The following is a 57,671-nucleotide window of genomic DNA, read 5'->3' on the forward strand; positions in this document are numbered from 1 at the left end:
CATCTATCCATACGTGCCACGCGAAACACGGTCATACGTTCCTCAATTTGTGGCCATCACTTACACCATGAATTACTTAAGTGAACACAACTTTTTAATGAACGACCAGGAGGCTTTTCCCCTAAGTGATACAGTACGCGTAAAAAAATACCTTCACTTACCAACCCTTGCCAAGCTTACAGAAACATGCATGGATGACATTATTAAACTTAATCCATCCATTCAACACAATGCATTGCCCGATTTAAACAAGTATTATACACTTCACCTACCAACGTATACGTTAGACGCATTGAACAGTAACAGACTTGCTATTTTAGATTCTGCCTCTGTTGTAGGTAAAAAAGAATTGGCACTATTGGCGCAGAATGCAGCAGGAAGTACTTACGGTAAAGATAAAATTGTGTACAAAGTAAAATCTGGTGATGTACTGGGCAGTATTGCCATGCGACATAATGTAAAAGTGACTGATCTTAAAAAATGGAATAACCTGAGTAGCAATACCATTCGTGTGGGCCAACGGCTTAATATTTGGCTAAAGCCAAGTGTTTTTACACCCGCAAACACAATTATTGCCAAAGCTCCAATCATTGTACAGTCTGTACCAGACTCCAAAACATATACTGTACAGCCTGGCGACTCGTTGTGGAGCATCTCACAAAAATTTCAAGGCCTCACAATTGAGAAAATTAAATCATTGAATAAACTCACCACCTCCAAAATTCAGCCAGGTCAAAAATTAGTCATTGGCATTTAAGTCAATTGTGTATTTTTCGCATAAAATTCCGTGACTATTTAGCAAAGCCATTATTATGATTAAAAAAACATCTATGTCTCGTTTTATAGCTATCATCATAATTGGTTTGCTTACCTACGCATGTACGAGTACACCTGAAGAAAGAGTGCAGAACCTACCTGCTTCTACTGGCAAATCAGGAGATGTACTCATTTTGATGGACTCAACGCAATGGAAAAGTGAATTAGGTGAAGCCGTTAGAAATATTTTTAGTTCAGAAGTTTCAGGCCTACCCAGAAACGAACCAGTTTTTAAGGTTATCTGGGTACATCCAAGCAGTAAAATCAAATTACTCACCCAAATAAGAAATTTAGTCTACGTTTTTGCGCTAGATCAGTCAAGTGCTGGAACAAGATCCATTACACAAAATCTCTCCGAAGAAACTATTAAGAATATTAAAGCTGACAGCAGTTTTTATTTAGTAAATAAAAAGAATGAATACTCACGCGGACAAGAAGTAATGTACTTGTTTGGCAATACTACCCAGGAGTTAATTCATCATCTTAAAAGAGATGGTGCACGTATTCAGGATTTCTTCAATAATGTTGAGAAGCAAAGAATGATGGCGAGTATTATCAAGACTTCTTCTACCAGAAATCATACAGCCCTTTTACAAAAAGAATATCAGATCAGTTTACATTTTCCTGCAGGCTTTCAACTAGTGCAAAAAGAAAAAGATTTTGTTTGGTTCCGTTCACCAGAATCTGAAATTGACAAGAATTTCTTTATTGCCCGGAAGCCTTATGAAAGTGAATACCAACTCCTTCCAGACAGTTTGTTAGACTGGAGAGAAAGCATTTGCAGAAGGTACATCTTTGAAGACCCTGACATGCCACAAAGTTTTATTACTACAGAAAGAAGTATTCCATTTAATCCGGTTAAGGCAAAGCAGGTTAATTTCAATGGTGCATTTGGCATGGAAATAAGAGGCTTGTGGCGCACGAATAACAAAAGCATGGGCGGCCCTTTTATTAGTTATTCATTTGTGAATGAAGTAGACAAACACATTTATTACCTAGAGGGTTTTGTTTACAGCCCCGGTAAACCACAACGCGAACTAATTCGCGAAATGGAAGCCATTGCTTTTACTTTTAAGACTTTCTCCAACCCTCCTACAAGTAAAAATTAACACCCGGGAACTATTTGCCTGAGCAAAACCTTTAAAGCTACAATGTTTTTACTATGAACTGGAACAAGCTTCAGGAGCCTCAACAATTACAAACTATTAAAGATGAATCTGCACAACAAACAGTACTCATCTTTAAGCACAGCACTACTTGCTCTATTAGTCGCGCTACGCTTGACAGACTAGAGCGCAATTGGAAAGAAGAGGAAATGAAAAACCTTAAACCTTATTATCTTGACCTACTTTCCTTCAGAAATATCTCAAACGAGATAGCAAATACTTTTGATGTCGAGCATGAATCACCTCAGGTTCTAGTCATTAAAAACGGAGAGGTTGTATACCATAATTCTCATTTTGGTATTGATTACAAATCGCTCTTACCTTTTGCTAAAAATTAAAGTTAATTGTTTGCTTAACTGACTCTGCCAAACTAAGTGCTACCGGACATGTAAGTGCAGCACGCCTTAATTTTTCTTTTTGCACATCTGTCGCAACAAGATTTGGATGTGTAAACGTCACCTGAATCTCAGCTATTTTTCTTGGATTCGATGCCATTATTTTAACGACATCAGCTTTTAATCCGGTCAGGTCAATCTCTTCACGCACAGCAAGCATACCCATTAATGTCATCATACAACTACTTAGTGCCGCGGAAACCATATCTGTAGGGCTAAAAGCCTCACCTTTGCCGTTATTATCAATCGGAGCATCAGTAATAATCTTTTGACCTGAGCGGGTATGGGTGGCCTCAGTACGCAAAGCCCCTTGATAAATTGTAGTTGCGGTTGTCATGAGTAAACTATCGGTTTGAAAATAACGTTTATGAGTGTAGATTTAATCATTCAAAAATACGGATGCGTTACGGAATAATCTTCTCTCTTTTGATTTTATCCTATTCGACTGTTGCTCAAACGCAGGACAGCTATGAATACCAATCAGAATTTGTCTGGGGTATTAATAAAAATACTTCGGGGGGGCTCATTGGTGGAGTGGTGTTTAAAAAAGCGCGTAAGCTGGGTAATGACCGTATTCTTGAAACATTTGGCTTAGAGCTCATGAATGTGAAACATCCACAGGAAGTGCGGGAAAATGCCACTTTCTCAGGAAATCTATTCATTTTCGGTAAGCGCAACTATTTATATGCCATCCGAACACAGTATGGAAGAGATCTAATTCTATTTAAAAAGGCACCTCAACAAGGTGTTGAAATTAAAGCGGTTTTTGCCGCAGGGCCTTCATTGGCTATTGTTGCCCCATATTATGTTGAGTTTCAGACAGAAAATCTAAACTATGCCCAGTATGCGCAATACAGCAAGTCAATTGCAGTTGATGATATTTTAGGCCCTGGTCGTCTTTTTCAAGGTATTGGTGAATCTAGCTTGGTTGTAGGTGCCAATGCAAAGGCAGCTATTAATTTCGAATTAGGTACTATTAAGGATCAAGTAACAGGATTTGAAGCAGGTTTTCTGTTAGATGTTTACAGCCGAAAAATCGAACTGATGACTGACGCCAAAAGATATGCTGCCTACCCAACACTCTTCCTAACACTCTTTTACGGAAGAAGAAGATAGTTTCATAAAATTTTTTGGTTTGTGGTTGTGACCTTTTTCTATATTTGGCATTCTATTGTCAAAACATACTAACCTATGGAAGCTAAAAAGACAGAAAAGGCCGATTTGACCAAAAAAACATGGCTTTTCTTTAACATCGGTCTTACAACGAGTTTACTCCTTGCCGTAATGGCATTTGAGTACCGTAAATACGATGATACAGGCGTAAAGGATTTAGGTCCTAGAAATTCGAATATGGAGGAAATCTTAGAAGTACCTCCTACCGATCAGCCACCACCACCACCACCGAAAATTCAGCAGCCTCAAATCATTGAAGTTCCTGATGAAGAAATTATTGAAGAAGAGATTAAGGTTGAATTTGACGTGGAAGTTACTGAGGACACCAAAGTTGAAGCCATCACTATTGCCGCTGTTGAAGAGCCTAAAGAAGAGGTAGATGAAATCTTCACGGTAGTGGAAGAAACTGCTACCCCTAAAGGTGGTATGCAGGCTTTCTATGAGTACATTGGTAAAAAACTCAAGTATCCTGCACAAGCAAGACGTATGGGTACTGAAGGAAAAGTATTCGTTCAGTTCGTTATTAACAAAGACGGAACAATTTCTGATGTAGTTGCTATAAAAGGGATTGGAGCTGGTTGTGATGAAGAAGCTGTTCGCATTATCCAATCTTCACCAGCGTGGTCGCCAGGTAAGCAGCGTGGTAAAGCAGTAAAGCAACGCATGGTACTTCCTATTACCTTCAAGTTAGGTTAAGAGATAATAATCGATATTTAAAAGCCCTGCTTTCTTAACTGAAGCAGGGCTTTTTGTTTTAGCGAGATAAAACCGCAGAGGTTCGCAAAGATGAGTGCAGCAGTAGCTCTGTGAACCTCCGCGAACTTAGTGGTTAGAAAATCAAACTTTAAATATGAAACCCAGTCCCAGACCGATTAGAATAATAAATGGTGATGGGATTTTCGTGAATGCCAGCAAACAAAAAGTACCAATAGTAAAACCAAAATTCATTGGTGTGTTATCTAATGGCTGAAAAAGTATGATGGCTGCCGAAGCCACAAGACCGGCACTGGCTGCAGTGATCCCTTCAAGCGATGCTCTAACACCTCTGTATTTTTTTAAGGCATCCCAAAAACGAATAACGAAGAAGATCAGGAATGTACCCGGTAAAAAAATGGCAATGGCACAAAGAAATCCCCCCAGTACTTCGCCAAGCAAACCATATTCACGCATGCTCAAAGCTCCAATGAACGCACTGAAACCGAAAACAGGTCCTGGTAAAGATTGCACAAAAGCATAACCCGATAGAAATTCATCTGAAGTGAGATACTTTTTAAATTCAACGAACTCTGTGTACATCATTGGAATTAAAACCTGACCTCCTCCAAAAATCAAACTACCGTTACGATAGAAGTTCTCAAACAAACGAATAGGCAATAATCCCGTAAGACGACCGATAATCGCTGCAACGATCAATACACTTGCCCATAAAATAAAGTTAGACCAATTAATCTTTACTTTATCCTTCTCGCGTTTTGGTTGATTCCTATACTTTAAAGCTGTAATACCTCCTGCCACTAAAAGTATAATCGGAAAAACGTAAGGTGTTTGAAAAAAGTAAGAGGCAATGGCAGCCCCCACCATTAAAACAGCACCTGTTTTTGAATAAACTGTTTTTAAACTGATGGTGTACGCAGCATAACTTACAAAACCAACAGCCATGGGTTGTATAAACCGGGTAAACTCTATCGACAAATTTTTCTCCTGAATGCTGGAGAGCAAAACACCCGCGGCTGTCATGATTGTAACCGAAGGCAAAATCCACACTAGCAAAGTAAGGTAAGCTAAAGTTGGCCCACCCACTCGATAACCGATAGCTGTAAGTGTTTGTGTGGATGAAGGTCCTGGTAAAATCTGGCAAAGCGAGTTAAGCTCCATCAGCTCATGGTCATCAATATATTTGCGCTTATCAACCATAATACGTTGAAAGTGGGCAAGATGAGCGTGTGGCCCTCCAAAAGTTGTAAGGGCCAACCAGAAAACATCCTTTAGAAAGATGAAGAAACGAACCCGCCTGATCACCGGTCTATTTATTATTTCTTCTTCAAACCAATTTCAGCTAAGCGCTGATCCAGAAAGGCACCGGCTGTAATGTCTTCCCACAACTTTGGATGCTGTGCATCAACACAACTTGGTAATGATGCCAGACTCATTTCACTTCTAGGGTGCATAAAGAAAGGTATTGAGTAACGAGGTTTATCCATTTGGTCACGAGGTGGGTTAACCACACGGTGTATCGTGGATTTTAACTTTTTGTTGGTCAGGCGCTCCAGCATATCACCAACGTTAACAACCAATTGTTCTGGCAATGCTGTAATAGGTATCCATTTTCCATCGTTGCGCAGTACTTGTAGACCATCAGCACTTGCTCCCATCAACAAAGTAATCAAATTTATGTCACCATGTTCTGCTGCACGCACTGCATCAGCTGGTACTTCATCAGGGTTTGGTATGGGGTAATAATGAATAGGTCTGAGAATGCTGTTGCCGTGCTTGACTTTTGAGTCAAAATAATCCTCGGGTAGATTAAGATAGAGCGCAATTGCCCGCAGCATGTAAACACCTGTTTTCTCTAATCTTTTGTATACCTCCAGTCCAATTTCTTTCAGCTCAGGTATTTCCTTTGGCCAAACATTATCCGGATATTCCTTTTTGATTGGATCATTATCCAGGACCTCCTGACCGATATGATAAAACTCCTTTAAATCACCAGTATTTCTTCCCTTTGCGTGCTCCTTACCTTTTCCAATATAGCCCCGTTGTCCTGCTAAACCTGGTATTTCATATAAGCCCTTTATCTCATCCGGTAACGCGTAGAATTTTTTTATAACCGAGTATAGCTTATCTGCTAAATCATCGTTAAGGTAATGGTTCCTGATCGCTACAAAACCTATGGTGTTGTAAGCAGCACCTAAATCAGCCACAAATTTTTTCTTTTTTTCTGCATCACCACCATAAAAATCTGCCAGGTCAAGTGAAGGTATTTGATCATATAGAATAGGCTCCATAATAGTGCGTATTTAACCCTGCAAGCTAAAAATTTTTAGCTAATTTTACTTTCACCCCCTTAATGGAGTAGTAGAGAACGAAGCTTATGAAGACGACCAGAAGGAAATTTATTGAGACAAGCGCTAAAGCAGGATTGCTTAGTGCCCTTGGAGCCCCACTTTTTTTTAGCCAAACAGCAGCGTGTGCATCCATAAAAATGGTAAACGAATCGAAGGAAAACTTTGCTTTTGCGCAGGACCCACTCCCTTACAATTTTGAGGATCTTGAACCTTATATTGACAAGCAGACCATGGAAATTCATTATACAAAACACCATGCTGCTTATGTAAAAAATGTAAATGATGCCATTGCGGCAGAGGGCATAGTGGCTGATTCAAATAATGATTTTTTCTCCAGTACTTCCCGCTATTCAACTAAAGCAAGAAACAATGGAGGCGGAGCATGGAACCACAACTTTTTTTGGAATAGCATGAATGCTGCCAATAAAGTTTCAATACCATCGGGTAAACTTACAGAAGTCCTTAATAGCAACTTTGGGTCTATTGAGAAATTTAAAGAGCAGTTTACACAGGCTGCCATGACACGCTTTGGATCGGGATGGGCATGGTTGGTCGAGCAAGATGGAAAACTCATGATCGGATCAACACCCAATCAGGATAATCCTTTAATGGATGTTAGTGAGTTTAAAGGGAGGCCACTACTGGCACTTGATGTGTGGGAGCATGCCTACTACCTAAAGTATCAAAATAAGAGGAATGAGTATGTCAGCAACTGGTGGAGTGTTGTAAACTGGAATGAGGTGACTAAAAGACTTGGTTAAATTAGGATCAGTTTTTTTTATAATTTAGTAGTATTAAAATTTAACACTATGGCAAAAGGAGAAGACAGACGTAAAGAGGACAAAAAAGAGCCTAAGAAGTCTTTAAAAGAAAAACGCGCTGAGAAAAAAGCTAAGAAGGCTAGCAAGAACTAATCTTCAGCGAATCTCAAAAGCAAAAAAGGAGTGGTCGTTGACCACTCCTTTTTTATTCATTTTATTGTCTTGAAAAGGTCTACTTGTTCAGGTTCAGTATAGCCCTTGCCGCCCCCTTTTCCTTTTTGTTTGATCTTCCCGCAAACCTTGCTTTATTCTTCTTCTTTAAAAAAGAGTCTTCAAGCTGTGCACCACTGCCAGAAACAGGAATACTAACAGCAGAGAAGTTACTGAATGTGTTGCCACTCTTCACAAAAGTTTGAGAGATATTTGTATCACTCCCTGAAATATTGGATAAAGTATAAGCCCCATTAAAAGAAATGACACTATTTGTTGTTCCTGAAAAATTTCCTATGCCATTAAGTGAAAAAGTTGCTGTAAAAGATAATGTGTTGGAGGAGCCTGAGAAATACTCATATCTTAATCCATAAGTCCCATTTGGTTCGTTTAAAGGAAGCGATACCGTTTCAGTTGGAGAATCGCCAAAGTAAGAACCATCAATTACTTCAAACTGTTCAGTATCAGGATTTAAATAAAACAAAGTTAAATCCATATCAACATCTCCTGCTGTTCCATTTCCTGCATTCCATGAGAGTATAATCTCCAAAGGAAGATCAATAATTAAATTCGAGAAATTTGAATAGTTGAAGTTATTTTTAGCAAGAGTAACATAGGTCAATTCAGAATCCTCATCAATATGATACTGAGTTAATGTTCCATTGAAAGAAATCTCATTATCATTACCGTTAATCGTACCCACCGAAGTAGATAAATTTAATGTAAAGTCCACCTCATTAGAAAGCCCCCCAAAATAATTTATAGCGATCGCATAATTTGCATTTGTATAATCACCCCTTAAAACCGTTGTTTCATTTGGCCCCGAATCTTCAGAAGAAAATACTTCTGAATATTCGCCAGACCCTGGAGAATTTTCTTTAAAAATTACAATATCTAAATCAGCAGAAAGACCATCTTGTCCTATCCATGTTAATTCAACCAACATTCCAGGATCAGAGATATTAATAGTATGGGTTACTGTAGCACCCACATTAGCACTACCACTAAAACCAGTTATCTCAATAATTATCGTCTCCTCATCAAAAAAATCATCTGGAAAAGTTTCAAACACAAGCTCTTTACCATCAGCCGAAACTGCCCATTCAAAGTCTACACCTTCGGTAGCTGTGCCCGTAAAATTAATAATTGGGGATACGCCACTCGGAATAGCAACACTCAGCGGAACTGAAACTGTACTTCCCTCAATAACTTCAGAGGAATTGGAGCTGAATCCTATCTTTGGAACCTCATCTTCACAGCTTATCAATGTGAAGGTTGCCAACATGGCAAATGCATACCCCTTAATTAACTTCATATTTAGCTTATTTAGTTATTAAAAATACTTACAAGAATTATGCCTTCAAATAAGATGCTGAAAGCAGAATGGTGCGCTTACTTAAGTAAAGGTTTTAATAACTTGTGACCTGAAAGTAGAATGATCACTTTTACACAAGTTTTAATGGTTTTGGTCCTTTAAATTAAGTGTATTCGTAAAAAGACTGTTGATTAAGGCTGAGAGTAAATAATTTAATTCTAAGTCATATTTTTGATTGTATTGCACAAAACTATTGTATGATAGCATTTCTTAAAGGTAAACTTATTCAAAAAGAGCCTTCACATGTAGTAATAGATGTAAACGGGGTAGGTTACCATGTAAATATTTCACTACAAACCTTTTCAGCAATAAAGGATCAGGAAGCAATTTCTTTGTTCACCCATTTGAGTATACGAGAAGATGCACATGTGCTGTTTGGATTTAGTACAGAAGCAGAGAAAAGACTTTTCCTTCATCTCATTTCAGTAAACGGTGTTGGACCTAGTACGGCTATTGTAATGCTCTCATTCATGGAAGTAGAAGAATTGAAAGCTGCAATTGCAAGAGAAGATATTGCTACCCTTCAACGCGTAAAAGGTATAGGTGGAAAAACAGCGCAGCGTCTTATAGTGGAGCTTAAAGACAAGCTAAAAAAAGAAGTGACAGAAGAAAGTGGATCCTCCCCTCTTGGTTTGCACAATACTATTAAACAGCAGGCGTTATCAGCCTTGGTTACCCTTGGCATACCAAGACCGGCAGCAGAGAAAAGTGTTGATGCCATCCTGAAAAAATCAGGAAATAACCTTACTTTGGAGGATTTGGTTAAACAAGCTTTGAAAAACGCCTAAACGTTTGTCGCTCAAGATTCGCACCTACTATTTTACCAGCACGGCAGCTTTGTTCCTATTGCTATGCCTAGCATTTAGCGCGCAAGCACAACGCTTTCGGCAGGATACAACCCGAACAAAAAGACAGCCGGTTTTTCGCTTTTCAGATAGGTACGGAGACCCATTTTCAACTCCTGCCAATGAATCACCTTTCTTTTTAAAAAATCCATCCCTGATGACCCTGGATGTTGAAATAGACACCGGGATGAACTACACCATTTATGAAAAGATAGGCTCATTTAACTACCGCCCACTCACTACCATGAGTTTTCAGGAGTTCAAGCGTTATCAGGATCAGCAACAGCTCAAAAACTATTGGAAATCGCAAAGCAAAGCGGCAAGCGGTGAAAGTGAAGTTGCGGGAAAGGGTTTCGTACCTAAGCTTTATGTTAGTCCTATTCTTGACAGGTTATTTGGAAGCAGTTACGTATCCTTAGTTCCAACAGGTTTTGTTGTACTCGACTTTGGTGGTGAATTCCAAAAAAACAGCAACCCTAACCTTAATATACGCCAGCAAAGAAACGGGGGCTTCATTTTTGATCAGCAAATAAACATGAATGTAACAGGTAAGGTTGGCGAAAAACTAGCCGTTACTGCAAACTTCGATAACAATAATTCATTTGATTTTCAAAACAACTTCAAAGTTGAATACACAGGCTATAAAGAGGATATTCTTAAAAAATTAGAATTAGGTAACGTAAGCCTACCATTAAATAACACCTTGATACAAGGCGCGCAAAATCTTTTTGGCATTAAAACTCAGATGCAGTTTGGTAAACTCACTGCCACTTCGGTTGCCTCCACACAAAGAGGCAAGGTTTCTTCTATCGATATTCCGGGTGGTAGCAATGGTCAAGGTCGCCCTTTTGAAATAATTGCTTCAGGTTATGATGAGAACCGCCACTTTTTTCTCGGGCATTTTTTTAGAGAAAATTACACAAGATGGTTGGCCTCTCCACCCAATGTAATCTCAGGCGTTAACATTACACGTATTGAAATTTATGTACTGAATAGAAATAACGATACGCAAACACAGCGCAATGTTATTGGCTTGACGGATTTGGGTGAAGGCCGCAGGGTATATAACAGCGCGGTAGGCGGTAGAGATGCATCATCGCCAGCAGCCAATACCGCCAATAATTTATTTAGTCAGGTGCTTGGGATCCCTTCGCGTAACTCTGATGATATCACAACCGCACTAGATGGATTATTTGAAGGTGATAACAATAATGGAAGTGATTACGAAAAAATGAATTCGGCCCGTAAACTAGCACCTACTGAATTCACTTTTCACCCACAACTTGGATATGTAACATTAACCCGCAGATTGCAAAACGATGAAGCCCTTGCTGTTGCTTATGAGTATAGCTACAATGGAATTACTTATAAAGTGGGAGAACTCTCCGAAGACTACTCTAATCTTGATGATAGCGAATCAATCTTCCTTAAATTATTAAGACCTCGGGGTGGCACCACTAGAGTTACTCCCACCTGGGATTTAATGATGCGCAACATTTATTCACTAAATGTGAATCAGCTTACCCGTGAAGGATTTGAGCTTCGGATTATCTACCGCGATGACCGAACCGGGATAGATAATCCACAATTACAAGAAGGTTCGCGCGTTCGAAACCGGCAGCTTATAGAAATTTTAGGATTAGACAGACTCAATCCTTCTAATGATCGGCAGAGAGATGGTAACTTTGACTTTGTAGAAAATTTAACTATCGTTTCCAAAGAAGGCTTAATTATATTTCCCTTCCTTGAGCCCTTCGGTCAAGGGTTACGGCAAGCTTTTGTAGGAGAAAATAATGAAGACTTTTTGATTTCAAAGTATGCCTTTGACACACTCTACAGAACTACTAAGGCGGATGCAGAATTAATAACAACCAAAAATAAATTCTTTTTAGTAGGCCGATATAATGCCGGTTCCGCACAAGACATTATGATTCCTGGTTTTGGTGTGTCGCAAGGCTCTGTAAGGGTTTACGCTGGAGGTATTCCTTTGCAGGAAGGTACAGACTACCAGGTTGATTACACTTTTGGCCGTGTAACCATTTTAAATGCTGCCATTTTAAATTCCGGTAAAAACATCAGTGTTCAATACGAACAGAACGATCCTTTCTCTTTTCAAACCAGAACACTTATAGGCACTAGGTTAGATTATCGCCTAAGTGAAGATGTAAACCTTGGCGGCACATTATTGTATTATAACGAAAGACAGCAGTTAACCCGAAATCAAATAGGCACAGAACCTGCTAGGAACTTACAATATGGTGTTGACCTGAGTGTGCGTAAAAACAGCAGGATGCTTACTAAAATCATAGACGCATTACCTATTATTCAAACAAAAGAACAGTCCTCGTTTTCATTTACTGGTGAGTTTGCGCAACTACTTCCTGGCACTTCTAACAAAACAGATGGAGAAGGTGCCAGCTATATCGATGATTTTGAAAATTCGGCAACACCTTACACCCTAATGAGCCCGCTTGGCTGGAGGCTGGCTGCTACACCGAAAAGTAATGAGTTTGAGTTTGACCCGAGTCGTGGTCAAAAAAATGATATCAGTGCTGGTTTCAAAAGAGCCAAGTTGGCCTGGTACCAGATCGACAATCAGTTTTATAGAAATGTCGGCCGCTTCAAGCCTGAGAATATCACGGACAGAGATCTGCAGAATCATTACATCCGTGCTGTAGCTCCTAATGAAATCTTTGCAGGCTTTCAGGCACAACAAGGAAACTTCTATGAACAAATTTTCGATCTGGCTTATTATCCAGAAGAACGTGGCCCTTACAACTATAATACAGATTTAACCAATGACGGTTTACTGAAAAACCCAAAGGAGAACTGGGGGGGTATTACAACGGCCTTCAGAACAGAAGTTGACTTTGACAAGGCGAATATTGAGTACATCGAACTTTGGATGTTAGACCCATTTATTAATACAGAAAATGGAAAAATTATTGATGGGAGATTGAACAAATCTAATGCAACAGGTGGTAAACTTATTTTACAACTTGGCAAGATATCGGAAGATGTGCAACGCGATGGTAAACAGGCCTTTGAACAAGGCTTGCCCAAGGAAGGAATTGAAGGAGGTGACGTAACACAAAGCCCATGGGGTTATGTTGCTTCTAAAGAATTTGTGGTGAATGCTTTTGACGATGCGCCTTCTTCGCGTGTTAATCAAGATGTAGGATGGGATGGCGCTTCAAATGCTGTTGAGCAAAGTTTTTTTAATAGCTCATTTATCAGTCAGCTACCCGCCACCTTAAATCCTGAGGTTCGTGAAGTAATTCTCCAAGATCCTTCTGCGGATGACTTCCGCTATTTTTTAGATGGTGGTTTTGATGATGTCGATGCGAAATTATTCGAGCGTTACAAAAACTTTAATGGACTTGATGGCAACTCTCCTGTTATCAGTGGGAACGATGAAGTTACACGATCAAGCACTGTGTTACCTGACAATGAAGATTTAAATGCTGATAATACGCTTAATGAAGAGGAGGAGTATTATCAGTACACCATAGATCTAAAACCCGGCCAGCTTGAAATCGGGCAGGGATATGTGGTAGATAAGATTACACGACCAGCCTCAGGCACTGGCAATAAAGATGAACTTGTTACGTGGTATTTATTCCGCATACCTATACGTCAGCCTGAAAGTAAGTTTGGTGAAATTAGCGGCTTTAAATCAATGCGATACGCTCGGCTAGTCCTTACTGATTTCGCAGAGCCTGTTGTGTTGCGCATGGCAAAGTTTCGAATGGTGGGTAGCCGCTGGAGACGTTATCAAGCATCGTTACTGGAGGGAGGGCTTGTAGAAACACCTGAACCCGCTGTTGAAGATTTTACAGTATCTACAGTAAACATTGAAGAAAACTCTGCAGGTGATGATCAAAAGTCACCTTACGTTGTACCACCGGGTGTTATTCGTGACAGAGACATTACTTCTGCCATTAACCGTCAGCTGAATGAACAATCTATACAGATGTGTATGGATGAATTAAAAGATGCTGACTCACGCGCCATTTACAAAAATGTAGAAATGGATTTCTTTAATTACGGAAGAGTTAAAATGTACATACATGCCAACAGCAATGCTGCTGATGGTGAACTGTATGCTTTCTTACGTTTAGGAAATGACCCTGATCAAAACTATTATGAAATTGCTATTCCCTTAAGAATCAGCAACCCTTTAGACAGTAGTCCGGAAGAAGTATGGCCTGAAGAAAATGAAATTGATCTTGCTCTTGACGAGCTTTACGCCTTGAAGGTAGAACGCGACAGAAATAATTTTTCGCTCTCGCAGTCGTATCCGCTAAATGGACCTAAACAAGTAGGTAAACATCTCATTCGAATTTTCGGAAGACCCGATCTGGCAGGTGTGCGTTCAATATTAATTGGTGTTCGAAATCCAATAGGCGTTGATCAACGCAGCTACCAGATTTGTTTATGGGCAAATGAATTACGTCTTACTGATTTTAACAGACAAGCAGGTTATGCTGTAAATACTGCACTAACGGCTAAGCTGGCTGACTTTGCTACGGTTAGTGGAACATTGCGGTACAACACTTTTGGCTTTGGAAGTATTAATTCAAAGATTAATGAGCGTGCTCGAGAAGAGCGCACAGCGTACGATCTTACTGCTACTGTAAATGCCGATAAATTATTACCAGGTAATCATGGTATTAAAATTCCAATGCTGGTCAGCTACCAGAATACAACTATTAAACCTCAGTTTGATCCAGCCAATCCTGATTTGAAAATTGATGCTGCACTCGCCTCTTTTGAAACAGAGAGTGAAAGAGAAGATTACTTAAACACCATTCGGGATGTGGAAGAACGAAGAGGTATAAATTTTACCAACGTTCGAAAAACAAAAGTTAGGAAAGATGCAAAAAGCCATATTTATGATATTGAAAACTTCTCCTTCAGTTATGCATACTCAGAAGCTTCCAGAAAAAGTTTTACCCTGAAAGAAAGTACACAGCGGATGTATAAAGGAAGTATTGCTTATACATTTTCTCCTAAAGCAACAGGTATTGAGCCTTTCAAGAAAACCAAAATGTTCAGCTCTCCTTACTTAAAACTGATCAAAGATTTTAATTTTAGTTTATTGCCCTCCAGCATCAATCTTCGCGCTGATCTTGATCGATCGTTTAGCAAAATTATTTATCGCAACGATGGTTTTGACTCTTCCCCTAACTTCCTGAAGTATTTTAACTTTAACAGGTCTTATAACATGCGCTGGAATTTAAGTAAAGGATTAAGTCTTGATTACACTGCACGTGCAACCGCTATTGTTGATGAATTTGATACCGATCCCCTGGGTGGATATTCAACCGTTTTAGACAGAGAGGTTACTGCTAAAGAGTATCGTGATTCTGTTGTAACAAATCTGAAAAAGCTGGGACGTATGAAAAACTTTGACCAAAGCGTCACGGTCAATTATGTATTACCCCTCGATAAACTTCCGATAACTGACTGGCTAGGGGCAGAATACCGTTACAATGTAAATTACAATTGGAGGGCGGGGTTGCTCAACCGACCAGATGAATTGGTAGGACCAAATGAACTCGATGAACCTGACAGTCTGGATTTTAAACACACTATTCAAAATAGCCGCGACCAACAGCTAACAGGTAAAATTGATTTTGTAAAACTCTATAATAAAGTAGCCTTTCTTAAAAAGTTAAATACACCACCACCGCCTAAGCCAAAAAATCCACAAGCCAAAGCCAAACCTGATCCTGCAGATACACTGCCTAAACCTCCACAATTATTAACAGGAATAGCACGTTTATTAATGTCGGTTCGTTCCATCAACGGAACCTACTCGCAAAATGAGGGCACCATACTCCCAGGCTTTGCCAACACTCCAAAATTTTTTGGGATGGATGACGTGTTCACATCTCCCGGTTGGGGCTTTGTTTTAGGTGATCAGGATCCGAATATTCGTAAAGAGGCTGGTGCAAAAGGATGGTTGACCAATGCTACCTCACTATCCTTGCCTTTTACGCAAACTAAAAATGTAAACCTCAGCGGCCGGGCAATGATAGAGCCCGCCACTGATTTTAAAATTCAACTAGACGCAAGACGAGAAAATTCAGAGACCTATACGGAAATTTATCGATACGAAGATGCATCAAACGGATACGAATCATTAAGCCCCACCCGAAGAGGTAGCTACCGTATCTCTACTGTTATGTTAAACACTTCATTCATAAAAAGTAATGGCGAAACGGAATCAGAAGTTTTTCAGCAATTCGAAGAAAACCTTATCCAGGTCAGAAATAAATTTATAGGCATTACCGGTAACGAAGGCTATGACACCACTTCACAGGATGTATTGATCCCTGCCTTTATTGGTGCCTACACAGGAAAGGACGTAAGCAAATTAGGACTATCACCTTTCCCCCAAACCCCTCTCCCTAACTGGCGTATAGATTATACAGGCCTCAGTAAGATCAAGTTCTTCAGCAATATTTTTCAATCCATTACACTGTCACATGCTTATCAGTCAACTTACGCAGTAACCGAATACATTAATTCGCAACGATACAATGAGGCTGGCTTCAATGGATTAGAAAGACCGATCAGTGATTACAATAATGGTTTCTATGGCAGCCAGTCAAATGAGCAAGGCGATTTAATACCCGTTTATGTTATATCCGGTGTAACTATGTCGGAGACATTTCAACCGCTGATTGGTATTAATATGCGTACCAAAAGTCGAGTATCTGCCCGACTGGAATATAAAACCAAACGCGATCTGGCACTCAACATTACCAACGCCCAAATTACAGAGGCTATTGCGAAAGATGTGGCCGTAGAATTAGGCTACACAAAAAACAATCTGAAGCTTCCGTTCAGGTCTCAAGGGCGCACAATTGTGCTTAAAAATGATGTTACCTTCAGAATGAACCTCACTGTTTCAGACACCCGTACGCTTCAACGCAAAATTGATGAAGAAAATTTGTTTACCAGTGGCAATGTGAATTTTCAGCTGAGGCCCAACATTAGTTACTCAGTAAATCAAAAATTGCAGATTCAAATGTATTTTGAGCGGAATATCACCGATCCAAAGGTGTCCAATAACTTCCGGAGAGCCACCTCTAAGTTCGGTACCCAGATTAGATTTAACCTGGCGCAGTAATTAATTGATATTCGGCTGCTGTCGTTCGTCTTTTGTCCTTAATTTTGGGGATCAAACTATAAAACCATGAATATTCCTGACGGACTACAGTACACTAAAGACCACGAGTGGGTTAAAATTGAAGGCAACACGGCAACAATCGGTATTACCGACTTCGCACAAAGCGAGTTAGGCGATATCGTTTATGTTGATATTAATACTGTTGGCCAGGAAATCAATCATGGCGATGTTTTCGGAACTGTTGAAGCGGTAAAAACCGTTTCTGACCTATATATGCCAATTGCCGGCAAAGTGTTGGAATTAAACTCCGTTTTAGAAGGCAATCCTGAAAAAGTAAATGAAGACCCCTATGGCGCGGGCTGGATGGTGAAAGTTGAAGTTAAAGGCTCCCCTTCCGACTTGCTTTCGGCAGCACAGTATAAGGAACTTATTGGCAAATAACGATCGTTGTTAGTTGATAGTTGTTCGGTGATGATTCACGAATAACTATCAATGAACAACTATCAACTCTATTCAGCACAAATGATCGAACTACCCGTTATCGCCCCCGAAAACCGCAGACGCAAACCCGATTGGCTTCGTGTAAAGCTGCCTGTTGGGCCTGAGTATGCCAACGTTCGCAAAATTGTTGATGGCCATAAGCTGCACACCATTTGCGAAAGCGGTAATTGCCCAAACATGGGCGAGTGCTGGGGGGCAGGTACAGCTACTTTCATGATTCTTGGTAATGTTTGTACCCGCAGTTGCACTTTTTGTGCTGTGGCTACTGGCCGCCCCACTGAATACGATACAGCAGAACCACTTCGGGTAGCTGAGGCTATCCAGTTGATGGGTGTAAAACATGCGGTAATTACTTCTGTAAATCGTGACGAATTAAAAGACCGCGGAGCCGAAGTCTGGTACCAGACTGTAGTTGAAACGAAAAGATTATCACCAGAAACTACCATTGAAACCCTGATACCCGATGTAAAGGGAAATTGGGATGCTTTATACAGAATGATAGAGGGTGGGCAGGAAGTTGTAAGTCACAACATGGAAACGGTGGAACGCATGTACCGCAGGGTTAGACCTCAGGCAAAGTACGAGAGAAGCCTTGAAGAAATTAAACGCATAAGAGAGGCAGGTAAGCGAACCAAGTCTGGTATTATGCTGGGAGTTGGCGAAACCAAAGAAGAAGTTTTTAAAGCCATAGATGATTTAGTAGCAAATGGCTTAATGATCTTAACCCTCGGTCAATACTTACAGCCCACTAAAATGCATTTGGAAGTAGCCGAATATATTCATCCTGATACTTTTGCGATGTATAAAGAAGAAGGACTGAAAAGAGGATTAAAATACGTAGAATCCGGACCCCTCGTACGTTCCTCTTACCACGCTGAAAAGCACGTACACGTGCCTTTCGATTAAGCGTGTGAATACTTAGAGAGATTACTTTTCTTATTTGTAACTTACCATCATGACACTTATTGTAATACTTTTAATATTAGCAGGCATCGCCTTATTAGTAGTTGAAGTCATTTTTATACCTGGCACAACCATTATTGGTATTATCGGGCTTATTCTAACAGTAGCAGGTGTAGGCTTCAGTTATTGGGCTTTTGGAAGCACTGTAGGTTTTTACACCCTTATTTCAACCGCAGCTTGTTTGGGTTTATTCCTTTACTTTAGTTTTAGAAGTGGTGCATGGAATAAGTTCGCTAACAACAACACCATTAGCAGTAAATTCAATGAAGGCTTTAACGAAAGTTTTTCGGTTGGCGAGGAAGGTGTTACTATCTCCGTATTACGACCAATGGGAAAGGCTGAATTTAACTCGCGCATTGTCGAAGTCAATTCTCTAGACGGCTTCATTGAAAGCGGTGCGCGCATTCGCATAAAAGAAGTTTCGCAAGCAGGCATTACTGTCGAGGCAGTTTCATAAGATTCTCTCCTGCACTCTATTACCAATAGTTGATTCAAAAATCAGATTAATAGAGTATTATTAGTCCTTACTTGATTTTGGACTTATTAGAATATAAAGAGAACTTCAAAGAATAAGTAACGCAAAAATCTTGTCAGAATATTGCTTTGCCGAAACTGGCAAGCATATGAAGCCTCATTCTTACCCACACACCTTTTTAATACACGGATTTTCAATATCCGTCCAAGAATTGCCAAATAGATCTGTTTCAGATTTGGCAAGAGGCTTATGCACACTTCCAACTAACACAACCGGTACCATCCCAAACTCCAAGCATGATAATGTAGCGAGTTTGTTCATTGATTTGTCAGGCTCGAATTCAGTTACACTTGAGACCTAATCCCGATGCGCATGACAACTATGTCGCAGGAGGCACTTTTCAAAGAGATTTTTGAAACCAATTACAAGAAGCTTTGTGCCGTGGCATACAGAGTAGTTAAAGACCAAGATGAGTCTCGTGATATTGTACAACAAGTTATGTGCGAGTTTTGGGATAACAGAAACAAGTGGAGTGGGATTCAATCTTATAGCGCATACCTCTACACTTCTGTTTATCGTTTAGCCATACACGCCAATAAAAAATTCATTACACTGAAAAGTGAAAGGCTATCATATCAGGCAGTTAATACAGGTTATTTACCGACTGATTCATTAAGTTATATAGAGTTAGAAAAACAAATTGCCAAAGTTATAAACGAGCTGCCTCCCAAGTGCAAAGAAATATTTTTACTCAGCAGAGAAGATGAACTAAGCTATAGGGAAATTGCGGCCAATTTAAATATTTCAGTTAAAACCGTAGAAGCTCAAATGGGTATTGCGCTTAAGCGTTTCCGAGCGATTTTTAATAATACTGATCAAGGCTCAATAATTTTTTTCATTTTCTTTTAAGGGTAACACCCACTTTTTACCTCTTATTACAAAAGAGCGTAAAATGGAGACACCATGGGCGTTAATAGCAAAGTACCTTACTAACGAAGTTAGCGAATCCGAAAGAGCTAAGGTAGTAATATGGTTAAATAGTGATAATGCCAATTCTATTTTGTTAGAAAGGTTAAGATCTATGTTTGAAATTAAGCACAAATCTGGTGTGACAGATTTTAGTCAGTTTCAACAAGAAGATTGGGAAAAGCTCCAACAAAAAACAATACTAGCTTATGGAAAGGAAGTAAGATGGTTGCCTGTTTGGAAAATAGCTGCGTCCATTTCTCTAATTATTGTTGCGTTTGTAAGCATCATCTATCTCAACAAACAAAAGCCATTACTTGAAATAGCCACCACAAATCACACTAAAGAAGTATGGCTACCAGATAGCAGTTATGTGTTGCTTAACAAAGACTCAAGATTAATAGTAGAAGGAACATATAATGAAGAAATGCGTAAGGTAAAGCTGATAGGCGAAGCATTTTTTAAAGTTAAGTCAAATCCAACAATTCCTTTTTTGGTAAGCAGCTTTGAGGTTAATACCACCGTATTAGGCACTCAGTTTAATGTCAAAGCCAAGGCAGACTCTCTGATTACCATAAGCGTCCTAGAAGGTAAAGTAAATGTTGCCGTTAAAAACGAGAGCCAATTGCTTACGGCTAACATGTCTACAATATACAATGGCAATTCATTGAAATTATTAGCCAATGTAGATCATAATTATTTGGCTTGGAAAACAGGAGTGGTGCGGTTCAAAAGTCAAACCTTGTTAGAGGCAGTGGAATTTCTATCAGAACACTACAGCGAGCCAATATTGCTAGAAAAAAATGTAGATCCTCAAATGTTGATAACAGTTGAGCTTAATAATTTATCAATAGATCAATCTCTCGACATCATATCTACTACCCTTGATTTGGAGTTTACCAAGGAATCTCAAGAATACATAGTAAATAAAAAAGAAGAATAAATAATCCACTAAATCCAATATAAAGGTGAGCTACTTTCAATGTTAATGCTAAACACATACTGAAATTTTAAATAATCTCTTTATGATAAAAAAAACACATTCTACAATGCCAAATAAGAAAAAAAAATTGATTTGTGTCATCAACAAAAGGTTAATATATGTATTCGTAACAAGTTTGTTTATTACTTCATGCTCGAAAGAAGATCAAGCTATTTCTCCCAGACTGAATACCTCTAATGAAAGTGTTATAAATTATTTTAAAGAAATTGCTTTAGGATTTGAATTTGGTGATGCTAGCAAAATAACTAGAAGATGGGAAGGCAATATGAAAATATTTATTGGTGGGCATCCCAAAACAGAACTTTTAACAGAAACAAATAGGATAGTAGATGAAATTAATGAATTGTCCTCAACTGAATTTAAGATTGAAATAGTGGATGATACGCTCCAGTCGAATTTTTACATCTATTTTGGTTCAGGTAGTTCTTATGCCAACATTTTTCCTTCATTATCAAGCCTTGTAATTTCCAACTTCGGCCTTTTTTATATTTTTTGGGATAATTCAAACGTGCTATTTAAAGGGTACATGTACATTGATATTAATAGAGCTACACTAATAGAACAAAAACATTTGCTTAGAGAAGAACTTACACAATCCTTAGGTTTAGCAAAGGATTCAGAATTATATCCTGAAAGTATTTTTCAAAGTTCCTTTTCAACAAAAACTACAGATTACGCACCAATTGATCGTGATTTAATTCGGCTCCTATATCATCCAAAGATGAAGGTTGGCCTAAATCAAAATGAAGTTGATAATCTATTGCGAGATATATTATTAGCTGAACAATAATGAAACACTCCAGTTGGAATTCATTCATAGAACTTATGAAAACGATAATTATTTTATTTTTATTTCTCGCCTTTAGCTTTTCTAACGCAATGGCGCAATCGAACTACCTCGATCAGACTATTCAACTAAACAAAAATGAAATCAGTTTTCAGGAACTTATTAATACTGTAGAAAACCAAACAGACCTGCGATTTTCTTTTAATCCAAATGCTTTACCCCTTAATAGTAAACTCACTTTTAAGGAAAATGAAATGAGTGTGAAGCAAGCTTTAAATGCATTTAATAAAGCATTTGGTACTAACTATCAACAAAAAGATAAAATCATTCTGCTAAAGATAGTGTCCAACAATGATAAACAAGTTTCAGTATATGGCTATATCAGAGATGCAGCGTCAGGAGAAAACCTGATTTCGGCTACACTTCTTGAAAAGGGCACCACTAAAGGCACTACCTCCAATAGCTACGGCTACTTCAGCTATGAAGTTCCAGTAGGAACGTCTTTAGTATTACTATGCTCTTACGTTGGCTATCAACCCAGTTTAATTACACTTACAGCAACTACAGATACATTACTTACCATATCATTGACTCCACAAGTAATGGATGAGGTAGTGGTAGTGGCTTCAGAATTAGAAGCTGTACAAGAAAGAGTTCAGATGAGTTCAGCTGATGTGCCTATCGAATTGATCAAGTCAATGCCAGCCTTACTTGGAGAGACTGACATACTAAAAGCATTACAACTACTTCCGGGCGTGCAATCGGGAACTGAAGGCACAAGTGGGATGTATGTGAGGGGTGGTAGCCCGGATCAAAATCTCATTTTACTAGATGGTGTTCCAGTGTATAATGCATCGCACCTATTCGGTTTCTTTTCAGTATTTAATGATGACGCTATTAATCACGTTGAATTATTAAAGGGTGGCTTTCCCGCTCGATATGGCGGCAGACTTTCTTCAGTGTTAAATATAAGCATGAAGGAGGGTCATCAGAAGGAATTTCATGGCGAAGGATCTATAGGTCTTATTTCCTCAAAATTATCCTTAGAAGGTCCATTGATGAAGGGCAAGAGCTCATACATTGTATCAGCCAGAAGAACTTACGCTGATGTTGTAGCGAGGCCTTTTGTTAATAAAAAGTCTAAAGGAGATTTCACCGGATACTATTTTTATGACTTGAACGCAAAAGTGAACTATCGCCCTTCGGATAAAGACAGAATTTATCTAAGTGCTTATACTGGAAATGATAAATATTACAACAGCAGCAGATACGACATTAAGCTTAATGATGAAGAGTATGAAAACCAATCTGATTTTGGTTTTCATTGGGGAAATATAACAGCGGCACTCAGATGGAATCATATATTCTCACCTAAATTATTTTCAAATGCATCTATAACTTATGGCAGTTATAATTTTAATCTCAAAAGTGAAAGTAAGGAATTTGGAATAGACGAGAATGGAAATGCTGAGGCTAATTTTTCACTGACACAATATGTCTCTGGCATAGATGACCTCACCGCAAAAATAGATTTTGAGTATCAGCCCAATAGTGTTCACTTAATCAGAGCGGGCACAAATCTAATTCAACATCGTTTCTCGCCAGGCGCTACTTCTTTAAGATCCAAGTTAGAAATAGATACCGTGCTAGGCTCTAAATTCATAGATGCAATTGAAACACAGTTTTATGTAGAAGATGAATTTAGCGTTGGAAATCGACTAAAATCAAATTTGGGAATTCATTATTCTAATTTTATTGTAGAGGGAAAAACTTATGCTTCTGTCCAACCTCGCTTTTCGAGTCGTTACCTTATCAGTAGTAAGTTTTCTTTGAAAGCTTCTTACGCAACTATGGCACAATTTATCCATTTACTAACAAATTCTGGTGTTGGGCTTCCAACTGACCTATGGGTACCGGCCACGCCTAATATTAAACCTCAAACAAGCTGGCAGGTTGCTCTTGGTGGAGCGTACGAATTGAACAACGATTTTGAGTTTTCTGTTGAGGCCTATTATAAGGAAATGGAAAACGTCATTGAGTATAAAGAAGGCGCCAATTTTCTTGAACCTGTTAAAGATTGGGAAACAAAAGTAGAAGTTGGCAAAGGGGATAGCTATGGAACAGAACTTTTTCTCCAAAAGAAACAGGGAAGACTTAACGGATGGATTGGATATACATTGGCTTGGTCTAATAGAGAATTCGAGAATATAAATAATGGTAACCCATACCCCTTTCGTTACGATGTAAGACACGACCTTTCAATTGTCGGTACTTATGCTTTAAACGATCACTTTGAATTAGGCTCGGTGTTTATATACAGAACAGGAACAGCAGTAACCTTACCTATAGCCTCTTATCTAAATGATGGAGTAGAGGTTGATTACTATGGTGGGCGAAATGATTATCGTATGCCTGCTTACCATCGAATAGACTTAAGTGCCACCTGGAAAAAAACCAAGAAGTGGGGCGAACGTGCTTGGGTGGTGTCTGTTTATAATCTTTATTTCAGAAGAAATCCATTCTTCATTAACCTAACTACAACCCCTGATAACGGTCGTCAATTTACTCAAATTGCACTATTCACCTTTGTACCGTCTGTAAGCTATCAGTTTAAATTTTAATAAAATGATTATGAAAAAGTACATTCAAATACCTCACCTTATCGTGATTCTTTTTTGTTATACAGGATGCGAAACTGAAATCGATTTTCCTATCAACCACCTTCCACCAACCATAGTAGTAAATGGATTGTTAGAAACCGACAGTGTTTTTAAAGTTCATTTATCGACAAGCGCTAAAGTAACAGGTAATATTGAACACAAGGTGCTGGAAACCGCAGCAGTTAAAATTAAGGATGAGGATGGCCAATTATTCGATTTAGAATTAGTTGAGTATAATGATAATTCTTCGTCAAAATTTTATAAATCTACCGGAGATTATAAACCAATACCAGGCAAACAATATTTTATAGAAGCATCAAATACTGGTATACCATCTATATCAGCCACTTTAACAATGCCAGAAGTAGTGGAACTTAGCAATGTAAAATTTGCGAGCGATCAGTTTCAAGTATTTGAAAGAAATCAAGAAAATAATCCAGAATATCCAAATGCCTTTTTCTTACCTGTTCGCTTAACTATTAACGATCAACCCGGAGAAAATTATTACGAGCTAAGTGTTCTGGAAGAGCATTTACCACTGAGTTACATTAACCAACAAGGCGAATTAGTGAATAGTCCTGGTTTTTTCTTGCCAGTAACCGTTTTCAGTTACAATACATTTCTGAACTCTTCTGATATTGAAAATTGGGAAGGATTAGATGGAGTAGATTATTACCGGAGAGGTGAATTGCTTTTCAGTGACGAGCCCTTTGATGGCAAAGCTTTAGATGTCGAGATTTTGGCTTTTACGACAGTCCGGTTGAACGGATTCCCAGAGCCATTGATTGAGCATGTCAGCAATAGACGTTTTCATGTTGTGCTTAATCATGTGTCAAAGGAGTATTACACTTACAGACAAACATTGCGAAACTATCTTGAGAACAGACACAACAATTTTGTAGAACCAATTAATGTTTACTCAAACATTAAAAATGGTTTAGGAATTTTTTTGGGCAATACTTCTCATAAAGTAGCACTTGATCCGAATAACCAAGAACATTATTAGCGATCAAAATTACACAACCAGTCTCTGTAGACAATGACTATATTGAAAATGGGGTAGGATTTAGCCAGTCTGTTAAGATTTAACAAAACCATTAGTTTCTTACCAGATCATGGAATTATAATTCCAGCAAAAAGTGAACCCCCATGAAAAAGAAGTTCTCACCTATTCTCCCTTAAATGCCCTAAATCGCTTAACTTGCTCTGCTGTTAAGGATCATTTTCTTTGTTTGGCTCCAACATCACTCAAAAGCCCTCATTTTGAATGACTTAGCATAAGCATTGTCAAAAAAAAATAAAATATGGAAGCAGCAGCATTACTCTTTGTAGTCTTTGGAGGTATAGTCCTCTTTTTCATTTTCCTCTATTTTTTCCCAATTAGTTTGTGGATTACTGCCAGATTTTCTGGCGTAAAAGTAGGGTTATTCGAACTCGTATTCATGCGTATCCGTAAGGTGCCACCACGTATTGTAGTCGATTCACTTATTACTGCTACTAAAGCAGGTTTACAAGTAACTTCTACAGATTTGGAAACCCATTACCTGGCCGGAGGTAACGTGCCTAAAGTAATTCGTGCCCTTATCTCTTCTGAAAAAGCCAATATTGTAATGGACTTTAAGCAAGCTACTGCTATTGATTTGGCAGGACGCGATGTATTTGAAGCCGTTCAAATTTCGGTAAATCCTAAGGTGATTACCACTCCAAAAGTGGCTGCAGTAGCTGCCGATGGTATTCAGTTAGTTGCTATTGCGCGTATTACTGTTCGTGCATCTATCTCTCAGTTAATTGGTGGTGCTGGTGAAGACACAATTTTAGCCCGTGTTGGCGAAGGTATTGTATCAGCGATTGGTTCTGCTAAGTCGCATAAAGAAGTATTGGAGAACCCTGATAAAATTTCAAAATTGGTATTAAGCAGAGGTTTGGATTCAGGCACAGCTTTCCAGATTCTTTCTATTGATATTGCTGACGTTGATGTAGGTGCTAACATCGGTGCAAAACTTCAAATAGATCAGGCGAGTGCCGATTTAAAAGTGGCTGAAGCGAAAGCGGAAGAACGTAGAGCCATGGCCGTTGCTGTAGAGCAAGAAATGAAAGCTAAGGCACAAGAGGCCCGTGCAAAAGTAATTGAAGCAGAAGCAGAAATTCCTAAAGCGATTGCTGGTGCTTTTACCAGTGGTAACTTAGGTATTATGGATTATTACAAAATGCAAAACGTACAAGCGGATACTGAAATGCGTCAATCCATTTCAGGTTCAGGCAAGGGCGGTTCAACTACTGCTAAATAATATTATATAACTCTAAAAAAAGGCTGGTTAAACTTTTAACCAGCCTTTTTTGTTTTTACACGATCCACAATTTCAAATTTGAAATTGAGTCATTAATAATCTTAATCTAGATTAAGATCTGTCTTATAAAGTCATTTTGTTTAACGTTTCTAAAACATTTTATCCTGTCCCAGGTTTTTACACTATGATGACGGAAATGAAGACAGAAATGAAGACGAAAACCATTATTGAGAAATCTTTTAAACATGCCAACATTCTACGTGTTGCCGGAAACACCGGTGTAATGATCGTAGAAGCTACCACCTCTTATATTCCCATAGAGGAATTTAAAGCTATTTTTAATTACATAGGCGATAGTATTGCCAAAGAACCTGTTACAAAATTAATTTTCGATAAAACAAAGTTAACGGTATTTCACCAACCCTCTATGGAGTGGTACTTTGTAGAGTGGAAAGAAAAAATGTTTGATCTTGGCTTGAAGGTACACCGCAAAATATTACCAGCAGATAACGTATTTAAGCAAAGTGTAAAAATTGGTAGAGACAGAATTAAGCAGATTTTCCCTAACGGAAAATACAACGAAATGGATATTCAATACGCTGATTCGATTGAGGAGGCTATACAAAAATAACAGTTAAACCCTTGGGGTATCATGGACGAGTCGACACGTAAAGTGTGTGAAGATATACTACGGGAAAAAATACTTTCTCTTCAATGCGATTATGAAAGCAGAATAACCAAACTGCAGCAAGAGCATGAAGCCGCTTTATCAAAAGTAAAAACTGATGAGGCTCTCAAAAGAGAACAACTGGAAACTGAGTATCAACAAAAGCTTGATCTTCTGCAAAAAGAGTATCACCAGAAAACAAAAGATCTGGAATCAGAGATTACATTTTTAAATGAACGTCATGATTCGCAGCGACTCATGCTTAGCGATACTTTTAATTATGTTGAAAGGCTTGAAAACGAACTAAGTTCATTGAAGAAAACAATCGCTAAGGGTGATGAACAGGCAGGATGATTTTAACAGAAAGACCTTTGCCTAATTGTTGAAGGTGAACTTGCCCACCCAAGCGCTGCGTAATTTTTTTCACCATATACAAACCAAGCCCTGTGCCCTTGGATTTTTCTGAACCACGATAAAAAATAGCGAAGGCTTTCTGCATTACTTCAGTAGTCATGCCTTCGCCATTATCCTCCACTGAAATCTCCAGACTATCATTAACAATTGAAGCTCTGACGCAGACAAAAGGCTCTTCAATATCTCGGAAAATGATAGCATTGGTGATGAGCGCCTTTAAGACTTCACTTAATAAAATGGCATCAGTACTTATTGTAAGATCCTTGTCAATTTCAATCTTAAACTGAACCTTGTTAAATCCTTCTAAGTATTGTAATCGTTCCTTTGCATTTTCTACTAAGGCAGCTATTGAAATACGTTCATAGAAAAGTTCTTCCAGAGAGGCTTGTGTAAAAAGTGAAAGCGATTTAAGTAAATCATTCATCTGGTGCATTGACAAATCAATACGATGAACATACTCTTTCAGCATGGGCGACATCGGCTCCATTTTAAGTAAATGAACTATACCAAGGGTGGAGGTAATGGGCGTTTTAAAATCGTGTGATGCCCTGTAAACAAGCTGATCGAGTTCCTGATTACGCTCCTGCAACTCTGCTAATGTCGCATTCAGGTAATTATTCATTTTTACCAGCTCTTCAATGGCGGCAGTAAGCTCTTCCTTTTGTGCTTCAAGCTCTTCGGTTCGTTCATTCAGCTCTTGTTCAAAAGCGACTAACTGCGCTTTTTGTTTCTCCAAGTCTGTATTGTTATTGTCAGCTTTCTCAACCATGAAACGACTATAAATGATAAACGAAAGGGTTGCACAAATTTCAACATTCACCCCGCAAATTCATATCCATTCATCAAAAAAGGGTCAGCCTTACGACTGACCCTTTTAATGTGATTTTATTAAGATTAAGCTTTTACCGGTTCACGGTGACCTACCCACGTAAATCGTTTATTAATAAACTCCGGATTAGTGAACGAAGCATTCCCTGAGGGATTTCCACCTGTAACGTGATAATCGCTGAAAGCAGCATTTTGATTCATATAAATACCACCTGTAAGGTTAAATGAAACGGGTGTAGCGGCCAAGGCCATCTCATCTGCAATTTTTTCTCTTACCGCAGCATCAGTGGTATAGGCACCACAAGAAATAGCACCGTGCTCCATGGCCATTTCTTGCGCCAAGGCTATGGACTGATCTGTATTTTTTGTCTTAATCAATAAGGCAATAGGCCCGAAAAGTTCTTTGCTGAAAACTTCCTTTTTGCTTGCATCAACCTCCAATAGGGCTGGCGTTGCAACACGTGCGGTTTTAAACATCGGGTTTTCGAAAGTGCGTGATGCCAAAATCACTTTGCCTCCTAACTTGTCTGCATCTGCTACTCTTTCACTTGTTTTCTTATTTTGAACTGCACCTAAAACAAAAGGTCCGGCTTTAGGATTATCAACTAAGCTGTTAATATTATCAGCTATCTTTTTAGCAAACTCATCGAAAGAAAGTACACCATTCGGTGTTTTAATTCCATCTTCAGGTATGTAAAAATTCTGAGGTGCTGTACACATTTGCCCGCTGTAAAGCGATAAAGAAAAAGCTAAATTGGCAGCCACTTTATCTGCATCTTCCACTGAATCGAGAATAACAGAGTTTACACCTGTTTTCTCTGTAAACACTGCTTTACCTTGTAAGCCTTCTAAGTAAGAACCAAAAACTGAGTTACCCGTAAAGTCTATCACTTTTACATCTTTGTGTTCTGCCAATTCTTTGGTAATCATCTTATCGAAAGTATCAACACCTAACTGACAGATATTAGGATCGAGGTTATTTTCAACCAATACTTTTTGCAATTCTGCTATAACAATGGCAATTGGTAAAATGGCGCCTGGGTGAGGTTTCACAATTACAGGATTGCCTGTAATTAAACTCGCGTACATACCCGGCACTGTATTCCATGTTGGAAAAGTAGAGCAACCAATTACAACAGAAACACCTTTAGGCACCGCTCTCCATTCTTTATTCAATTGAATATTAAACTTACCCATAGGCTTATCCCACAAGGCAGTTTTAGGGAAACGTTGTAATTCTTCATAACCAGACGCGATTGCCTCTAAAGCACGGTCTGCTGCATGTGGCCCTGATGCTTGAAAGGCCATCATATAACCCTGGCCAGTAGTGTGCATGGTGGCATAAGCAATTTCGAAGAAGCGCGTCTTCATGCGCTCTAATGATTCAATCAAAATACCAGCACGCTCTTCAACACTTACTTTTCTCCATGCATGAAAAGCTGATTTCGATTTTTCGATAAGTGTTAGTGATGAATAGGCGGGATAAGTAATTTTTAAAGTGTCTTGTAAGTAAGGCGACTCCTCCTGCCCAACCCATGATTCAGGATTACTTTGTTTTAACTCTTCAAACTTTTTCCCAACAGTGGTCTTAAATTTGGCCTGACCGTCTGCGTCAGCAGTTTCACCATAAACGGCTGGTGCCGGATGCTCAGGATAAGCTGCATAAAAAGTACGGTTATGTAAAGCATCAATAGCTTTGTTTAAAACGTCTTTGTGTTTGTTGTATAGATTCATTTTTTAATTATTTCGTTTGCTCGTTATTTTTATTACTACTTACATTCAATCCTTCTTTATAAGCATTAACGTTATTTCTCCATGAAAAGATCACTTCAATGATAAACATGACCAGCATGCCCATCAGAAATATTTTTATATCACGCTTGTTAATGTTTCGCATAATTTTACTTAGCCTGACCAAAAACTCTCTTTAAAAGATCTGTTGTTCGTGCTACAGGATCTTGTCTGATATTTTTTTCTTCTTTGGCTATTTGCATGAAGAGTCCCTTCATGGCAAGGTCAGTTGCGTATTCGTTTAAATCAGGATTTACTTTTTCTATAAATGGAATTTTGTTGTAAGTGTTTACCAAATCAGTATAGTAACGCGCTGCACCAACTTTATCCAATGCATTTTGAATAACCGGTTTAAACTTGGATTTTAATTGTGTTGAAGTACTGCGCTGCAAATAATTAGTTGCTGCATTATCCTCGCCTTTTAAAATACCCCAGGCATCTTCAATAGTCATTTGTCTAATGGCATCAACAAAAATAGGCTTGGCTTCTTTAGCTGCTTCTTCTGCTCCACGGTTTAATGTCATAATAAACCTATCGACATCATTCCCTAAACCAATTTGTCTTAATTTGTCTTCTACCTTTTTTACATCAGGAGGAAAGGGAATTTTTATTTCCGGATTTTTAAAATAGCCATCCGTTTGCGATACCCGGTCAGCACCTTTGCTAATACCATTGATCAAAGCTTCTTTTAAGCCTTGGCCAACCTCAGCCGTTGTTAAGGCCTTCTCTGTTGTTGTCGCCTTGCTCACTTCGTTTAATGCCTGCGTAATCTGAGTGCTGGTGCATGCACTTAATGCCAGCAAAAATGGAATTATGATGTATTTCACGTGTTAATAATTTTAGTTTAAAGACATGATCAAGCCATCATCATTACTTCTAATAAACGTTGCAAATGGCCATTTCATTCGATTGAATTGAAAGGCAAGTTAATTAAGAATTGGCTAAATCAGCTAAGCATTTAACAGTGTATCTGCGTTAATTTCCGCTACTGATTTACAGCCACTTAGTGCCATGGTTAACTCAAAATCGGCTCTGTAATTTAAAAGAAGCTGTCTTACCCCCTCCTCACCTGCCAAGGCAAGGGCATATACATAAGGTCTGCCTAAACAAACAGCATCTGCGCCAAGCGCCAAAGCCTTAAAAGCATCTGCACCCCCGCGAATGCCACTATCAAGCAAGACAGGAATTCGTTTTTGTACGACTTTAGCAATGGCTGGCAACATTTCTAATGTGCTTACCGATCCGTCTACTTGCCGACCACCATGATTGGAAACAATAATTCCATCCATACCATAATCAATAGCTTTTTGTGCATCATCCGGATGTTGTATGCCTTTTAAAATAATGGGAAGCTTAGTGAGTGTTTTTAAAAATTGGAGATCTTCCCAGGTTGTATAAGGATTAGTGTAGCTACTGGTAAATGTTTGCACGGCTTTTAATGGCCTGCCTGATTTTAACTTCTTAAAGAAACCAGTACCAGGGTAGTTGTTTACCAGTTGAATAAGTCCTTTAAGTGTTTGTACAGTTATTCTTCGCTTTGTATTTGCTGCTGTTGTCTCATCCATTAACTGTTGAAACACTGGATCGGAAGTATATTGTGCAATTCCCTTCCCTTCTAAAAAAGGCAGATAGGCCAATTCAAGATCACGGGTGCGCCAACCCAACATGGTAGTATCGAGTGTAACCACAATCGCTTCGCATCCACATTTTTCAGCGCGTTGCACAAAGCTGGCAACCAGATCCTTCGATTTACTCCAATACAGCTGAAACCAATGGGCTGCATGCTTCATCTCAGCCGCACAACTTTCCATAGGAAATGAAGCTTGATTAGAAAAAATATAAGGCACACCTACTGAAGCTGCTGCTCTTGCAACAGCAAGATCGGCTTCGGCATTTACCATTTCCAGCACACCAACAGGCGAAAGCAGAAAGGGTGATGCTCGTTGCTTTCCAAAAAGTGAAATGGTTGTACTTCGCTCACCAACATTACGCAACATTCTTGGCAAAATTGCGTGACGCTCAAACGCTTCAATGTTTCGTTTTACTGTAGATTCAACGCCTGCACCACCAGCGATATAAGCAAAAGCTTTTTTACTAATACGCTTTTGTGCTGCTTGTTCTAATGCTTTGTTACTTATAGGAATGATCGGTTGTTGACCGTTAAACCCATTCAGGTAGATTTCTTTTTGTCTGTCTAGTGCAGAGACTTCCATGCCATTACTATTTATATAAAAATAATAAAAAGCGATGGGTATGCGTGAAGATACTTTCGGTCAGTTTCTATATTGATGACAGAACAGGAACATTTAACTCTAAATAATAATTTAAAAGCAAAATAACTTTGAACAATTAAAGAATGAAATCACTTTTATACCCGATTATCGTATAAATGTCGTTTAGTTAAGACTTTTTATTGGCCTCGCCTCTAGTCCTCTCCAGAGGAGAGGATGACCATGGAAGCTTAACTAAACGACATTGGATCAAATTATTATGAAGCAAGTAACAGCAGAACTCCTCACTATAGGAGATGAGATTTTATACGGACAGATTGTAGACACCAACTCTCAATGGATGGGGGTTGAACTTAGCAATATGGGCATCAGGGTTTTACGAAAGACGTCCGTTGGTGATATTGAATCAGAAATTTTGCAGGCTCTTAAAGAAGCAGAAGAAAGGGCAGATATCATTCTGATAACCGGTGGCCTTGGCCCAACCAATGACGATCTGACGAAGCCCTGTCTGGCCAAATACTTCAATTGCGATTTAGTGATGAACGAAGAGGCGTTAACTGAAGTAACTGAGTTTTTTAAAAGTCGCGGAAGGGAACTCACGGAGTTGAACAAAATGCAAGCGGCTTTACCAAGTGCTTGCGAAAAAATTACAAACCATGGCGGCACCGCCCCTGGCATGTGGTTCGGTAAAGGCAACAAAGTTTTTATGTCGATGCCCGGTGTGCCTCATGAAATGAAGAAAATGATGATTGAGCAGGTTATGCCCCGACTCAAGAAACAATATGATTTACCTGTCATTCATCATAAGGTAATTCGCACCATAGGGATAGGCGAATCTTTTCTGGCCGATAAAATAAAAGATTGGGAAGATGCTTTACCTGAACACATTAAGCTAGCGTATTTACCGAGTTTAGGTGAAGTTAAATTACGACTAACTTGCTTTGGTTCTTCATTAAAAGCATTGGAAGCAGAAGCAGAGAAGCAAACGGCCACTCTTAAGCAATTGGTCGATCAATATATTTATGGTTACGGAGAAGAACCCATTGAAGTAGTTATCGGCAATATGCTTAGAGAGCGTAAAATGACCTTATCCATTGCAGAAAGTTGTACCGGTGGAAAAGTGTCGCATATGATTACCAGTGTACCTGGCAGCTCTGAATATTTCCAAGGCAGCATAATTCCCTATTCTTACGATATAAAAATGGCGCAATTAGGCGTTAAAGAAGAAACGTTGAATCAATATGGTGCGGTAAGTGAGCAAACCATTATTGAAATGGCTACACTTGTTCGTGAAAAATTCAATACAAGTATAGGTGTGGCAACCAGTGGCATTGCAGGCCCCGGAGGCGCAACCCCCGAAAAGCCTGTTGGCACTGTGTGGATAGCGCTCGCAGATGGAGGCCGCGTCATAACTAAAAAGCTTCAACTCGCCAAAGAACGCCACCTCAATATCCAGCTTTCATCCATGGCGGTGCTTAATTTAATCCGCTTAAGCATAAAAGAATCGCCTGTAAAAGCCTGAAAAACTGAAACATAATTCGCCCATAAGCCTGCCCTTACCAAGAATTTTTCGCTGTAGGGGTAATTGCTTATTCAATCGATGAAAGCTGTAAAAGCACATCAAAAACTATTAACTTGCTGACCCAATTCAATCGTTTGAACCGATGGCAAATGTAGAACTGATCATGCCCAAGATGGGCGAAAGCATAATGGAAGCAACAATCTTAACCTGGCTGAAAAAGCCTGGAGATAAGATTGAACAGGACGAAAGTGTGTTGGAAGTAGCTACTGATAAGGTAGATACGGAAGTGCCTTCAACCCATGCCGGCATTTTACAACAAATTCTTGCCAAAGAAGGCGATGTGGTAAAAGTGGGCAGTGCTATTGCCATTATTTCAACCGGAGGAGAGGCCACACAAACACCTGCAGCTCCGAAATCTGAAACAGCGCCTGCTGCTATACCTGTCAAAGAAGTTGCGCCTGTAGCAAGCAATGGTAATGGTGCTCATGTTGGCGATTTCAAATCCGCCTCACGTTTCTATTCTCCTTTGGTAAAAAGCATTGCTAAAGAAGAAGGTGTAGCGGTTGCCGAATTAGAAAGTATTCCCGGTACAGGTCAGGAAGGCCGCGTTACTAAAAAAGATATTATGGCCTATATGGCCAACCGCAAACTGGGCACTGTTGTTCAGTCTGTGGCTGCACCCGCTCCAGTTGCTAATGGCAGAACAGCAGTTAACGCAGCGCCTTCAGCACCATTGGTGCCTGCCAGCGTTAATGCAGGTGATGAGATAATAGAAATGGATCGCATGCGCAAGATGATTGCGGAGCGTATGGTTGATAGTAAGCGAATCTCTCCACATGTTACTTCGTTTGTTGAAGCCGATGTAACCAGCATTGTATACTGGAGAAACAAATGGAAGAATGAATTCCAAAAGCGCGAAGGTGATGCACTAACCTTTACCCCAATCTTCATTGAAGCAATTGTACAGGCTATCAAAGATTATCCAATGATTAATGTACAGGTGGATGGCGATCGTATCATTAAGAAAAAAGATATTAACATAGGTGTGGCCGTTGCCTTACCAAGTGGAAATTTGATTGTGCCTGTTATTAAACAAGCAGATCAATACAGCCTGAGTGGGTTAGCTAAAATTGTTAACGACCTGGCTAAACGCGCACGTGAAAACAAACTTAAACCAGACGACTTAAGTGGTGGTACTTTCACTGTTTCTAATGTTGGCTCTTTCGGCAACGTAATGGGAACTCCCATTATCATGCAACCTCAGGTAGCCATTATGGCACTAGGAGCTGTTCAGAAAAAGCCTGCTGTAGTTGAAACCCCTTATGGTGATAGCATTGCTATCCGTCATAAAATGTTCTTATCGCACTCATACGATCATCGTGTAGTTGATGGCGCTTTGGGCGGTAGCCTGGTAAGACGAGTGGCGGATTACCTGGAACGCTTCGATTTTAATCGCACTATTTAAGTAAAAGTTTAAAATTTCAGATTCAAAATTGGTGTAACTTAGTCGCAAGACTTTCTATGCTGAATCTGAAATTTTAAATTTTGACTGAATGAAAATAATCTCCTTCATCAGCCGAAAAGGCGGCACCGGTAAAACTACAAATGCCATCAATCTGGCTACCTCTCTGCATGCAGCAGGTAAAAAGGTTATGCTGGTAGAAACCGATACTAACTACACCTTGAATACGCTACGCAAGATGGAAGCTGCACGGGAAAGCGGCACATCTTCATTCGATATTGTAGGATCACAGGATAATAATATTGCTGATGAGCTTCAATCCATTAGAGAAAAAGCACAATACGATTACATTATTGTTGACAGTGCCGGTAAGACTACCGATGAAGGCATTAAGAAACTCTGTCTGGTAAGCAATGCGGTGATTGTGCCCACGAGTTTAACGCAGAATGATTTACTGGTTACATACCAAACGGTAACTGATTTAATGCCCGCAAAAAGCATTAACACTGATTTAAAAATTTTGGTGCTCCCTAATCGCATCCACAGTTTCACCCGGCTTAAAACCGTTCAGGAGACCCTAAGCAAAGTGAGTGCGAAAGTGCTGGAAGTTATGGTGCCACAAAAAAATGCCTATGTTAATTTTAGCACCATGCATCCCGAGCAGGAGTATACGCCAGTGATGAAAGAAATATTGAAAAACTTATAGCCTATTCACTTCCTCGGTCATTTACTCGGTCTGTGAGGACACAAACCAAGGAAATAAAAAGAATAAAAAATTAACTTACTGAAGCATGAAAAAAAATCCACTTAACGACCTGGATCAGTTTCTGAAACAAGAAGCTTCTTCTATTGTAACACCATCTTCCTTAAGCGACAGACTAAAGCAAAATGAAAGTGCAACCTCTGCACCAGTCGCTGGCAGCATTGAAGAACAATTATTGCTGATGGCCAAACAAGATGCGTCAAAATTTTATGACACCCTGATTACAGTAGGCGAAAAAATAGGCAATGAAAAAAGCACCATGCTTATTAACACTGCTTTATACCTTAAACACGGTGACAACTGGAAAGAAGCAGTGAAAGCTTATTGGGAGAAGTAGGTTTTAGAAGAATTGACTATGGTCAATTTGTCAATTCCTCATTGTCAACTGTCAATTTTAATTGCTCAGAATTATTACGCCACAACAAGTTTAAACAAGCCACTCTTTAAATGCCGTGGCTTTCTCACGGCTAATATCAATTTCCGAAGCTACCACACCCTTTAACTCGACTGTCAAACCTTTGTGCGTTGTTTTTACTCTACCAACAGCCTGTATGTGTACGAGGTATTGTCGGTTCACCCTGAAGAAAACTTTTGGATTAACTAATTGCTCAATTTCATCTAGGGTTTGGTGCTCACTGATAAATTTATCGCCAGCTACAGTGTGCAGGTGAATGATCTCGTTTTTATGGAAATAAGCTATCTCGTTTTCATTGATTGGCACCAGTGCATTGCGCTGCAAAGCGAGAAATCTTTCTTTGTATCGTTTGGTGGCAACATCTTGCCATCGTGAAAGCAACGTTTGCAATTGTTCATGCAGTACCTGACTATCTTTAACGGCTCTATATTTATTCAAGGCTGAAGCCAACTCTTTTGCATCAATCGGTTTCAACAAATAATCAATACTATTAATTTTAAAAGCACGTAGTGCATATTCATCGTAAGCTGTAGTAAATATGATGGGACAGGCTATTGAAAGCGTTTCATAGATTTCGAAACTCACACCATCCGACAATCGAATATCTGAAAAGATAAGATCGGGCATTTTGTTGTTGGCAAACCATTGCTTAGCTGTCTCAACACTTCCTAAAATAGCAGCAATCTCAACAGTTGGTAAAGCCTCCCGAATTAATCGTTCAAGGTCTTTTGCTACCAATGGTTCGTCCTCCACAATTAAAATATACATGCTTTACAATGGATTAATTTTTACGTCTATAACAAAGGCACCTTTATTGAGAATCGAATATCAGTCTGCTCAATTTGTACAGGTTTATCAGATAAAAATCCATACAAGGACACCATATTTTTTAGGCCTTGTTTATTGGATGACTCTACGTGTTTACGTAGTTGTAAATTATTACTTACAACAAGGTAATCACCAGAGTTGAAAATCTCAATATTCAATGGCTGTGTTTCTAAAAGGATGTTGTGCTTAATGGCATTCTCAATCAGAATCTGAAGTGTTACCGGCACAATTCTGTGCTCTTTAGCTTCTTTGTCTACTTCTATGGATATTGTAATAGCTTCTTTAAATCGTGTTTGTAATAAAGAAACATAATGTTGGATAAAATTCAATTCAGTGGTAAGGTTTACGCTGCTCTGATCTTTATACTGCAAAACATAGCGGTATACCCTGGAAAGCTGTTGTACAAATTCAGATGCCATTCGCTGATCTTCCATGATCAGTGAATTGAGGGAAGACAAGGCATTGAAAAGAAAATGTGGATTCAGCTGATTCTTTAAATTGTCAAACTGCACTTGAGCCTTCTCTCGCTCCAACCGTTCGTTTTGTATGACAGAGAACCGCCACCTTACTATAAAATGGTAGGTAAAAAAACCAAGGTTAATAATGCCTGGGAACATTATATAAATTATCCAGATAGCCGCTGAGAACATCTCATCCAGCTTAAAAGGCAGAAGTGGTTCTCCGAAATAATAAACAGTTATTCTTATGAACAACCCTAGCACTGCACCAGCAAGTAATTGCACTGTTATGCGCAGTGGTATATTTTTTTCGAAGGGTAAGACATTATTTAAATAGCGATCAATATTTCTGATTACTTCCCATATTGCAATAACCAGCACTAAAGAAATTGCATAAATGACAACATGTCCCCAAAAAGTAAATTGATTAAACTTTGAAAGACGTACAAAAAAACCAATAATGGATAGCCCGAAGATGATACCATAGGCCAGATACAAGTCCTTCTTTTTTTTATAGCCAAGCATTACTGAAAATTGTTCACTATCTAATCAACAACTCATCTTTAAAGTCAGTATAAAGCTAAAAAGAAATATCATTTAAAAATTTAACTTGTTTTTCAGCAATACTCGGGGGCACCAGCCGCATGGCCGTGTTGCGTAATGAAATTAAGATGGAATTTTCTAATTGTGCTACTTTGCCCAGGCGCCAAGAATCATTTACAATTTTAGTAGTACGCGATATTCTTCTTTTCTCAAAATTAATAAATGCCTTTTCAATCTGCTTTTCTTCTTTCATGCAAATGGCCAGTACTGCAGCATCTTCAATGGCCATACAAGCACCCTGACCCATATTCGGTGTTGTGGCGTGCGCTGCATCGCCCATTAAAACAATTCTGCCAAAGGCGAATTTCTTTAATGGCTCCAGATCAATAATATCTGACCAGATGAGTTGTTCGTTTTTAGTTTCTGCAATAATCTGAGGAATGGGCAAATGAAAATCTTCAAACTCCTTTGCTAAGTCTTGAGTTGTATATTTTTTTAATCGATCATTTTTCGCACCTGTATTCATGGTGGCAAACCAGTAAATTCTATTATTGCTAAGTGGTACAATACCGAAACGCTTCCCTTTGCCCCAGCTTTCTGAAGTTTCATCTAAGTTGAGTGCTGTCTCTGATTGATCAATCACTGCACGCCAGGCCGTATAACCCGCATAGCGAGGTTCGCTGTTCTGCACTAGTTTTTTTCTAAAGACAGAATGTATACCATCTGAAGCAATTATATAATCCGCCTCCACAGAAGTACCATCCGCAAAATTTACCAGTACACTATCGTTGTGTTGTTGAAAATCAATGGCACGCTTGCCTAATACCAATTTTTCCTGAGGCAGTTGTTGGAGTAGCACTTCATGCAAATCAGCTCTGTGTACCGCAAAATTATTAACAATATTAAGCTTAGCACTTATGTATTCAGAATCCGCAGTAGTAATGACGCGACCCTGATGATCTTTGATAGAAAGCTTTTTTAAAATTTTACCAGCTGCCAGTACTTCATCCTGCAATCCGATTGCTCTAAAAGATTGAATGGCATTTCCTGCTAAAGCCAATCCGGCACCCAGAAATTTCATTTCTGAGGCGTTTTCGTAAACGATTGCATTAATACCTTTTCGGTGTAAGGCTACGGCTAAGGTTAGTCCGCCAATACCTGCACCAATAATGGCAACACTTTGTCGATGATTCATATTACTATTTGATTCATGCTGTTTTTCTACCAACATGATGCCACCTGCGCTTACGCTTCTCTTTGCCTTCCTCTTCTAAAAATTTAGAAAAGTTGGTAAGTGCGTAGTTAAACTGCAAAAGATATGGATGCATGCTGTTTTTGATGTTAATGTTGTTCTCCATATGCACTAATTTGTATTATGACACTTATACGGTCGAATACCACTACGGTTTAGTGTATAAAATCTTTCTTATCCATGGATAATTTTTCCATCACTCATTTCCACCACCCTGTCAGAACGCTTGGCAAAGCTTTCATCATGTGTTACAGCAATTATAGTTTGCTTATAAGTATGGGTTAATTCGCTAAAAATGTCAAAAACCAGGTCACTATTATAGGTGTCCAGATTTCCAGTGGGTTCATCTCCCATAATAATATCCGGATCGTTGATCAGCGCCCTCGCAATGGCTACCCTTTGTTGTTGTCCGCCCGAAAGTTTAGATGACATCTTTCTGGCATGCTCCTGCATGCCTAATATATTCAGTTTTTCAAGAGCCTTTGCCTCTATTTCTTCCTTGCTTTTTGAACCCAACTTTAAAGCAGGCAACATAACATTTTGCAATACGGTAAACTCAGGCAATAAATAATGGAACTGAAACACAAAACCTATGTGTTTATTCCTGAATCCCGCCAGAAAATTCTGGTGCTTATCGGTAAGTCGGGTCCCTGCTATTTCAAGTTCCCCATTGTACTGCGTATCCATAGTCGACAACACATACATAAGTGTTGACTTACCACAACCTGATTTCCCTACCAAGGCCAGGAACTGACCTTTATCTACACTTAAGTCAACTTCTTTTAGAACCTGAAATTTTTCTGGTTCATAGAAGTACTTACTTATTTTATGTGCCTTTAAGACTGCCATGTTGAAAAGATTTTCTAACCTCTTAAAATTTCGATAGGATCTATGTTGGCTGCTTTACGCGATGGTAAATAACCCGCTAATGCCGTAGTTACAATTCCAAATACAATTCCGATCATATAATAAGTTGAGCTGAAGTTAACAGGAAGATATTCTATGCTTAAAAAATCACCACCATCAAAAGGTGCTCTTGAAATAAGTAGCGATAGCACAAAGCCGATCAATAACCCCAAAAGACTACCAAAAAAACCAATCACCAACGATTGCACCATAAATATTTGTTTTACATCCTTACCGGCAAAACCCATGGCTTTTAGAATAGCAATGTCTTTCATCTTATTGTGAATAGTGATGCTGAGAATATTGTAAATACCAAAGCCGGCCACAATCAACAACGTAATGGCTACTGAATAGGTGAGTATATTTCTGATAATCACGCCAAGTAACATGGTGGCATTCGCAGTTTCCCAATCTTCAGATTTATACCCAAAGGCCTGCTGAAATTCTGGCGCTACTGCTTTTGCCTGCTTAAAGTCATAGAGTTTAACGTTAACATCCGTTATGTAACTTTTCTCTTTTTCTAAAATAGTTTGCACCATACCCAGATTCGCATAGCTCTTCACGTTATCAACTGCGCCAATACCCATTTGAAAAAGCCCTACTATCTTTAATGTTTTAGTAAAACCTTGTGGTGTAGTGATGACGACACGATCGCCTGTTCGTACGCTTAATTTTTTGGCAAGCCCTGTACCCATCAAAATTCCATCCTGGTTGGTAATCAGGTTTTCAATTTGCCCCTCCTTCATTTTGCTTTTCAAATCGAAAAGCTTGTCTTCTTCCAAAATATCAACACCTGCAATTGTTCCGTTTAGTTGAACAGGGCCGTAGTTATAAAATACTTGCGAATTCAGCAGAACAGAAGCTCCCTTTACCAAAGGATGTTTACGAATCTGCTCAGCAATTTTCACCGCCCCCCGTACTTTCAGCGATTCATTCTTTGGTTTCTGGTGATGTACTTTAGTTATGCCATTTAGATTTAATTCTTCTGCTATGGATTTTCTTTCAGTAGTTACATCGTGGTATATGCGTATGTCAGGCGAAGAAGTCATAGCCAGTGATTCTGTTAAATCGTTAAGCCCCGTCATCATACTCACCATGGCAATGAACATACCTATACCAAAGGTTACCCCCAACATGGCAATCAGCGTCTGTTTGGGTTTAGTCACCAAATGTACCCAGGCAATCTGTACCGATAGTTTTAAGGATGTCATTTTACTTAACTATTAAAACACGACTGCTACTATCAAGACCATTGAGTATCTCTACTTCATCCATTGTCTCGATACCTTTGGTAATTTGTATTTTCATTGGCTTACCTTCTCTTTCAATCCAGACGGAATCTCCCTGCACTAGATTTTTGGGTAACACCAAGGCATCTTTCTTTTCTCTAACAATAATGTTTGCCTCCACAGCCAAACCAGAAAAAGAGGCTGGAAAAGTAGTGGGTATGTTTACATCTACCCGTAAGGATTGCTGACGTGTATCTACTAAAGTATAAATCTTAGAAACCACGCCTTCAAAAACTGAATCTGTAAAAGCATCTGCTTTGAATAACACTTTTTGTCCAAATTGTAGCTTGCGAATATCTTGCTCATCAACACTTAACTGTAAATAATAACTATCAGACTTGCCTATTAATGCCAGCTGTTCACCTCTACGTACAACCTCACCTACTTCTTTTTTAGTAGATAATAAACGACCATCCATTAAGCTGCGCACTACCTGTCTTCCGCTATCATCACCAGCGATTAATAATTGTTGTCTGGCATTTTCGAAAGCCAGCGTCAAATCACTTTTTGTTTTATTAAAGCGGTTTTTGGCTGCATTGTATTCATTGATTGAATTCTCGTACGTAAGCTTAACCCTGTCATACTCCACGCGGGTAGTTGCGTTTTGATTCATCAGGTTTTGAAAGCGAACGAAGTTGATGGAATCAAATTTCTTCTTGGTAGAAAGACTGTTTAAAGAAAAATGCAATTCAGCTAATATCGGAGAATCAGGTGCTGCATTCTTTTTAGCGAGTTCGAAATTCTGTCGGGCAATCTGGTAACGTGCATCAGGCTGATCAGCACTTAAAATATAAATGGCATCCCCCTTTTTCAGTAAGGCACCATCATTTAATAGCTTTTCCTGTATGCGTCCCTCACCTTCTGCCAGTACAGCGTACTCATCACTTGCCTTTAGAAATCCGGATGCATACACGGCTTCCAGTAGTGGTTTAGTTTCAGGTTTCACATAGGTGTCACCCGATTGGCATGAACCCAATAACAGCGATAGTAGAATGGCTAATAGTGCCACCAGCAAGCTCCAGGCATTTTCTAAAAAGTTACGTGGTATTTTATTTCCGAAACGATAAATGAGGGTTCGCACAGGCTTTAATATTGATTTCGATACGAATGTACGTGCCTGCACAGAGAGCAGTTAGGGTAAAAAAAGCGAAATGTGGTGTTAGGAAATTGAAGTGTTAAAAAAACAGGTTAAGCCGAAAATGAGTCATGCACCCTTTGGAGGTGCATGCTCTGCTTAAAACAAACTAAAAATCATATCAATAATACTTCGAACCTTATAATCGCGTCATGCGATGAACGAAGCGTTGAATGTGTGCTGTAGTAAGGAAGCAATCTATTGATGGGCATTTAAAACCACCAGCCAGATTGCTTCGCCCATCCCGACACAAACCCTATTCACAAGGCTCGCAATGACGGGTTCTTTTATTTTTGAGATGCCTATATCGAATTCAATCAGTTAAGGTTGGGCTGAGGGGTTACTCTCAGATACGGTTTAATGTGTGTAGCTCCTTTAGGGAAACGTGCCGGAATATCTTCGTCTTTTACGGCAGTCGTTATGATTACGTCTTCGCCATGTTGCCAGTTAGCGGGTGTTGCTACGCTGTAGTCGGCAGTGAGTTGCAGACTTTCTACCACACGAAGAATTTCATCAAAATTTCTGCCAGTGGCTGCAGGATAAGTAAGTGTCAGCTTTACTTTCTTATCAGGGCCAATAACAAAAACGGAACGCACCGTAAACTTGTCTGTTACATTAGGATGTACCATACCATACAAATTCGCCACCTTAAATTCAGGGTCGGCAATTAACGGATAGTTAACCGTTGTGTGTTGCGTTTCATTAATATCGTTTATCCATTTGTTGTGCGACTCCAATGGATCGGCACTTAAAGCCAACACCTTTACGTTGCGTTTGTCGAACTGTGGCTTCAGCTTGGCCATGGCACCTAATTCAGTAGTACACACTGGTGTAAAATCGGCAGGGTGAGAAAATAAGATCCCCCAGCTATTGCCTAACCACGCATGAAAATTAATTACACCTTCCGTTGTTTCAGCTGTAAAATCGGGGGCAACATCTCCTAATCGTAATGACATATAATAATATTTAATTCCTATAGACTTAATAGACTATAAAAATCAGCAGAAAATTCTGTTTATGCAAGTTTCTCCAGGTCGCGGATCAATATTTTCTTCCGATCGAAGTAAATCAGATTCTTTTCTTTTAACTCATTCAGAATAGTTGTTACCGTCTGCCGAGACGTACCAGTAAGGGCAGCAATGTCTTTATGGGTCAGTTTTGTAGGGATCATCGTCTCAAAACCTACTTTTTTCCCCTTCCAAGAAGCGGCATCACGTAAAAACTCAACAATACGGGTACGGGCATCTTTAAAAACCAGCAATTCTAACTTGCGTTCCATACGCATAAGGCGTAAGCCCACAAGTTTCAGTAAGCGGAAACTCAGTTCTTTGTCCTCCCACATTAACGCCTTTAAATCGTCTATACTCATGGGGCAAATGGTGGTTTCGCCATCCATGGCCTGTGCAAAATCTGTCCGTTTCTCTTCACCCGCCAGCGCCAGTTCACCAAATATTTCGCCCTTGGTTAAAATAGCTTTAACTACTTCTTTTCCATCATCAAGGTAGTGCCCTATTTTAACTCTCCCTTCTGCCACCATATAAATGTATTGCGAGGGTTCTTCAGGTCTGTAAATAATCTGGTCGCGCTTAAATGCACGAAACTCATGCTTCTTATCCATGTCCTTTGTCTTGTGCGGACAAAGAATATTGTAAAGATTTACACTCTCGAAATACCAAAGCGCTTGTGTGTTTGCCATCTGCAAGGTGGTTTTGCGTATGTTAGCACTAAATTTAAAAGAAAAGTTTCATGCAGGCGTTAAGGCTTACAGAAATATGGATTTACCCCATAAAATCGCTGGGGGGCATACGTTTTAAGCAGGCAAATGTTTTTGAAAAGGGACTTCAGTATGACAGGCGCTGGATGCTGGTCGATGAGGCAGGAAAATTTCTTACCCAAAGGGTTCATCCGATAATGGCTTTGTTTAAAGTAAGCATTGAAGGTGATACATTAACTATTACTCACACTCAAATACAGCAATCGCATAGCGTATCGTTGCACCCTCAACTAATTCAGCAATCTCAACCAGTAACCATCTGGGATGATACTGTACTTGCATATGAAGTTAGTGAAACCAGTAGTCAGTGGTTTAGTGCTTTACTCGGCATTAAGTGTAAGCTTGTTTACTTTCCTGAAGAAAACAATCGAGCAGTGGATCGTAGATATGCTACAACTGAAAATGTTAGCCTGGCGGATGGTTATCCTTTCCTCATTATCGGTCAAGCATCATTAGATGATTTAAATAGTAGACTGGAGAAGGTAGTGTCAATGAACAGGTTCAGGCCAAATTTTGTTTTCACTGGTGGCAATCCATTTGAAGAAGATGCCTGGAAAGAATTCAGCATTGGTGCTAATCGCTTTGTTGGTGTAAAACCATGCAGCCGTTGTGTTTTGATTACTGTTGATCAGAATACCGCACAAAAAAGTGATGAGCCCTTACGAACGCTTTCTACTTATAGAAAAAAAGACAATAAAATTTACTTTGGACAAAACCTGCTCGCACTGAATCATACTGTTGTGCGAGAAGGTGATTTGATTACACTAGAAACATGACTTTCTTTTATTTAAAAGCTATTCACATTATTTTCATTGTAACGTGGTTTGCAGGTTTATTCTACATGCCGCGTTTACTTATTTATATGCGCGAGGCTTTCGATAAAACAGAGCCTGAGAAAAGTATTTTATTGAAAAACTTCACCCTAATGGCCTCTCGCTTATGGTTCGGTATTGCCTGGCCGTCTGCTATTATCACGTTGATCATGGGTACCGCTATGCTAATCAATCAACCGGATTGGCTGAAACTGGGTTTCATGCATCTTAAATTGACGCTGGTTTTTCTACTTTACTTGTATCACTATTCTTTACAAATCATTTTCAATCAATTAAAAAAAGGCAATACACTTTATAGCTCCAATCAACTACGTTTTTGGAACGAAGTAGCCACTCTTTTTCTGATCAGCATTGTTTTTCTTATTGTTTTAAAAAGTGCCCTAAGCATGGTATGGGGACTTGCCGGATTAATCGTTATCACTTTAATGATTGTTGCCGGCATGAATATTTATAAAAAATACAGGAACTAATATGTTACACAACAAGCAAATCACAAGAATCAGTTTTTCATTACTTATCATCTCTGTATTATTTGCAGCATGCAACAAACCTATCGAAAAGCCTTTGCCCATTTACGGTGAGCGGGAAGTTATTAATGGAGACACGCTATTTCACACTATCGCACCATTTCAATTTGTAGACCAGGATAGCGCCCTTGTCAACAACGACACCTTTAAAGGTAAAATTTATATCGCTGATTTTTTCTTTACCTCTTGTCGCACCATTTGTCCGATTATGAAAACCCAAATGCTCCGTGTGTACGATTCATTGAAGAATGATGCTGATGTGCTCATTCTTTCCCATACCATTGATCCGGAATATGATACAGTTGCCTTGCTACATGATTTCGCTGAACGGCTGGGTGTGAGTAGCAATAAATGGCATTTTGTAACCGGTGTGCAAGACTCTATTTATAAGATTGCCCAAACCAGCTATTTTGCAACAGCGATGGAAGATAGCAGCGAGCCTGATGGTTTTATTCATAGCGGTGCTTTCTTACTTATTGATAAACAACAACGCATAAGGGGCAACTACGATGGCACAGTAGAAGAAAGTGTAAATAAGCTTATCAGAGATGTAAGAAAGTTACAACGTGAATATGCATCACAGGAAAAATAAATTCCTTCTCACCAACTTAGTGGCAAGTCTTATAGGTATAGGATTAGTTGCATGTATTGTAAGTTGTTCTCCACCAAATAGCAGCAATACCAGTAACGCTTCACCAAAATTTCAACAATATTATATTCAGGGCGAAAAATTATATAAAGCCCATTGCAGCAATTGTCATCAATTTAATGGCAAGGGGTTAGGCAGAGTATATCCTCCCATAGACAGCTCCAATTACATGACAAACAATGTTGAAGAAGTCATTTGTCTGATTAAACACGGAAAAGATGGTGAACTGCTGGTGAATGGTAAGTTATATAACCAACGTATGCCAGGTGTGGAAACCCTTACACCTTTAGAAATTGCCGAAATAAGCACATACATTTATAACACGTGGTCTAATGATCACGGACTAATTGATGTAAAGCAGGTAGAATTAGTACTTCAGGATTGTATTACAACGAAGAAAGAATAACACGCAACTCATAGTTTACCATGACATGCTTCAATGTTTCAGGATTTAAAGATTCCTTCTTCAAATCAGAGAACGTGCTTTCGTAGGCTAATACATTAAGTGATCCATCATTCACTTTAACCAATTGATCAAGATAAATTGATTTATCACTCACTAGTGGTAAAATTCTCTGAACATCTCCCCTGGCTGATAGCTTAATTAAGTAAGGATTTGTTTGTCCTGTTGCAATTCTGGTTCTGATTTCCTTTCCCTTACTATCACGCAGCAAGGTGAAATTACCTGCCAGCACAAAGCCATCTCGAACACGAACAACCTTTTGCAATGTTCCTGCAAATGAAATATCACGTCTCCAGACTAAATCACCTAATACATTAATGCATTGTACAGAAAGTGTCTCCTCTTCAGTGAAACTTTGAATTAAAGAATTTCCTTTAAACGTCAATACAAAAGTATTCGTCTCTTCTACATATAAAAGGTCACGTAGAACAGTCACTTCCTTTAACTTCTTCTTAAGTTTCTCTTCTTTCTTCTCAGTGATGTACACAAAAGTGTTAATGCTCTCAGGTCTTGTAATGTGTGTTGACGTAACAACAAAAGCGCAACCTTCTTGTGTAAGTATAGCGGATTGTATACTGTTATTAGCATCAACCACTGCGCTATCAATAGAGAAAGAGTAGTTTTGCATCCAACCTGCTTTGCCATCAGGGTTAACCCTGGCAATGAATGAAACCAAGTTATTATTCTTTTTATCAGGTTTGCCCACTCCTAATAAATAGGTGCTGCCATCCGGACTTATCAATTTCTTTTGCGTTATCCAGGTACTATTATCTAAACTACCAGGAATACTATCCGAGGTAAATAGAGGAATAGATGCACTACCAAACTTAAGAGACTTGTTGATCACTACCTCCTGACGTTGCAACGATGTCAGCAATCCGACTTTTAGATTTGAATGATAATCAGTGAGTGATTTTTTAATCAACGAATTCTCCTCTTGTGTAAATTTATCCAATCCACTTTTCCCTCCGTAAAAGGTTTTAAGATATTGTTGATGTTTAATGATGTTATCGTTTGTGATACTCGTCTGTAAATCCTGATACAGACTATCTGCAATCCTATTTTGTTGAATTAACGTACTGTAAAGTTCCAACCTCTGATTAAGTAAGGTGTCGCTTGCCTGTAATTTCTCCTTCAACATCCACTCTTGTTTAAAGGATTTATAACGAAGAAGTGCCAAAGCCAAAGAGTTTTTGTCGTAGTTATTTAGTTTGTAGATAAGTTCTTTGTCAATTCGAACAAGATCAGCACTGCTACTAGTTTTTAGTATATTCAAAACTTCTGTGATCTTCTTTTCATTGGTAGAAAGTTGCTCTTGCATTGTTAGAATTTCAGATTTATAATTCACTTTTATTCTTTCAACCCATTGCTTGTAATTCCAGAATAAAACTTTGTCCTCCAGAAAAGTCATTCGATTAATCAATCCATCCAGGCGATAGGTTTTAATCTCATTAACAATAAGTTGCTGTTTATAATCAGGCAGTGGATAATCCTTTGTTAAGGATAGATAATTGTTAAAATAAAAAAGTGATGAGTCGTAATAGCTGATCAATTCATCCATTTGCTTTTCAAAAGCAACAGAATAAAACATATAAATATCCTCCTCACTTTTGTAAGTAGTACTGATTTGGGCAAAAAGCTTAACCGCCTTATCGTACTGATTTACACTTTTAGTGAATGATTTATAAATAGCCGGGAGTTTTTGCTGAATTAGCATTGCAGAATCGTAGCCACGCTGTATTTTACCTTGCACAAAAGGAAAGGGTGCATATAATTTTCCTTTGGAATCAAATTGGCCGAAGATCGGTGCGTAATATTCATTATCACTTCTTACCTGCTGTTCTGTTACTAATTGCTTTGATTTCAGGTAACGATTTCCTGTCTCAGCTGCATGAGCCATTACGCTTTCGTATTGTGTTAATGGATTAGCCTGTCTATAGTTTCGTTCATGCAACAAAGCTAATCTGAAATTAGCATTAGGGTGATCTAACTCATAACCGATAAAATCTCTTAATGCCGAGAGTTGTTCCGAAGCAGACATGTCGGTTAAGGTTGGAAACAAGTCTTTATATTTAACGCGCTGAGCGTTTGCGGCAAGACTAGCAAACAACAATACAATTACAAATATCTTCTTCATTTTTTAAATGCTAATAATCTTTAACTCAACACGTCTATTCATGGCTTTATTCTCATCAGAGTTATTCGGCACTTTGGGCAACTTTTCACCATAACCCTGATTGGTGTAGCGGTCAGGAGCAATTTTATTTTGCAACAAATAGTCTGCTACACTTTGCGCTCTCTTTTTTGATAACACAAGGTTATAAACATCAGAACCAACGTCATCTGTATGCGCTGATACCTCCACCCTAAGCGTAGGATTTTCATTGAGGAGTTTTACTACGCGATTCAACTCAGTATAGGATACGTCAGAAAGTTGCGCTGAATTCGATTCAAAATTAATATCTTTTAAAGTCAGCTTTGCTTCCGCCTCCAGTTTCTGCAACTTAAATTCAAGTCCTTTTGCTCCACCAACGGCCATATCTAAAGTACCAGATTCAAAAGCATAGCCAGCATCACTAGTAACTTCAACCTCGTAACGGTCACCAGCACGCAGTGAAACCATTTGATTTCCTGAAACCTCAATCACCTCATCACGGTTTTTATTCCGTAGGATTACCTTAGATTTTACTTTTGAGTTATTGGAAATGTCTGCCACATTAATCTGCACTTCTTTCTTTTCTGGAATTAGCTCAATATACTTTTCAAAGTTTCTGTAGATAACCAATCCTTTGGTATCAAAATCAAGAATGGCTCCTTTGAAATCTTTGGATGAAATAATTAATTCATAAGAATAACCTATGGGAAGCTCTGCATTCAAAATTCCGCTTTTAGAATCATTATATGTGTCACTTAAAAAACTAGTTTCTCCTTTACGCCTAATCTTGATCTCTGCACCAATGGGTTCAAATATCTCTTTATCATTAACATGAAGCGCCAGTTTCACACTTTTAAAAAGCTCAATATCAAGACTTATTTCTTTATACTTTTTTTCTGCTCTAAGATCAAGTGAATGAAGGTAGCTCGAATAACCATTTTTCTTAAACTCAATATTAAAGCTTCTGCCTACCGGTAGTACTATTGTATATCGGCCATCTTCTTCATTGTTCTTCAGCGTGGACACCACTTCTGATGTAAGTGCATCGGTAATCACAATATCAACGCCAATACCGGCTTTGCTATCCATATCCAATACACTTCCCTGAACAATATTGTTCATGAATTGCCTAAGCTGAAATGGAATATTTACCGAGTAAATATCCTGATCACTATAAGTATAAAACATTTTATCGCCTTGAGCAGAAATGCATGGAAGCTGATCGCTTTGTTCGGTATTCACAAAATTGAGCGGCACAGGCATACTCCATGTGCCCAGGTTAGTTAACTGTGATTGGTATAAATCAAAGTCACCTTTACCTCCAGGTCGGTTTGAAGAAAAGATGAGAGTTTTCCCATCAGCCATAATACGTGGTGCCTTTTCACAATCCTGATTTATTGGGGAAGGTAAACGCTCTGGTTTGCCCCAAGTACCATCTGCATTTTTAGTTGAGCGAAAAATGGAAGTACAGAACATATCATTCTGCCTACGCAACTCTTTACTTGTGGGCCCTGTTTTGTTCTCCCTTACAAAATAAATAGTTGAACCATCTGCACTGATGGAAGGAAAGGCTTCGTAACCTTCTGTATTAATGGGTAGCCCAATCGTAACCGGCTCTGTCCATCCCTCTTTTTGACGAACAGAATAGAAGATATCGTGATTTCCTGTAAAGCCTACTGATCTGAAAAAGTATAAAACGTTACCATCAAAACTGATGCTGGGGCCACCAATCAAATCTGTTGAATCAACTTTGGAGTTAATATCTTTTACATCAACAGCACCACCCCATGTTCCATCAGGTAAACGATACGATTCGTAAAGACGATATTTACTCCCCTGCACATTTGCCTCAAAAAATATCTTCTTACCGTCAGCCGTAATGGAGGGCGCAAACTCGCGCACAGTCGGTTGACTGATGGCAGGCTTCTTGGTATTGGCATAAACTAAAGAGGAGTCTACCGGAGCTGTTGCTGGTGGATTAGTGTTTTGTGCAAACAAGTAGCTGGACACTACCTGGAAAAATAAAATCAAAAGTATCCGTTTATTCATACATTCACTTACTTACCGATCATGATAAATGCTCCCCAAAAATAAGGGTCATTAAATTTTGCTTTCATGGCAATCTGCGCCTGCCTGAAAGCTTCTTGTTGATTGCCTGTATTCAGCCACAGTGTATAAAACTTTACCATTAGCTCCTGCGTTGCTTGGTCATCTACTTGCCATAAGCTCATCATTACTGCTTTGGAACCGGCAACCAGAAATGATCGCTGCAAACCATAAACCCCCTCGCCATTTCTTACTTCTCCTAAACCGGTTTCGCAAGCAGAAAGCACCACCAGATCTGTATTGTCTAAATACAAATTCATGGCTTCATACGCTGACAAAGCGCCATCTTCTCCGCTTTCTATACTTACTGACTGCCTGCGTTGCGCTGCGCCCGCCATTAAAATACCTGATCTAAGTAACGGATTATTAAAAAATGTGACTTCATCACTTTCTCTGTCGTCCATGTCAATGTCGCTCATGAAATATCCGTGCGTAGCAATGTGTATGAGTTTGGGATTATCAAGTCCCTTGAGATTTTCTTCACTGGCCTCTTTTACTTTAAAGCTTCTGGCCTCCCATTGCTGCTTAGCTAATAGTGTATTAATCTCATCAACTTCTTTTTCAGTAGCGGGTAGGTTAGGAATTTCATTATCTGTAAAACCATAGGTGCGGGCAAGCGAACGTGTAGTGCCGCTGGCAACAACGCCCCCATTATTAAAGTCTACCGCCCCAAATAGAAAAGCTCCTTTTGAATTGCTCGGCTGACTAAGCTGCTGAGTAAATACTTCACTTGTGTTGCTTACCAGACCAATAGAATAATTGTCTAACACCCAAGATGCTGTTTTTACATTTTGTAATGTGTTCAGGTTAATCTTATTAAAAATACCATCACTACTGATGTATACATGTCTTGCACCTTGCAATTCGTTTTCTAATGGCTGCCAAAAATGTTTGTAAGAAAGTGTATCCGCTATTTTGAATTTGATGGTGTTTCTATGATATCGATAAAGTCTTGTTTCTAATTTAACACCATATGACCACACAACGAGCGATGGTATGACCTCATTTGGCTTTAGCACCAAACCTATGTAGTAAATTGAATCTCTTTCAAACTTGCGTTTTAGTCTGATGATTTCAACGGCAGCTTCATCAGCTTGTAAAGCTGATGCTACCTGTTCTGTTTTAATAACGGCCTGGTCAAACTGCGATTTGAATAATTCTGATTTCGATGAAAGAACTTTTTCAAGATCATTTGCTTTTTGTTGCAGAGCAGCAATGTCAATATTCTGAGATTTCCTCTCCTCTTCAGAAAGTGTGTAATACCTAACCACCTCTTCTTTTATCTTAATCCATTCTTCAAAAGATAAAACCAGAGCAGCATCTCCGCTGGTTAAAATTCGCGACCTTACTTTATTGGTTGCATTTAACAAAATAGCTTTTGTAGCCAGCTGAATATCGTACAATTCTTTAAGAACCATTGCTGCTCCTGGATTTTGTCTATTGCGTGAATAGTATTGAACACAGAAATCCTGATAAGTGTCAAAAACAGGTTTGATTTTGGCATAGAAGGCTCCCTTCTCTTTTTCGCTCATCGATGGAAAATTCTCCCGAATTTGTTCCAGATATTTTGCCACTACATTTTCATACAATGTTTTAGCTTCAGCATATTCACCCTTTGCAAAAGCGATGGTAGCTAAACCATAAAGCGATCGGGCATAGTCAGGATGATCTTCTCCTAACACTCTTTTTCTTATAGCAACACTTTCTCGCCAGGCTGTTTCTGCTTTTTCCGGCTGATTTGTGTCTTGATATAAAGAAGCAAGGTTACTCAGTGTAATCGAGTATGAGGGGTGATCTTTTCCTACTGACGCTTCTGTTATCTTTAATACTTCCTCCAGTAAGGGTCGTGCTTTATCAAACTGTCCTTGCTTTTGATAAACCGTTGCCAGATTCTGTAAACTAATCGCATATTGGGGATGTTGTTCTCCAAATGTTTTTTTATCTATTTCAAGCGATTGTTTCAGCAATAATTCTGCTTCTGCAAACTTATCCTGCAACTGATAGAGGGTTGCAAGGTTTTGAAGTGTGGTTGAGTACTCCGGATGATCTCCTCTGAACTGCGATTCAATAAGTTTTCGAGACTTAATATATAAAGGCTCGGCTTCATCATAATTACCCATGGTAAGGTAGAAGGTAGCCAGTCCGTTGGTGGCCCTTATCTTCTCAGACTGCGTACCTGTACTGGACTGTTCTAAAATCGCTATCGCCTTTTTAAATTGAGGTTCTGCATTTGAGAATTCACCTGCATATTGATAATACCTGCCTAAATTAATCAGTGCTGATGCATATTCTTCTGACTTATCTCCCAGAATAGCATTGGAAATAATCAACACTGAATCTATGGCCAATTTTGCGGATCGTAAATCACCCATTTGAAGATTTACATAAGCCAGATTTTCAAGTGCTGTAGCATATGATAAGTTTAACGCTCCAGCATTTTTTCTGGTTATTACAGCTGCCTGTTGCAGAAGATCTCTGGAAGTTAGCAACTGCCCCTCTACTTGTTTTAGCGCAGCATAGTTATTCAAGACAGATGCAAAAATCATGTCTTCTTTTATACCCTGATCATAGGAAGCAAAAATCTCCTGCACCACTGAATCAGCCTTAGTAAAATCTCCTGTTTGTTGATAAATAACTGCAATACCGTTACTGGCAATAATCCATTCGTCTGATTGTCTTCCAGATTGTGCAACTGCCTGAGAATAATTGTTTAATGCCTCTTTGTATTTGCCGGCTTTAAGTAGAGCCAAACCTTTTTTCGCAAACAAGGAAGAAATTTTTGTACCGCTCTCTTTACCTGCTTGTTTCATCGATGCCAAGGCATCATCCAGTAAAACTATGGCCTCATCATACCTTCCTAATTCTGTAAGTAACACAGAAAGGTTTTGTGCTGTTTCTGCATAGGCGAGTAACTCTGTTTCAGTACTACGGGCAAAAGCCTTTAAGGCATCACGGTACAATTTTTCAGCTTCTGCAAGCCTACCCGTTTGTTGTGCAATGGCTGCTTTATTCGAGAGCGCAATTGAGGAAGAGAGTCCACCACCACTTTTTTCTAAAATATCAAATAGTGCTGTTGCCTCTGTTGGCCTTCCCAATTTCTGCAAACACAAGGCTCTTGCATTAATGATTTTTGTGTATAGCTCTTCACCTGTTTGTGCCGTTGACTCGAAAAACTTCTGTGAAGTTGCCAATAACGTCTCTGCTTCTGCTAATTGTAATTGGCTTAACCGAATGTCACCGAGATTGTAGAGTGCTTCGTGGTAATTAATATTTTCAATATCATTGTTAAGCTCATAATATTCCTTGAGCCAACTGAAACATGTAGCTGCATCTTTAAGAAAATTATTTTCAAGACTTGCCAGTCCAAAATAATAAAAGCTTACTAACAACTCATCTGCCTTTATCGATTTATTGGTTACTTGAGAAAAGGCCGTTTTAAAAGTTTCGTAGGCAGGCATACTGTTGCCCGACAAGTAAAGTGTTGACGCAATGGCCAGTTGGTTCAGTAATAGTGGGGTATCGTCAGCTCTGTGAAAAAGCTCAAGTATGCCTCTGGCTTTTTGTAAAAGCTCAGTCGCTTTTCCATACTCACCCAATGCATTCTGAAATTGTGCCGCATTGTCTAATGCATTGGCGTAATCAATGTCTTGCTTCGATTCCCGTATTACAAGTTCTTGCTGAATATAAACAAGACCGTCTGCATACTCTCCGATAGAGAAGTTTGCATTACCTAACAACCTTAAAATAGATGCAAAATTTTCTGAGGTAGCACCGTCCTCATTTCTATAAGCCGTTAAGCAATCTGTTCCGATTTTAATTGCTTTTTCACTGTTCCCTGCTTCATAAGCCTCTTGAGCAGATGCGAACAAGTCTCTCCAGTCCTGCGCCTGAGTTGTATTGATAGAAAAACAAAAAATAAGTAATAGCCAACAACGCATAAGTAGATAATTTGCAAAATTGCTAACAACGCTGTCAAACTAAAATACCTTATTATAGGTATTCGGCAGCATTATAAGGAGAGGTAATCAAAAATAGTCAACAAAAGGCTAACTACAGCTATCTACACGCATGAAATACCTTGCAAAATGTCAATAACTTATGATACGTATTTTAGTATGTGGCTAAATCTGAACAATCAACGCTCAAAGTCGATAAATCACTCGCTTACATAAAAGAATATTAAACATTGGCATGTTTATCAAGTGCATCATTCATGACGTTAGTCTGAATCTGGATTGACTCCTGATGTACCAGTTTCAAAAATTCTTTGGAAAAATCTTCACTAATGCCCATCGCTAAGCCCATGGCTACACGGGTATTGATAATTTCTTCCCAACGATTTACTTGTAGAATAGTCACACCGTTCTCTTTCTTGTATTGACCAATTTTTTCAGAGATTTTCATACGAGCAGACAGTTTGTGCATGATGTCATCGTCAAGTTGATCTATCTGTTCACGCAAGGCTACCAATGTATCTTTAAACGACTTACTATCTGAAGAGGCTGTTCTAACAATCAAGGCATCCAGTATTTTACTTAATGCTGTTGGTGTTACTTGTTGTTTTGCATCACTCCAGGCCGCGTCAGGGGTAATATGGCTCTCAATCATTAAGCCAACCATATCTAAATCAAGTGCCTTTTGCGATACAAATGAAATCAAATCACGGGCTCCGGTAATATGACTAGGATCGCAGATAATGTCTAACTCTGGTATTCTGGTTTTAAGATCGATGGCTAACTCCCACATAGGTGCATTTCTAAAAGGACCTTTTTCAAAAGATGAAAACCCACGATGAATAGCCGCCATTTTTGTAATACCCGCTTTGCTCAATCGCTCTACTGCGCCAATCCAAAGTTCCAAATCAGGGTTAACAGGATTTTTAACCATCACTGGAATATCTACTCCTTTCAATGAGTCGGCAATCTCCTGAACTGAAAAAGGATTCACTGTAGTTCTTGCACCAATCCAAAGTATATCAACACCCGCTTTCAAACTGGCTTCCACGTGAGCTGCGGTGGCCACTTCTGTTGTTATGGGCAAACCTGTTTCTTTTCTGGCATTCACCATCCATTCAAGGCCTATATCACCAACACCTTCAAATTGCCCCGGCCTTGTGCGTGGCTTCCATATACCTGCACGCAAGGCATGTACTTTACCAGTAGCTGCCAGTTGTTTACATGTAGTAATGGTTTGGCTCTCTGTTTCTGCACTACAAGGGCCTGAAATAATTATCGGATGATTGCTTTGAGTGACTTCTGATGTTTTTCTTAGTGCTGGCAACCATTTCTTAATTGATTCGAGTTGAAGTTCCTTTTTCATAGTAATATACTGATTAAGCAGTTATTGTATTTTTTGGTTTAACAGTTGTGCTCTTTGTTTCTATTCCTTCTAAAATTCTTCTGATGTTATTTGCCTCAGTCATGGTTTTATGCAATTGTACTGAATCTCTTTTCAGTAAATGATATTGAAAGCGTTGCAAGTGAATAATATATTCCTGCAAAGCCTGACTTAAATATTCCATGTTTTGTTCAAAGATGGGTGCCCACATATCAGGAGAACTCTTTGCCAAGCGAACAGTAGAGGCAAAACCACTACCTGCCAGCATGGCAATATTCTTTTCGTCCTTTTCAATGTCCAGCACTGTGTGTCCTAACAAAAAAGCGCTTACGTGCGAAAGGTGTGATACATAAGCCACATGTTTATCATGTTCATCTGCTTCCATAAAAATTGTATTCATGCCTAAAGCATCAAATACCTGCATGGCTTTATTCATGGCCTGCTCAGAAGACTTATTCCCTTCGCAAATAATATTAGTCTTACCCTCAAACAAGCCTGAGAAAGCTGCTGAAGGTCCAGAGTTTTCAGTACCAGCAATGGGATGGGCAGCTACAAACTGATTTCGTCTGCTGTGAGATTGTACTGCTTTGCAAATACTTCCTTTAGTTGATCCCGCATCAATTACAATAGTTTTATCTGAAATTAAATCTAATACACGAGGCAGCAATCGCGTAAGTACATTCACCGGTATAGCCAGTATCACTACATCGGTGTCCACTAACATTCCTTCCAG

Annotated in this window: 50 protein-coding genes (2 of these 50 only partly in view); 27 read left to right on the top strand and 23 right to left on the bottom strand. The window is 39.1% G+C overall.

Annotated features, from left to right (window positions below; all coding sequences use genetic code 11):
* The 3 genes in view from SanaruYs_RS19260 to ytxJ are tightly spaced (at most 55 nt apart) and all read left to right on the top strand, a layout consistent with a single transcriptional unit that may run on beyond the window.
* Positions 1-757, top strand: the 3' portion of a protein-coding gene (locus tag SanaruYs_RS19260) for a lytic transglycosylase domain-containing protein (protein ID WP_127124250.1). It extends 689 nt beyond the left edge of the window; the window shows 757 of its 1,446 coding nt (coding positions 690-1,446); its start codon lies off the left edge, out of view; its stop codon occupies positions 755-757.
* 55 nt (positions 758-812) lie between these two features.
* Positions 813-1,925, top strand: coding sequence for a DUF4837 family protein (locus SanaruYs_RS19265; RefSeq protein ID WP_127124251.1), 1,113 nt, complete (start codon positions 813-815; stop codon positions 1,923-1,925).
* Between the two features lie 53 nt (positions 1,926-1,978).
* Positions 1,979-2,320, top strand: coding sequence for a bacillithiol system redox-active protein YtxJ (gene ytxJ / locus SanaruYs_RS19270; RefSeq protein WP_127124252.1), 342 nt, complete (start codon positions 1,979-1,981; stop codon positions 2,318-2,320).
* On the opposite strand, the gene SanaruYs_RS19275 is transcribed toward ytxJ, so the two are convergent.
* Positions 2,310-2,714 (bottom strand): OsmC family protein, encoded by a 405-nt coding sequence (locus SanaruYs_RS19275; protein ID WP_127124253.1) that lies wholly within the window; start codon positions 2,712-2,714, stop codon positions 2,310-2,312. The two genes, ytxJ and SanaruYs_RS19275, sit on opposite strands and share 11 nt — an antisense overlap.
* A gap of 62 nt (positions 2,715-2,776) precedes the next feature.
* Here SanaruYs_RS19275 and SanaruYs_RS19280 point away from each other — a divergent pair, with 62 nt between their 5' ends.
* Both SanaruYs_RS19280 and SanaruYs_RS19285 read left to right on the top strand, forming a co-directional pair.
* The gene (locus tag SanaruYs_RS19280) at positions 2,777-3,493 is read left to right on the top strand and encodes a hypothetical protein (protein ID WP_127124254.1); all 717 of its coding nucleotides are present in this window, start codon (positions 2,777-2,779) and stop codon (positions 3,491-3,493) included.
* Positions 3,494-3,568: 75 nt separating this feature from the next.
* Entirely contained in the window at positions 3,569-4,246 is a 678-nt protein-coding gene (locus tag SanaruYs_RS19285) for an energy transducer TonB (protein ID WP_127124255.1), read from the top strand.
* A 141-nt stretch (positions 4,247-4,387) separates the two neighbouring features.
* Here SanaruYs_RS19285 and chrA read toward each other — a convergent pair whose 3' ends face one another.
* Together chrA and SanaruYs_RS19295 are read right to left on the bottom strand one after the other, a co-directional pair.
* Positions 4,388-5,569, bottom strand: coding sequence for a chromate efflux transporter (chrA, locus tag SanaruYs_RS19290; RefSeq protein ID WP_127124256.1), 1,182 nt, complete (start codon positions 5,567-5,569; stop codon positions 4,388-4,390).
* A gap of 11 nt (positions 5,570-5,580) precedes the next feature.
* Positions 5,581-6,555 carry an isopenicillin N synthase family dioxygenase gene (locus tag SanaruYs_RS19295; protein WP_127124257.1) on the bottom strand — a complete coding sequence of 325 codons (975 nt, stop codon included), beginning with the start codon at positions 6,553-6,555 and terminating at the stop codon, positions 5,581-5,583.
* 86 nt (positions 6,556-6,641) lie between these two features.
* Between SanaruYs_RS19295 and SanaruYs_RS19300 the strand changes: the two genes are divergently transcribed.
* The gene (locus SanaruYs_RS19300; RefSeq protein ID WP_127124258.1) at positions 6,642-7,376 is read left to right on the top strand and encodes a superoxide dismutase; all 735 of its coding nucleotides are present in this window, start codon (positions 6,642-6,644) and stop codon (positions 7,374-7,376) included.
* A gap of 232 nt (positions 7,377-7,608) precedes the next feature.
* Here the strand turns inward: SanaruYs_RS19300 and SanaruYs_RS19305 are convergent, their stop codons facing one another.
* Positions 7,609-8,901 carry a hypothetical protein gene (locus tag SanaruYs_RS19305; protein ID WP_127124259.1) on the bottom strand — a complete coding sequence of 431 codons (1,293 nt, stop codon included), beginning with the start codon at positions 8,899-8,901 and terminating at the stop codon, positions 7,609-7,611.
* A 257-nt stretch (positions 8,902-9,158) separates the two neighbouring features.
* Between SanaruYs_RS19305 and ruvA the strand changes: the two genes are divergently transcribed.
* The 13 genes from ruvA (at position 9,159) to SanaruYs_RS19370 (ending at position 27,611) form a co-directional block, all read left to right on the top strand.
* Positions 9,159-9,749 (top strand): Holliday junction branch migration protein RuvA, encoded by a 591-nt coding sequence (gene ruvA, locus SanaruYs_RS19310; RefSeq protein WP_127124260.1) that lies wholly within the window; start codon positions 9,159-9,161, stop codon positions 9,747-9,749.
* Between the two features lie 4 nt (positions 9,750-9,753).
* Positions 9,754-16,947 (top strand): T9SS outer membrane translocon Sov/SprA, encoded by a 7,194-nt coding sequence (gene sov / locus SanaruYs_RS19315; RefSeq protein ID WP_246011951.1) that lies wholly within the window; start codon positions 9,754-9,756, stop codon positions 16,945-16,947.
* A gap of 66 nt (positions 16,948-17,013) precedes the next feature.
* Positions 17,014-17,388 (top strand): glycine cleavage system protein GcvH, encoded by a 375-nt coding sequence (gene gcvH, locus SanaruYs_RS19320; protein WP_127124261.1) that lies wholly within the window; start codon positions 17,014-17,016, stop codon positions 17,386-17,388.
* Positions 17,389-17,469: 81 nt separating this feature from the next.
* Complete coding sequence (gene lipA / locus SanaruYs_RS19325; protein WP_127124310.1) at positions 17,470-18,354, top strand: lipoyl synthase; 885 nt, start codon at positions 17,470-17,472, stop codon at positions 18,352-18,354.
* A gap of 49 nt (positions 18,355-18,403) precedes the next feature.
* A complete protein-coding gene (locus SanaruYs_RS19330) occupies positions 18,404-18,868 on the top strand; it encodes an NfeD family protein (protein ID WP_127124262.1) in 465 nt (154 codons plus the stop codon).
* A 390-nt stretch (positions 18,869-19,258) separates the two neighbouring features.
* Complete coding sequence (locus tag SanaruYs_RS19335) at positions 19,259-19,795, top strand: RNA polymerase sigma-70 factor (protein WP_160118727.1); 537 nt, start codon at positions 19,259-19,261, stop codon at positions 19,793-19,795.
* A 43-nt stretch (positions 19,796-19,838) separates the two neighbouring features.
* On the top strand, positions 19,839-20,795 hold the full coding sequence (locus SanaruYs_RS19340; protein ID WP_127124264.1) for a FecR family protein: 957 nt from the start codon (positions 19,839-19,841) through the stop codon (positions 20,793-20,795).
* An 82-nt stretch (positions 20,796-20,877) separates the two neighbouring features.
* Positions 20,878-21,645, top strand: coding sequence for a DUF2927 domain-containing protein (locus SanaruYs_RS19345; protein ID WP_127124265.1), 768 nt, complete (start codon positions 20,878-20,880; stop codon positions 21,643-21,645).
* Between the two features lie 35 nt (positions 21,646-21,680).
* Entirely contained in the window at positions 21,681-24,263 is a 2,583-nt protein-coding gene (locus SanaruYs_RS19350; RefSeq protein ID WP_246011952.1) for a TonB-dependent receptor, read from the top strand.
* 10 nt (positions 24,264-24,273) lie between these two features.
* The gene (locus SanaruYs_RS19355) at positions 24,274-25,308 is read left to right on the top strand and encodes a DUF4249 domain-containing protein (protein WP_160118728.1); all 1,035 of its coding nucleotides are present in this window, start codon (positions 24,274-24,276) and stop codon (positions 25,306-25,308) included.
* A gap of 298 nt (positions 25,309-25,606) precedes the next feature.
* Positions 25,607-26,590 (top strand): flotillin-like protein FloA, encoded by a 984-nt coding sequence (gene floA, locus SanaruYs_RS19360; RefSeq protein ID WP_127124267.1) that lies wholly within the window; start codon positions 25,607-25,609, stop codon positions 26,588-26,590.
* A gap of 208 nt (positions 26,591-26,798) precedes the next feature.
* Complete coding sequence (locus tag SanaruYs_RS19365) at positions 26,799-27,221, top strand: hypothetical protein (protein ID WP_246011953.1); 423 nt, start codon at positions 26,799-26,801, stop codon at positions 27,219-27,221.
* A 21-nt stretch (positions 27,222-27,242) separates the two neighbouring features.
* Positions 27,243-27,611 (top strand): hypothetical protein, encoded by a 369-nt coding sequence (locus SanaruYs_RS19370; protein WP_127124269.1) that lies wholly within the window; start codon positions 27,243-27,245, stop codon positions 27,609-27,611.
* On the opposite strand, the gene SanaruYs_RS19375 is transcribed toward SanaruYs_RS19370, so the two are convergent.
* The 5 genes from SanaruYs_RS19375 to SanaruYs_RS19390 form a co-directional block, all read right to left on the bottom strand.
* Positions 27,586-28,440, bottom strand: coding sequence for a sensor histidine kinase (locus SanaruYs_RS19375; protein ID WP_127124270.1), 855 nt, complete (start codon positions 28,438-28,440; stop codon positions 27,586-27,588). The two genes, SanaruYs_RS19370 and SanaruYs_RS19375, sit on opposite strands and share 26 nt — an antisense overlap.
* Positions 28,441-28,565: 125 nt before the next feature.
* Complete coding sequence (gene paaN, locus SanaruYs_RS19380; protein WP_127124271.1) at positions 28,566-30,233, bottom strand: phenylacetic acid degradation protein PaaN; 1,668 nt, start codon at positions 30,231-30,233, stop codon at positions 28,566-28,568.
* A gap of 7 nt (positions 30,234-30,240) precedes the next feature.
* Complete coding sequence (locus SanaruYs_RS20165) at positions 30,241-30,396, bottom strand: hypothetical protein (protein ID WP_160118729.1); 156 nt, start codon at positions 30,394-30,396, stop codon at positions 30,241-30,243.
* A gap of 4 nt (positions 30,397-30,400) precedes the next feature.
* Positions 30,401-31,117: a DUF4197 domain-containing protein gene (locus SanaruYs_RS19385; protein ID WP_127124272.1), complete on the bottom strand. Its 717-nt coding sequence runs from the start codon at positions 31,115-31,117 to the stop codon at positions 30,401-30,403.
* A 123-nt stretch (positions 31,118-31,240) separates the two neighbouring features.
* Positions 31,241-32,503: an alpha-hydroxy-acid oxidizing protein gene (locus SanaruYs_RS19390; RefSeq protein ID WP_127124273.1), complete on the bottom strand. Its 1,263-nt coding sequence runs from the start codon at positions 32,501-32,503 to the stop codon at positions 31,241-31,243.
* Positions 32,504-32,780: 277 nt separating this feature from the next.
* Here SanaruYs_RS19390 and SanaruYs_RS19395 point away from each other — a divergent pair, with 277 nt between their 5' ends.
* The 4 genes from SanaruYs_RS19395 (at position 32,781) to SanaruYs_RS19410 (ending at position 36,605) form a co-directional block, all read left to right on the top strand.
* On the top strand, positions 32,781-34,043 hold the full coding sequence (locus SanaruYs_RS19395) for a competence/damage-inducible protein A (protein WP_127124274.1): 1,263 nt from the start codon (positions 32,781-32,783) through the stop codon (positions 34,041-34,043).
* A 142-nt stretch (positions 34,044-34,185) separates the two neighbouring features.
* Entirely contained in the window at positions 34,186-35,508 is a 1,323-nt protein-coding gene (locus SanaruYs_RS19400) for a dihydrolipoamide acetyltransferase family protein (protein ID WP_127124275.1), read from the top strand.
* 88 nt (positions 35,509-35,596) lie between these two features.
* Positions 35,597-36,211 (top strand): AAA family ATPase, encoded by a 615-nt coding sequence (locus tag SanaruYs_RS19405; protein WP_127124276.1) that lies wholly within the window; start codon positions 35,597-35,599, stop codon positions 36,209-36,211.
* Between the two features lie 85 nt (positions 36,212-36,296).
* On the top strand, positions 36,297-36,605 hold the full coding sequence (locus SanaruYs_RS19410; protein WP_127124277.1) for a hypothetical protein: 309 nt from the start codon (positions 36,297-36,299) through the stop codon (positions 36,603-36,605).
* A gap of 90 nt (positions 36,606-36,695) precedes the next feature.
* On the opposite strand, the gene SanaruYs_RS19415 is transcribed toward SanaruYs_RS19410, so the two are convergent.
* The 9 genes from SanaruYs_RS19415 to SanaruYs_RS19450 all read right to left on the bottom strand — a co-directional run bounded on the left by SanaruYs_RS19415 (position 36,696) and on the right by SanaruYs_RS19450 (position 44,790).
* Positions 36,696-37,451, bottom strand: a complete 756-nt coding sequence (locus tag SanaruYs_RS19415) for a LytR/AlgR family response regulator transcription factor (RefSeq protein ID WP_127124278.1) — start codon at positions 37,449-37,451, stop codon at positions 36,696-36,698.
* 26 nt (positions 37,452-37,477) lie between these two features.
* Positions 37,478-38,494 (bottom strand): sensor histidine kinase, encoded by a 1,017-nt coding sequence (locus tag SanaruYs_RS19420; RefSeq protein WP_127124279.1) that lies wholly within the window; start codon positions 38,492-38,494, stop codon positions 37,478-37,480.
* A 55-nt stretch (positions 38,495-38,549) separates the two neighbouring features.
* Positions 38,550-39,707, bottom strand: coding sequence for an FAD-dependent monooxygenase (locus tag SanaruYs_RS19425; protein ID WP_160118730.1), 1,158 nt, complete (start codon positions 39,705-39,707; stop codon positions 38,550-38,552).
* 13 nt (positions 39,708-39,720) lie between these two features.
* Positions 39,721-39,870 carry a hypothetical protein gene (locus SanaruYs_RS20170; protein ID WP_160118731.1) on the bottom strand — a complete coding sequence of 50 codons (150 nt, stop codon included), beginning with the start codon at positions 39,868-39,870 and terminating at the stop codon, positions 39,721-39,723.
* A 68-nt stretch (positions 39,871-39,938) separates the two neighbouring features.
* A complete protein-coding gene (locus SanaruYs_RS19430) occupies positions 39,939-40,613 on the bottom strand; it encodes an ABC transporter ATP-binding protein (RefSeq protein ID WP_127124281.1) in 675 nt (224 codons plus the stop codon).
* 14 nt (positions 40,614-40,627) lie between these two features.
* A complete protein-coding gene (locus SanaruYs_RS19435; RefSeq protein ID WP_127124282.1) occupies positions 40,628-41,881 on the bottom strand; it encodes an ABC transporter permease in 1,254 nt (417 codons plus the stop codon).
* A 1-nt stretch (position 41,882) separates the two neighbouring features.
* The gene (locus SanaruYs_RS19440) at positions 41,883-43,040 is read right to left on the bottom strand and encodes an efflux RND transporter periplasmic adaptor subunit (protein WP_127124283.1); all 1,158 of its coding nucleotides are present in this window, start codon (positions 43,038-43,040) and stop codon (positions 41,883-41,885) included.
* Positions 43,041-43,411: 371 nt separating this feature from the next.
* Positions 43,412-44,050, bottom strand: a complete 639-nt coding sequence (locus SanaruYs_RS19445; protein WP_127124284.1) for a peroxiredoxin — start codon at positions 44,048-44,050, stop codon at positions 43,412-43,414.
* Positions 44,051-44,109: 59 nt separating this feature from the next.
* Positions 44,110-44,790 carry a Crp/Fnr family transcriptional regulator gene (locus tag SanaruYs_RS19450; protein WP_127124285.1) on the bottom strand — a complete coding sequence of 227 codons (681 nt, stop codon included), beginning with the start codon at positions 44,788-44,790 and terminating at the stop codon, positions 44,110-44,112.
* A 50-nt stretch (positions 44,791-44,840) separates the two neighbouring features.
* Here SanaruYs_RS19450 and SanaruYs_RS19455 point away from each other — a divergent pair, with 50 nt between their 5' ends.
* Genes SanaruYs_RS19455 through SanaruYs_RS19470 form a run of 4 tightly spaced genes read left to right on the top strand, consistent with a single transcriptional unit; the run spans position 44,841 to position 47,283 of the window.
* The gene (locus tag SanaruYs_RS19455) at positions 44,841-45,644 is read left to right on the top strand and encodes an MOSC domain-containing protein (protein WP_127124286.1); all 804 of its coding nucleotides are present in this window, start codon (positions 44,841-44,843) and stop codon (positions 45,642-45,644) included.
* Positions 45,641-46,171 (top strand): CopD family protein, encoded by a 531-nt coding sequence (locus tag SanaruYs_RS19460; RefSeq protein WP_127124287.1) that lies wholly within the window; start codon positions 45,641-45,643, stop codon positions 46,169-46,171. Before SanaruYs_RS19455 ends, SanaruYs_RS19460 begins: the two co-directional genes overlap by 4 nt.
* A 1-nt stretch (position 46,172) precedes the next feature.
* Positions 46,173-46,820, top strand: a complete 648-nt coding sequence (locus SanaruYs_RS19465) for an SCO family protein (protein ID WP_127124288.1) — start codon at positions 46,173-46,175, stop codon at positions 46,818-46,820.
* Positions 46,801-47,283 carry a c-type cytochrome gene (locus SanaruYs_RS19470; protein WP_127124289.1) on the top strand — a complete coding sequence of 161 codons (483 nt, stop codon included), beginning with the start codon at positions 46,801-46,803 and terminating at the stop codon, positions 47,281-47,283. Before SanaruYs_RS19465 ends, SanaruYs_RS19470 begins: the two co-directional genes overlap by 20 nt.
* Here SanaruYs_RS19470 and SanaruYs_RS19475 read toward each other — a convergent pair.
* From SanaruYs_RS19475 to SanaruYs_RS19495, 5 genes are all read right to left on the bottom strand, one after another.
* Positions 47,264-49,477 carry a hypothetical protein gene (locus tag SanaruYs_RS19475; RefSeq protein WP_127124290.1) on the bottom strand — a complete coding sequence of 738 codons (2,214 nt, stop codon included), beginning with the start codon at positions 49,475-49,477 and terminating at the stop codon, positions 47,264-47,266. The two genes, SanaruYs_RS19470 and SanaruYs_RS19475, sit on opposite strands and share 20 nt — an antisense overlap.
* 3 nt (positions 49,478-49,480) lie before the next feature.
* Positions 49,481-51,544, bottom strand: a complete 2,064-nt coding sequence (locus SanaruYs_RS19480; protein ID WP_127124291.1) for an OmpA family protein — start codon at positions 51,542-51,544, stop codon at positions 49,481-49,483.
* An 8-nt stretch (positions 51,545-51,552) separates the two neighbouring features.
* Positions 51,553-55,539: a CHAT domain-containing tetratricopeptide repeat protein gene (locus tag SanaruYs_RS19485; RefSeq protein WP_127124292.1), complete on the bottom strand. Its 3,987-nt coding sequence runs from the start codon at positions 55,537-55,539 to the stop codon at positions 51,553-51,555.
* Positions 55,540-55,780: 241 nt separating this feature from the next.
* Positions 55,781-56,920 carry a chorismate mutase gene (locus SanaruYs_RS19490; protein WP_127124293.1) on the bottom strand — a complete coding sequence of 380 codons (1,140 nt, stop codon included), beginning with the start codon at positions 56,918-56,920 and terminating at the stop codon, positions 55,781-55,783.
* 13 nt (positions 56,921-56,933) lie between these two features.
* Positions 56,934-57,671, bottom strand: partial view of a prephenate dehydrogenase gene (locus tag SanaruYs_RS19495; protein WP_127124294.1) — the 3' portion only. The gene runs 156 nt beyond the window's last position; 738 of the gene's 894 nt are visible here — the last part of the coding sequence; its start codon lies beyond the right edge, outside the window; it ends in the stop codon at positions 56,934-56,936.

The sequence above is a fragment of the Chryseotalea sanaruensis genome, from assembly GCF_003990915.1.
Taxonomy (GTDB): Bacteria; Bacteroidota; Bacteroidia; order Cytophagales; family Cyclobacteriaceae; genus Chryseotalea; species Chryseotalea sanaruensis.

What these genes read in the sequence shown, in the direction of transcription:
- SanaruYs_RS19265 (WP_127124251.1), top strand. Translation starts at nt 813, where the DNA reads ATGATTAAAAAAACATCTATGTCTCGTTTTATAGCTATCATCATAATT.
- ytxJ (WP_127124252.1), top strand. Translation starts at nt 1,979, where the DNA reads ATGAACTGGAACAAGCTTCAGGAGCCTCAACAATTACAAACTATTAAA.
- SanaruYs_RS19275 (WP_127124253.1), bottom strand. Translation starts at nt 2,714, where the DNA reads ATGACAACCGCAACTACAATTTATCAAGGGGCTTTGCGTACTGAGGCC.
- SanaruYs_RS19280 (WP_127124254.1), top strand. Translation starts at nt 2,777, where the DNA reads ATGCGTTACGGAATAATCTTCTCTCTTTTGATTTTATCCTATTCGACT.
- SanaruYs_RS19285 (WP_127124255.1), top strand. Translation starts at nt 3,569, where the DNA reads ATGGAAGCTAAAAAGACAGAAAAGGCCGATTTGACCAAAAAAACATGG.
- SanaruYs_RS19295 (WP_127124257.1), bottom strand. Translation starts at nt 6,555, where the DNA reads ATGGAGCCTATTCTATATGATCAAATACCTTCACTTGACCTGGCAGAT.
- SanaruYs_RS19300 (WP_127124258.1), top strand. Translation starts at nt 6,642, where the DNA reads ATGAAGACGACCAGAAGGAAATTTATTGAGACAAGCGCTAAAGCAGGA.
- SanaruYs_RS19305 (WP_127124259.1), bottom strand. Translation starts at nt 8,901, where the DNA reads ATGAAGTTAATTAAGGGGTATGCATTTGCCATGTTGGCAACCTTCACA.
- ruvA (WP_127124260.1), top strand. Translation starts at nt 9,159, where the DNA reads ATGATAGCATTTCTTAAAGGTAAACTTATTCAAAAAGAGCCTTCACAT.
- gcvH (WP_127124261.1), top strand. Translation starts at nt 17,014, where the DNA reads ATGAATATTCCTGACGGACTACAGTACACTAAAGACCACGAGTGGGTT.
- lipA (WP_127124310.1), top strand. Translation starts at nt 17,470, where the DNA reads ATGATCGAACTACCCGTTATCGCCCCCGAAAACCGCAGACGCAAACCC.
- SanaruYs_RS19330 (WP_127124262.1), top strand. Translation starts at nt 18,404, where the DNA reads ATGACACTTATTGTAATACTTTTAATATTAGCAGGCATCGCCTTATTA.
- SanaruYs_RS19335 (WP_160118727.1), top strand. Translation starts at nt 19,259, where the DNA reads ATGACAACTATGTCGCAGGAGGCACTTTTCAAAGAGATTTTTGAAACC.
- SanaruYs_RS19340 (WP_127124264.1), top strand. Translation starts at nt 19,839, where the DNA reads ATGGAGACACCATGGGCGTTAATAGCAAAGTACCTTACTAACGAAGTT.
- SanaruYs_RS19345 (WP_127124265.1), top strand. Translation starts at nt 20,878, where the DNA reads ATGATAAAAAAAACACATTCTACAATGCCAAATAAGAAAAAAAAATTG.
- SanaruYs_RS19350 (WP_246011952.1), top strand. Translation starts at nt 21,681, where the DNA reads ATGAAAACGATAATTATTTTATTTTTATTTCTCGCCTTTAGCTTTTCT.
- SanaruYs_RS19355 (WP_160118728.1), top strand. Translation starts at nt 24,274, where the DNA reads ATGAAAAAGTACATTCAAATACCTCACCTTATCGTGATTCTTTTTTGT.
- floA (WP_127124267.1), top strand. Translation starts at nt 25,607, where the DNA reads ATGGAAGCAGCAGCATTACTCTTTGTAGTCTTTGGAGGTATAGTCCTC.
- SanaruYs_RS19365 (WP_246011953.1), top strand. Translation starts at nt 26,799, where the DNA reads ATGAAGACGAAAACCATTATTGAGAAATCTTTTAAACATGCCAACATT.
- SanaruYs_RS19370 (WP_127124269.1), top strand. Translation starts at nt 27,243, where the DNA reads ATGGACGAGTCGACACGTAAAGTGTGTGAAGATATACTACGGGAAAAA.
- SanaruYs_RS19375 (WP_127124270.1), bottom strand. Translation starts at nt 28,440, where the DNA reads ATGGTTGAGAAAGCTGACAATAACAATACAGACTTGGAGAAACAAAAA.
- paaN (WP_127124271.1), bottom strand. Translation starts at nt 30,233, where the DNA reads ATGAATCTATACAACAAACACAAAGACGTTTTAAACAAAGCTATTGAT.
- SanaruYs_RS20165 (WP_160118729.1), bottom strand. Translation starts at nt 30,396, where the DNA reads ATGCGAAACATTAACAAGCGTGATATAAAAATATTTCTGATGGGCATG.
- SanaruYs_RS19390 (WP_127124273.1), bottom strand. Translation starts at nt 32,503, where the DNA reads ATGGAAGTCTCTGCACTAGACAGACAAAAAGAAATCTACCTGAATGGG.
- SanaruYs_RS19395 (WP_127124274.1), top strand. Translation starts at nt 32,781, where the DNA reads ATGAAGCAAGTAACAGCAGAACTCCTCACTATAGGAGATGAGATTTTA.
- SanaruYs_RS19400 (WP_127124275.1), top strand. Translation starts at nt 34,186, where the DNA reads ATGGCAAATGTAGAACTGATCATGCCCAAGATGGGCGAAAGCATAATG.
- SanaruYs_RS19405 (WP_127124276.1), top strand. Translation starts at nt 35,597, where the DNA reads ATGAAAATAATCTCCTTCATCAGCCGAAAAGGCGGCACCGGTAAAACT.
- SanaruYs_RS19410 (WP_127124277.1), top strand. Translation starts at nt 36,297, where the DNA reads ATGAAAAAAAATCCACTTAACGACCTGGATCAGTTTCTGAAACAAGAA.
- SanaruYs_RS19415 (WP_127124278.1), bottom strand. Translation starts at nt 37,451, where the DNA reads ATGTATATTTTAATTGTGGAGGACGAACCATTGGTAGCAAAAGACCTT.
- SanaruYs_RS19420 (WP_127124279.1), bottom strand. Translation starts at nt 38,494, where the DNA reads ATGCTTGGCTATAAAAAAAAGAAGGACTTGTATCTGGCCTATGGTATC.
- SanaruYs_RS19425 (WP_160118730.1), bottom strand. Translation starts at nt 39,707, where the DNA reads ATGAATCATCGACAAAGTGTTGCCATTATTGGTGCAGGTATTGGCGGA.
- SanaruYs_RS20170 (WP_160118731.1), bottom strand. Translation starts at nt 39,870, where the DNA reads ATGGAGAACAACATTAACATCAAAAACAGCATGCATCCATATCTTTTG.
- SanaruYs_RS19430 (WP_127124281.1), bottom strand. Translation starts at nt 40,613, where the DNA reads ATGGCAGTCTTAAAGGCACATAAAATAAGTAAGTACTTCTATGAACCA.
- SanaruYs_RS19435 (WP_127124282.1), bottom strand. Translation starts at nt 41,881, where the DNA reads ATGACATCCTTAAAACTATCGGTACAGATTGCCTGGGTACATTTGGTG.
- SanaruYs_RS19445 (WP_127124284.1), bottom strand. Translation starts at nt 44,050, where the DNA reads ATGTCATTACGATTAGGAGATGTTGCCCCCGATTTTACAGCTGAAACA.
- SanaruYs_RS19450 (WP_127124285.1), bottom strand. Translation starts at nt 44,790, where the DNA reads ATGGCAAACACACAAGCGCTTTGGTATTTCGAGAGTGTAAATCTTTAC.
- SanaruYs_RS19455 (WP_127124286.1), top strand. Translation starts at nt 44,841, where the DNA reads ATGCAGGCGTTAAGGCTTACAGAAATATGGATTTACCCCATAAAATCG.
- SanaruYs_RS19460 (WP_127124287.1), top strand. Translation starts at nt 45,641, where the DNA reads ATGACTTTCTTTTATTTAAAAGCTATTCACATTATTTTCATTGTAACG.
- SanaruYs_RS19465 (WP_127124288.1), top strand. Translation starts at nt 46,173, where the DNA reads ATGTTACACAACAAGCAAATCACAAGAATCAGTTTTTCATTACTTATC.
- SanaruYs_RS19470 (WP_127124289.1), top strand. Translation starts at nt 46,801, where the DNA reads ATGCATCACAGGAAAAATAAATTCCTTCTCACCAACTTAGTGGCAAGT.
- SanaruYs_RS19475 (WP_127124290.1), bottom strand. Translation starts at nt 49,477, where the DNA reads ATGAAGAAGATATTTGTAATTGTATTGTTGTTTGCTAGTCTTGCCGCA.
- SanaruYs_RS19480 (WP_127124291.1), bottom strand. Translation starts at nt 51,544, where the DNA reads ATGAATAAACGGATACTTTTGATTTTATTTTTCCAGGTAGTGTCCAGC.
- SanaruYs_RS19485 (WP_127124292.1), bottom strand. Translation starts at nt 55,539, where the DNA reads ATGCGTTGTTGGCTATTACTTATTTTTTGTTTTTCTATCAATACAACT.
- SanaruYs_RS19490 (WP_127124293.1), bottom strand. Translation starts at nt 56,920, where the DNA reads ATGAAAAAGGAACTTCAACTCGAATCAATTAAGAAATGGTTGCCAGCA.